Below are 56109 nucleotides of genomic sequence, written 5' to 3' on the forward strand. Positions count from 1 at the left end.
CGTGGTCACCGCGGGCAAGGACGACACCCCCGTCTCGCTGAACGCCGACGTGCGGATCAGCTACGACGGCAAGGGCGGCATCACCACCGCGAAGGGCGACCTCGGACCGTTCTCCGTCGTCGCGCAGAACGACTCCACCTGGTACTTCGCCACCCCGTGGGCCAAGGACGTCTCCGCCGACAACGCGCTGCCCGAGTACCCGAGGCCGCAGCTGACCCGCAGGAACTGGCAGAACTTGAACGGCACCTGGCAGTTCCAGGCGACCGCGCAGGACGCCGCGCTGCCCACCGGGAAGCTGACCGGGAAGATCCTGGTGCCCTACCCGATGGAGTCGGGTCTCTCCGGAGTGGCCCGGCACCACGACTGGTCGCTGTACCAGCGCACCTTCTCCGTGCCCAACGGCTGGAAGGTGGGGTCGGGCAACCGGCTGCGGCTCAACTTCGGCGCCGTCGACCACGAGACATGGATCTACGTCAACGGCGAACAGGTCGCCCACCACGTCGGCGGCTACGAGGAGTTCAGCGCCGACGTCACCGACGCCCTGTCCCGGCACGGGCAGCAGACGCTGCTGGTGAAGGTGAAGGACACCACGGACGACAAGTACGCCGTGGGCAAGCAGTCGGCCGATCCGAGCGGCATCTGGTACACGCCGACCAGCGGCATCTGGCAGACCGTCTGGATGGAGCCGGTCCCCGAGGCGAGCGTCGACTCGCTGGTCCTCACCCCGGACCTGAAGGACAACTCGCTCGCCGTCACCGTGCGTCCCACCGCCACCACCCCGTCGTCGGCGAAGGTCACCGTCACCGCCTACGCCGGGAAGCGGCGCGTGGCGTCGGTCACCGGGCGCGCCGGTGCCGCGCTGCGCCTCCCGGTCACCAAGCCGCACCTGTGGAGCCCGGACGACCCCTACCTGTACGACCTGAAGGTGACCCTCGACGGCGGACGGGCCGGGAAGGACCGGGTCGGTTCCTACTTCGGCATGCGGTCGATCAAGGTCGCCCCCGTCGGCGGCGTCAACAAGATCCTCCTCAACGGCAAGCCCACCTTCGTGATGTCCACCCTCGACCAGGGGTTCTGGCCGGACGGCCTGTACACCGCGCCCACCGACGAGGCCCTGAAGTCCGACCTGGTGGCGCACAAGGAGCTCGGCTTCAACGCGGTGCGCAAGCACATCAAGGTGGAGCCCGCGCGCTGGTACTACTGGGCCGACCGGCTCGGTCTGATGGTGTGGCAGGACATGCCGAGCCGGATGACGGCCGCGGCGGGCACACCCGAGACGCAGACCTGGATCGACGAGGCCCACGAGATCGTCGACCAGCACCTGAGCACCCCGTCGATCGTCATGTGGACGATCATGAACGAGGGCTGGGGCGAGTGGAGCAAGGCCGCCACCGGTGAGCTGGCCGACGCGGTCAAGAAGCAGGACCCGTCCCGACTGGTGGACGCCCACTCCGGCGTCAACTGCTGCGCCTCCAAGGGCGATTCGGGCCGGGGTGACGTCATCGACTGGCACGACTACCACGGCCCGGCCAACCCCGCCCCCGACACCACGCGGGCCTCGGTCGACGGGGAGCACGGCGGCTACTCGTACGTCGTTCCCGGCCACATCCTCGGCACCGCCGGCGGCCAGGACTACGGTGACGCCGCCACCAGCACCGAGGAGCTGACCAAGGCCTACGTGGACAACACCAGGAAGCTGGTCCAGCGTGCCTCCTGCGGGCTCTCCGGTTCGGTCTACACCCAGATCACGGACGTGGAGGGCGAGCTCAACGGCCTGCTCACCTACGACCGCAAGGTGGTCAAGGTGCAGCCCGGCCCGGTCCGGGAGGTCAACCAGCAGGTGATCGCGGCCGGCGCCGCGGCGGGCGGCACGGACGTCCCGCCGGGCACCCCGGGCCTGTCCGGAGTGTCCTGGTGGCCGCTGCACCAGCAGTCCGGCACGGTCGCCGACGACGTCGCGGGCAGCCACGACGGCACCCTCAAGGGCGGCGCGACCTGGACCACCGGCCCGAACGGCGGCGCGGTCCAGCTAGACGGCAGCACCGGGTACGTCGACGCCGGCGCGCCCGTCCTGGACACCGAGAAGGGCGACTACTCGGTGGCCGCCTGGGTCCGCCTCGACGACAAGGGCCACTTCAGCACCGCGGTGTCCCTCGACGGCGACCGCAGCAGCGTCTTCTTCCTGCAGTACTCGCAGGCCGACAAGCGGTTCGCGTTCAGCTTCGCGGGCAGCCGGGCGCTGGCGAACAGCATCGGTGAGCCGCAGACCGGCAAGTGGTACCACCTGGCGGGCAGTTACAGCCACCGCGACGGCACCCTGCGGGTCTACGTGGACGGCACCGAGTCGGGCTCCACCCGTGCGTGCAACGCCGAGGTGCCCACCGGGAACCTGGTGATCGGGCGCGGCAAGTACAACGGCGCCCCGGTCGACCACTGGGCCGGCGCACTCGCCGACGTCCACGCCTACGACCGCGCCCTGAGCGCGGCCGAGGTGGCCTCCCTGGCCGCCCACGAGCCCACCGCACCCGCCAAGCAGTGACCTTGAGGGGAGGCTCCCGGGTCCGCCCCGGGGGCCTCCCCCTCCGCCCCGCCTCCCCCGGCACCGCACCACCCCGCATCCCGCGGCTGCCCCCGCGGCCTCCCGTCCGGCGTCGCCGCGCCGTCGGCCCACGCCCCCCAGTCGCCCCACCACGCAAGGAGCGCACCACCCATGACCACTTCGCGCAGATCCCGACTCGTCACCGCCGCCTGCCTCGCCGCCACCGTCGTCCTCGCCGCCGGCTGCGCCAAGGAGGAGGGAGACGACAAGGCCTCTTCCGACACCGGCCAGGGCGCCCAGGTCGTGCAGACCCCCTCCGCCGACCCGGGCACGGGCTGCACCCTCAAGACGTACGGCGCCACCAAGGTCGACCTGAAGAACGCGGTCGTCGGCTTCTCGCAGTCGGAGAAGGAGGCCAACCCCTTCCGCATCGCCGAGACCCAGTCCATCAAGGACGAGGCCGCCAAGCTGGGCGTCAAGAAGCTGCTCACCACCAACGCGCAGTCCCAACTGCCCAAGCAGATCAGCGACATCCAGGACATGCTGGCCCAGGGCGCGCAGCTGCTCATCGTGGCGCCGCTGAACTCCGACGGCCTGGAGCCCGCGCTGCAGGCGGCCGCGGCCAAGCACGTGCCGGTGATCACCATCGACCGCAAGCTCAACGCCACCCCCTGCAAGGACTACGTGGCCTTCCTGGGCTCCGACTTCGTCGAGCAGGGCAAGCGCGCGGCGGACGCGATGATCAAGGTGACCGGCGGCAAGGGCAAGGTCGCGATCCTGCTCGGCTCCTCGGGCAACAACGTGACCACCGACCGCACCAAGGGCTTCGTCGACCAGCTCAAGGCCAAGGCCCCGGGCCTGCAGATCGTGGCCCAGCAGACCGGCGAGTTCGCCCGGGACAAGGGCCAGCAGGTGATGGAGCAGCTGATCCAGTCCAAGCCGGACATCACCGCCGTGTACGCGGAGAACGACGAGATGGGCCTGGGCGCCGTCACCGCACTGAAGGGGGCCGGCAAGGAGCCCGGCAAGGACGTCAAGATCATCTCCATCGACGGGACCCGCAACGCCGTGCAGGCCCTGGCCAACGGGCAGTACAACGGGGTGATCGAGTCCAACCCGCGGTTCGGTCCGCTCGCCTTCGCCACCGCGCAGAAGTTCTTCGACGGCGGCGCCATCCCGGAGGACGTCATCATCTCCGACCGCGCCTACGACGCGTCCAACGCCAAGAGCTCCGTGGCCGGAGCGTACTGACGAGCCCTCGGGCTGCCGGGGCTGCCCCGCGACCGGGGCGGCCCGCTCCCCGCTGACCGACCGAGGAAGGTCGAACCCATGGCACCATCCGAAGCGGCCCTCGCCACACCGCACCCGGGCGCCGACGGCGCCGCGCCGCCCGCCGTCCTGGAGGCCGTCGGCGTCGGCAAACGCTTCGCGGGCGTGGTCGCGCTCGACGACGTCTCCCTGACCCTGCGCCGCGGCGAGATCCACGCCCTGGTCGGCGAGAACGGCGCCGGCAAGTCCACCCTGATCAAGGTCCTCACCGGCGTGCATCGGCCCGACAGCGGCGAGCTGCGCCTGGGCGGGGAGCCGGTGTCGTTCGCCAGGCCGCACGAGGCGCAGCAGGCGGGCGTGTCCACCATCTACCAGGAGGTCAACCTCGTCCCGATGATGAGCGTGGCGCGGAACATCTTCCTGGGCCGCGAGCCCCGGAACCGCCTGCGCCTGATCGACTTCCCCCGCATGCACCGGGAGGCGGCCGACCTGCTGGCCGGCTTCGGTGTCACCGCGGACGTCCGCCGTCCGCTGAACACCCTGGGCGTGGGCACCCAGCAGATGGTGGCCCTGGCTCGGGCGGTCTCGGTGCAGGCCCGCGTGGTGGTGATGGACGAGCCGACCTCCGCGCTCGAACCGCGCGAGGTGGAGACCCTGTTCCGGGTCATCGAGGACCTGCACAGCCGGGACATCGCCATCCTCTACGTCAGCCACCGCATGGACGAGCTGTACCGGATCTGCGAGCGGGTCACGGTGCTGCGCGACGGGCGGCTGGTGCACACCGGCGACCTCGCCGGACTGGACCGCACCCAGCTGGTGTCGATGATGCTCGGGCGGGAGGTGTCCGAGGTGCGGCGGCACGGTGTCACCCAGTTCAGCGGCGCGCACGACGCCGCCCGCGAACCGGTGCTCACCGCCCGGGGACTGAGCCGCCGTCACCTCCTGGACGAGGTGTCCCTGCAACTGCGTCCAGGTGAAGTCCTCGGTCTGGGTGGCCTGTTGGGCTCCGGGCGCACGGAGACCGCCAAGGCCCTGGCCGGTGCCCTGCCGCTGGACTCCGGCACGGTGACGGTGGGGGGCCGGGAGCTGCGCCGCCCCTCCCCCGCCGCGGCGATCCGGGCCGGCATCAGCCTGCTGAGCGAGGACCGCAAGGCCGAGGGCATCGTGCCCGGCCTGTCGGTGCGGGAGAACATCGTGCTGGCCGCGATGCCCCGCCTGTCCCGGGCCGGTGTCGTCTCCCGCAAGCAGCAGGACCGCATCGTGCGGATCTTCATGGAGCGCCTGCGGATCAAGGCGGCGGGGCCCGAGCAGAAGGTGGAGGAACTCTCCGGCGGCAACCAGCAGAAGGTGCTGCTGGCCCGGTGGCTGTGCCTGGAGCCCAAGGTGCTGCTGCTGGACGAGCCGACCCGGGGCATCGACGTCGGCGCCAAGGCGGAGGTGCAGGCTCTCATCGACGAACTGGCGCAGGAGGGGCTGGCCGTCCTGCTGATCTCCTCGGACGTAGAGGAACTGGTGGAGGGCGCCGACCGAATGGTGGTGCTGCGCGGCGGCGCCGTGGCCGGTGAGCTGAGCGGCGACCTCGTCACCGAGGCCGACCTGCTCGGCGCCCTGGCCGCCCACCCGTCCGAGCCGCCGGCCCCGGCATCCGAGCCGGCCGTCTCCGAAACCCCCGCCTCGGAGCAACCCGCTTGCGAGCCACCTGCTTCGGGGCCACCCGCTTCCGAGCCACCCGCCGACGCGTCGCCGTCGGCGCCGCACGCAGACAAGGAGCAGCCATGACCCAGTTGTCCCCGGCACTGGGACGCCGCGCGGTCCGGCTCGCCGCGCCGGCCTGGTTCCAGAAGTACGGCGTCTACACCGCGGTGGCGGCGCTGCTCGTCTACAACGCCGCCTTCACCGACCACTTCCTGACCGCCGCGAACCTGCGCACCCAGCTGGTGCAGGTCGCCCCAGTCGTCATCGTGGCGCTCGGCATGGCGCTGGTCATCGGCACCGAGGGCGTGGACCTGTCGGTGGGCTCCACGATGGCGCTGGCCGCGGCGCTGCTGCCGCTCTACCTCGGATACGGCATCGTCCCGGCCCTGCTGGTGGCGCTGGTGGCCGGTGTCGTGGTCGGCGCGGTCAACGGCACCCTGGTCGCGGTGGTGGGCCTGCAACCCATCGTGGCGACCCTGGCGCTGTTCGTCGGCGGCCGGGGGCTCGCCCTGGTGATGGCCGACGGACAGCTCAAGCAGATCGAGAACGCGGACCTGCTGGCGCTGGGCAGCGGGGAGGTGCTGGGCGTCCCCGACGTGGTGCTGATCGCCGGTGTGCTGGCCCTGGTGGTGGCCGGAGTGGTCCACCGCACCACCTTCGGCCGGCAGCTGGTCGCGGTGGGCGGCAACCGCGCCGCCGCCCGGCTCGCCGGACTGCCCGTCAGGCGGGTCCTCATCGGCGTCTACGTCCTGTGCGGCGTCCTCGCGGCCCTCGCCGGCGTGCTGGCCACCGCCCGGCTCACCGCGAGCGACCCCTCCGCGCTGGGCAACCTGATGGAGCTGTCCGCGATCACCGCGGTGGTGGTCGGCGGCACCCCGCTGACCGGCGGCTCGGTACGGGTGCTGGGCACCGTCACCGGAGCGCTGCTGATGCAGCTGCTGCGGGCCACGCTGGTCAAGCACGACCTGCCGGACTCCACCGCGCAGATGGCGCAGGCCGCCATCATCCTCATCGCCGTCTACGTCGCCCGGGAGCGTCGGTCCCGATGAAGTCACTCACCACTGCCCCGAACCCGTCGGCCCCGCCCCGGGTCCCGCAGGCCTCCGCTCCCTCCCCCACCGGCCGGGAGCGGATCGCCCCGCTGCTGCAGCGGCACGGCGCCTTCGCCGTGCTGGTGGCCCTCGTCCTGGTCTCCTCGTTCGTCTTCCCGTCCTTCGGCACCCTCGACAACGCCCAGAACGTCTCCGTACAGGCGTCCTTCATAGCCGTCGTCGCGCTGGGCATGACGCTGGTCATCATCACCGGCGGCATCGACCTGTCGGTCGGCTCGGTGTTCGCCCTCGGCGGCGTCCTGGCCGCCTGGGCCTCGCAGTACGGCTTCTGGGCCGCGCTGCTGCTGCCGCTCGTCGTCTGCGGGGCCATCGGCACCCTGAACGGCCTGCTGATCGCCCGGGCCGGCATGGCGCCGTTCATCGTCACCCTGGCCACCCTGCTGGGCGCCCGGGGCCTGCTGCTCGCCCTCACCGACGAGGGCGCCACCACGTACCTGGTGCCGCGGGACTCGGCCTTCGCCGAGCTCGGCCAGGGCACGCTCGGCGGCTTCGGGTACCCCGTGCTCGTCGCGCTGGCGCTGTTCGCGGTGGGCGGGGTGGTGCTGCAGCGCACGTCGTTCGGGCAGTCGCTGTTCGCGGTGGGCGGCAGTGCCGACGCCGCGACCCTGATGGGGCTGCCGGTGGCCCGCACCCGGGTGCTGGTCTACCTGCTCAGCGGCCTGCTGGCCGGCTTCGCCGGCGCGCTCAACGCCGCCCGGCTGTCCTCCGGGGTGACGATCATCGGCTCGGGCATGGAGCTGGACGCCATCGCCGCGGTGGTCATCGGCGGCACGCTGCTGACCGGCGGGGCCGGCTCGGTCAGCGGCACCCTGTGGGGTGTGCTGCTGCTGGCGGTGATCCAGAACCTGATCAACCAGATAGGCTCGCTCAACTCGTCCTACCAGTCCGTGGTCAGCGGCGGCTTCCTCATCGTGGTGGTCGTGGCCCAGCGGTACCTTGCCCGGGCACGCCGCACCTGATGACACACGCCGCAGCGCGGGACCCGTCGCGGTCCTGCGCCCGGCCCGACAAGGAGGGAACGCCGTGGGCGTCAGCCTCAAAGACGTCGCGCAACGAGCGGGAGTCTCGGTCAAGACCGTCTCGAACGTCGTCAACGACTATCCGCACGTCACCCCCGCGATGCGGGCCCGCGTCCAGCAGGCGATCGACGAGCTCGGCTATCGCCCCAACCTCACCGCGCGCCACCTGCGCAAGGGCCGGACCGGGATCATCGCGCTCGCCGTCCCCGAGCTCGGCAACCCGTACTTCGCCGAGCTGGCCAGCGCGGTCATCGACGCGGCGGCCCGCCACCACTACACGGTGCTGCTGGACCACACCGCCGGTATGCGGGAGAAGGAGATGCTCGTCTGCCAGGGCTTCCAGACCCATGTGATCGACGGTCTGATCCTGTCCCCGATCGAGCTGGAGAACCAGGACCTGCACGGCCGCACCGACACCTCGCCGCTGGTCCTGCTCGGCGAGCGCGAGTACGACGCGCCCTACGACCACATCGCGATCGACAACGTGGCGGCGGCGCGCAGCGCGGTGCGCCACCTGATCGCCATCGGGCGGCAGCGGATCGCCTTCCTCGGCGCCCGCGCGGAGAGCGCCCGTCAGCCGGCCCACCTGCGCCTGCGGGGCTGGCGGGAGGAGCTGTCCGCGGCCGGACTGCCGCACGACGACTCGCTGGTGGCCCCCACCGACGGCTACGGCCGGGCGGACGGCGCCCAGGCCATGGCCACGCTGCTGGACCGCGGTGTGCGGCCCGACGCGGTCTTCGCGTACAACGACCTCCAGGCGATCGGCGCCATGCGGGTCCTGGGCGAGCGCGGGCTGCGCGTCCCGCAGGACGTCGCGGTGGTGGGCTTCGACGACATCGAGGAGAGCCGCTTCGGGGCGATCACCCTGACCACGGTGGCGCCCGACAAGCAGGCCATCGCCCGTCAGGCGGTCAACTGCGTCATCTCCCGCCTGACCGACTCGGCCGAGGCCGAGCCACGGCGCCTGCGGCCGGGCCACGACCTGGTGGTACGCGAGTCGACCCTGGGCCGCCACCAGTAGCCCTGGCCGGTAGCGGCAGCCCTCCGCCCGGTCACCCGGGTGCCGGGACGGGCCGGGGTGCCGGCCCGGTCCGGGTGCGGAAGGTGCGGCGGTAGGTGTCCGGGGGGACGCCGACGACGCGGTTGAAGTGGCGGCGCAGGGTGGTCGCGGTCCCCATGCCGGTGGCGGCGGCGATGCCGTCGATGCCGTCGTCGGTCTTCTCCAGCAGCTCCTGGGCGTGGCGGATGCGCTGGGCGAGCAGCCACTGCAGGGGGGTGGTGCCGGTGGCCGCCCGGAAGTGGCGGGTGAGGTGGCGCGAGCTCATGCCGGCCCGGCGGGCCAGGTCCTCCACCGTCAAGGGCTGGTCGAGGCGCTCGACGACCCAGGGGATGAGGGCGGTGAGCGGGTGGGCGTCGTGGTCGGGCACGGGCCGGGTGACGAACTGCGCCTGCCCGCCGGACCGGTGCGGGGGGACGACCAGGTTGCGGGCGACCGTGTTGGCCACGGCGGATCCGTGGTCGAGGCGCACCAGGTGCAGGCACAGGTCGAGCGACGCCGCCTTGCCCGCCGAGGTGAGGACCGTGCCGCCGTCCACGTACAGGACGCCCGGGTCGACCTCCACCCGCGGGTAGCGCGCCGCCAGCACGTCGGTGTGGGCCCAGTGGGTGGTGGCGCGCCTGCCGTCGAGCAGGCCCGCCGCGGCCAGGACGAAGGCGCCCGTGCACAGGGAGACCACCCGGGCGCCCGCGTCGTGGGCCGCGCGCACCGCCTCGACGAGGTCGCCGGGCGGGTCGGCGTCGACGTCCGCCCAGCCGGGGACGATCACGGTGTCCGCCGCCGCGAGCGCGTCGAGACCGCGGTCGGGCTCCACGTGGAAGCGTCCGACGCGCACCGCGTGCGGTCCGCAGACCGCGACGTCGTACCAGGGCCCGGTGACGGCCGCGGGGGCGGGCCCGAACACCTCCTCGGCCACGCCCAGTTCGAAGTGCAGCATCCCGTCCGTGACGGCCAGCGCTACCGAGGTCATGTCCGTAATTGTACGGGGCGTGTCGTTCCTGACACTCACGGCGGACGGGCACCGCTGACCAGGATGGATCCCGTTGATCGGCGCGAGGTACGGGAGCGGACGTGGCAGTGGGACAGACGGTGACGGTGTACGGGGCGTACGGGCACACCGGCCGGTTCGTGGTGGCGCACCTGCGCGAACGGGGGTTCGTGCCGGTCCTCGCCGGACGTGACGCGGGCCGGCTGGAGGCCCTGGCGGCCGAGCACCCCGGCCTGGAGGTCCGTCCCGCTGCGGTCGACGACCCGTCCTCCCTGGACGACGCCCTCGCCGGCGCGGCGGCCGTCGTCAACTGTGCGGGCCCGTTCGCCACCACGGCGGCCCCCGTGATCGAGGCCGCCCTGCGCGCGCGGATCCCGTACGTGGACGTGGCGGCGGAGATCGAGGCGAACGACGACACGTTCACGCGCTACACGGACCGGGCCCGGCGGGCGGGAGCGGTCGTCGTCCCCGCGATGGCCTTCTACGGCGGACTCGGTGACCTCCTGGCCACCGCCGCGACGGGCGACTGGACCGCCGCCGACGAGGCGCACATCGCCTACGGCCTCAGCGGCTGGGCGCCCACCCGGGGCACGCGCCTCGCGGGCCGGGTCTCCGCCGAGCGGCGCGGTGGCCGCCGCGTGCGCTTCACGGACGGCCGACTCCAGTACCACGACGACGAGTTGTCCACGGTGGTGTGGCCCTTCCCCGAGCCCGTGGGCTCCCGGCCCGTCGTCAGCGAGTTCACCATGGCCGACGTCGTCACCCTCCCCAGCCACCTGGCCGTTCCTGAGGTGCGCACGTACATGACGACCGAAGCGGCCGCCGGCGTGGCGAGCCCGGACACCCCGGCCCCCACCCCGGTCGACCAACGCGGCCGCTCCGCGCAGACGTTCGTCGTCGACGTCGTCGTACGCCGCGGAAGCGCCGAACGCCGCGCCGTCGCCCGCGGCCAGGACATCTACGCCGTCACCGCACCCCTCGCCGTGGAAGCGGTCGACCGCGTCCTCACCGGCCGCACCCGCACGACCGGCGTCGCGTCGGCGGGCGCCCTGTTCGACGCCCCCGACTTCCTCGACTCACTGGCACCGCACATCGCGTGGGAGCTGCTCCCGGCCACCGGATCGTAGAGGTACGTGTCGGCACGGCAAAAGGGTGCCCCGGCCCGGGAGTCCGGACCGGGGCACCCCGCCCGTCGAGGACCTGGCTAGCGGTACATGACCGTCGTCGCCGTGCGCACGCTGCGCGCCGGCAGTGTCACGCTGAGGGTGTGCGTGTCGGCGTTCCACTGCCAGGCGGTCGCCGCCGCCGCGGCGCCGCTCAGCGTGACGCGGTCCGGCTTCGTGTCCACGCCGCGGAAGGACACGGTCCATGCGCGCCGGCTCACCTGGCCCTTGAAGGATCCCTTGGCGGGGTCGATCGTCAGCAGGTGGGCGCCGTGGTGCTCGGTGTAGCGCAGTCGCGTGGTCGCCGCCCGCTGCGGGGCGGGGCTGACGCCGTCGTCCTCGTAGAGGGAGAAGGAGCCGGAGGCTCCCGCCGTGACGGTGACGGCGACCTTGTCCAGCGGGTGCCGGGCGTCACTGGACACGTTCTCGGCCCGCGTGGTGACGACGGAGCCGGCCCGGACGAAGACCGGCATGGTGTCCAGGGTCGTGGCGACGTCGTGACTGGCGCCGCCCGCGGGTGCGGTGTACGTGCGTCCGGTGAAGTAGTCCGTCCACTGCCCCGGCGGGAACCAGACCGACGTCGTCGTGCTGGTGCCGGGCGTGGTGACCGGCGCGACCAGCATGTCGGGGCCGTACAGGTACTCGGTGCCCGCCTTGCTGTAGGCGCCCTCCTCCTCCGGGTACTGCAGGTACAGCGGCCGGACGATCGGGACTCCGGTGGCCGTGGCCTGCTGGGCCAGGGTGTAGGTGTACGGCACCAGCGACTCCCGGAGCCGCAGGAACTTCTCGGCGGACGCCTCCGCCTCGGGGCCGTACTGCCAGGGCAGCCGGTCGCTGTGGTTGCTGTGCAGTCGGTCGACCGGCTGGAACGTGCCGAACTGCACCCAGCGTGCGTACAGGTCGTCGGGCAGCTTGGTGGTGCGGTGGGTCTGGCCGCCGGAGGTGTACGTCTCCGCCCCGGGGATGCCGTAGCCGTCGTTGTGGCCGCCGATGTCGTGGCTGACGGCGGCCATGCCGGTGGCGGCGGACTCACCCGGTGTGTAGCCGACCTCGGCGCGCAGGGTGCCCCAGTTGGAGGTGGTGTCCCCCGTGAAGTGCAGCGTGCTCCGCTTGTCGGCCCAGGGCCCGGTGGGCAGGCCCACTCCCCCGCTGTAGCCGCCCGCCTGGAGGGAGCCGTAGGCGCGGGAGAGGACGAAGCCCCGCTCGCTGGTCTCGGCGGTGAGGTCGGCGTACTGCTGGTTGATCCAGGCGTCCGGGGTGACGCCGGCCCGCGAGGACCGCGAGGTGTCGCAGCACCAGTCCAGCCACCAGAAGTCGTTGCCCGCCCGGTCCATCGGCCGGTGCAGGTCGAGGTAGGCGGCGAGCTGGTCGGGGTCGCCGAAGTCGAAGGTGTAGCAGTCCGCGCCGCCCGCCGATCCGCAACCGCCCTTGCGCAGCTTGCCCTTGGCGGTGGCCTGCGCCTTCGCGAACTGCGGGTCGTCGCCCAGGATGCTGGGGTGCACGTTCAGCGTGTTGTGCAGGCCCTGACCGGCCGACCAGTCGAAGAAGCCCTTCGGATCGGGGTACTTGGCCGGGTCGAAGTTCCAGCCGGACCAGGTGTTCGGTGCCTTGAAGTCGGTGTCGGTGACGAGGACGTCGAGGGGCACGCCCGCCGCGCGGAACGCGGGCAGGATCGTGTTCCGGTAGTCGCTCGCCGTGCGGTCGATGTACTCGGAGTACCAGACGCCGTACGCCCACCGGGGCAGCAACTGAGGCGGACCGGTCAGCGTGGCGAGGTCGGACAGGCCCCGCTGGTAGTCGTGGCCGTAGCCGAAGAGGTAGCCGTCCTGGTAGGGCTGCCCGCCGTGGGCGGGGCGGGTGGACGTCTTCCGGGTGGCGGGGTCGTGGACGGCCGAGGCGGTGTCGTCGAGCAGGTACCAGCCGTCGCGGTGCAGCAGGCCGGGCGTGGTCCAGGGGACGGGCTCGCTGTCGCCGTTGAGTCCGTCGAGGCTGCGCCGGTAGCCGCCGAGGGCGAGGTGCGGCGCGGGGGCGGGCGCCTGCCGGTCGGCGAGCGCCAGGCTGTCGACGTTGACGTGGCAGCTGGTGGCGTCGGGGCAGCCCAGGGCGACGCTGTCCGTGCCCGCCTTGAGCTGCACGGGCAGCGAGGCCGTCGCCCAGGAGTCCCAGGTGTCCGTCGGGGGCAGCGACAGGGTGGTGTCGGTGCCGCCCTGGGTGGTGACCCGCACGGTGCGCGCCTGGTGCAGCCCGTCGCCGCCGGTGCCGTTGGCGTAGCGCAGGTGCAGCAGGTACGTGCCGTCCGCGGGTACGCCCGCGATGCGGTCGGTGATGCCGGCCCCCTGGTTGAGCTCGGCGGTGAAGCCGTAGCCGGTGTGGCCCTTGTGGTCGGTGGCGATGCCCGCGGAGCCCGCCAGGAGGGCGTCCTCGGCCTCGCAGCTGGTGCCGAACCGGCAGCCGGGCAGGGCGCTGTCGGCCCGGGACGGGTAGGCGGCCCCTGATCCGAGGAGGGCCACGCTGTCGACGTTGACGCTGCCGGAGTCGGCCGCCGTGCGGTGCAGGGTCACCGTGTGGGGACCGGCGCCGAGGGACAGCGGCAGCCGGGCCACTCCCCAGGTGTTCCAGTCCTTCGTCTCGGGGAGGCTGAACGTCCGGTCCGCGCCGCCGTCCACGCTCAGGCTGAGCGTCCGGGTCTCGTGACGGCCGTCGCTTCCCGCGGAGTTGGCGTACCGCACGGCGAAGTCGTACGTGCCCGCGGTCGTCGTCCGTACGTCGGTGGACAGGGAGTTGTTGTCGACCTCGAACCCGGCCAGGAAGCCCTTCCCGGTGAACCCGCCGTGGTCCGCGGCGAGTCCGGGCCCGTCGTAGCGCTGGTCCTCCGCCTCGCACAGGGCACCGGGCGCGCAGGCGCGGTACTGCCAGGGAGCCGCCACCACCGGCTGCTGCCCCGCCTTGAGGCTCACGGTCAGGTTGTCCGCGCCGAAGGGGCCGGAGCCGACCCGGTACCGCAGGGTCACCGCGCTGGTGGCGATGGTGAGGACGCCGTCGCGGACCGACGAGGTGTAGGGCGGCGGGGTGAAGGAGCCCCGGCCGACCGCGTTGAAGGTGGAACGGTCCTCGAAGCGGCCGTCACCCGCGTACTCGGTCCGGATCAGGGTCGGTGACAGGACCTGGAACCGGGCGTCCGACACGGACACCGTCCCGGTGCGCTTCGGCGCGCCGGGGCTGTCCGCGGCCGCACCACCGGGGACGGTCAGCAGGAGCCCCGCCGACAGGCCGGCCGCGAGGGGGACGATCAGCGGGGGGCGCCACTTCCGGGGCGATCTCGAAGGCGTTGGTCGCACAGCATGCTCCCTTGGGCCATTTACAACGTTGTCATGACGGTCCGAGCGCATGAGATCACGCGTGTTTCCCCCTGTCCACACCTCCAACGGGCTTCGTTGCAACGGCCGATGGGTCCGCGCCGGTCAGGGGGCCGTTCCGGCCGCGGTGACGCCGGCGACGGCTCCGAAGCACTCCTTCGGACCGCCCGCCGCCGGGACGAAGCAGGCTTGCAACGATGTACGAAGGTCCACCACGCTCATGAGGGTGTGGACGTAGGTGTCCGCTTCCGTGCGGTTGGTGACCCGGGCGCCGTGGACCCGGCCGTCGGTGCCCCCCGCCCGGAACTCGACCCGGTCGCCCAGGGCCGCGCCCCACATCCGGGCCCAACTCGCCCCGCACACCGGGTTGTAGCGGATCTGGACCCAGGCACCCGTGGCGGTCTCGTGCTCGGCGAGCGTCTGCGGGCCGGCGCCGCACCGCGTCGTGAGCGGGTCCTTGCCCTGACAGGAGCGGTGCCGGCAGAGCGGGCCGGTGGTGGAGGCGGCGGGCGTGGGGGCCGGCCGCGCCTGCTCGCGGTGCGGCGGGGGGAGGTGCAGGAGGACGAGTGCGCCCAGGGCCAGGGCGAGCAGCGAGGCGAGGGCGGTGAGGACGGTGGTGCGACGGTGCGGGGATGGGGAAGGGTGTGCGGGGGCGGTGTCGGCCGGAGCGGGGGCGGTCGGGGCCGTGCCGCCGGCGGTGGTGTCGGTCGGGGCGGTGGCCGGGGGCGGGGTCTCCGGCGGGCTACCGGTGCCCTCGGCGGCGGGACTCCCCGGCAGGACCGGTGGGGCCGGTGACTCCGTCGTCGCGGGCTCCGGGTCGTGGGACGTCCGGTCCGTGCGGGCGATGTCCAGGAGGGCCAGCGGATGGTCCGCGGGTTCGCCCGCGAGACGGCACAGTTCGACCACCGCGCTGCGCGGTGGCAGGCTCCCGCCGTTCAGGTACCGCTGCCACGACGACTTGCTGAAGGTCGTCGCGTCCGCGAGCTGCGCCAGGCTGAGTCGGGTGCGGGACTTCAACTCCCGCAGCACGGCCGCCAGTCGGGCGCCCGGCGGAGAGGGTGCGCTCCGCGTCATCCGCGCAGCGCCTTCCACGAACGCGGCCCGACCATGCCGTCGGCGACCAGGCCCGCCCGCGCCTGGAACGTCTTGACCGCCCGCAGCGTCAACGGGCCGAACATGCCGTCGATGCCGCCGGGTGAGATGCCCGCCCGGCGCAGCAGGCACTGCGCCTCGGCGACATCGGCGCCCGTGGCGCCGTAGCCGATCTCGGTGTCGCGGCCCTGGTTGAGCCCGGCCGACCACCGGCCGTCGACGCGCGTGAGGTGACAGGTGTAGGCGGGCGGCGAGGAGGCCGCGGCGCTGGTGGGCGCGGCGACGACGGGAGCGGGGGCCGCGTGGTCGTCGAGGCGCAGCACGAGCAGCAGCGTGACCCCGAGGGCCACGACAAGGGCGGCCAGGACCGCCGTGAGTGCCCTGTGCGGGAAGCGGGTCGGGGCGGCGGGACGAGGCCCCGCGGGACTGCCCGGTGGTTCCTGCTCCCCCTCCGCCGACTCCCTCACGTCCACGACGTCCGCCGGATCCCCGGCGTGTCCGGCCGGGTCCTGCTCGACGGGCAGGGTGTCCGCCGCGGGCCGGCCACGGCGGCTGTCCCAGGAGTCGGCGGCTATCTCCCGCAGCGCGAGGAGGGGGGCCGGGTCGGCGCCGGTGATCCGGGCCAGGGCCTCCACCGCCTCACGGGGCGGCAGGGACGTACCGCCCAGGTAGCGCTCCCACGACTTGGCGCTGTAGCCGGTCTTGGCGGCGAGATGACGCAGGGTCAGCTCGTCGCGGTCCTTCAGCCGGCGTAGGCCGGAGACCAACTGCTGAGCATGAGGGTCCAGTTCGGCGGGCAGCGCCTTGGAGCGCGGCATGTTTCCCCCAGAGCGGTCACGAGCGTGGTCGGCGGCCCCCCTTCCGCTGCTGCGCATTCTGCATGAGCCCGGTACATCTGTCACAGGGGACCCACACGCCGTCCCGCCGGACCGTCCCACCGGACGGCGTCGCCGCAGGTCAGGTGGGTGGTCGTCCCGTCCGGCCGTCAACTGGGCCGTGGGCATGGCCGCCGGGCCCGCGGCTCCGGCACCTTTGGTCTCGCCGCCACTCCCGTCGGGCGGGAGAGACGGGAGCGGCGCGCACACCCCACGACCGAAAGAGGAACACATGCGACCGAACGCTCTGGGCAGGACCATCGCCGGCCTCGTGGCCGTCGCCGGCCTCGCCGCCGGCACTGTGGCGACCGCGGGCACCAGCTTCGCGGCCCCCGCGGCGACCGTGCCCACCGCGCAGACGGCGACGGCCGCGCAGGCCGCCGCCCTGGCCGCGACGCAGAACTTCGGCCTGACCACGGCCGAGGCCAAGAACGTCCAGGACTTCCTCGCGGACTACTGGGGCTACACCGGCGCCATCGACGGGCAGCTGGGCACCAACAGCTGGAAGGCGTTCCAGCGGTGCCTCGCCAAGTACTGGGGCTACACCGGTGACATCGACGGGGACCCCGGCCCCAACACCATCAAGGCCCTGCAGCGCCTGCTGAAGGCCGACTACGGCTACACCGGTGACATCGACGGCATCGCCGGCTCGGGCACCCGGGCGGCGTTCAAGCGCTTCGCCGCCTGAGCCAGTCGCCGAGAGTACGACCGCGGCCCGTCCTTGACCCGCAAGGACGGGCCGCGGCGCGCTCTCTCCCCCCTCGCTTCCCCCCTCGCCCGCAGCCGAAGGAGAACCTCGCCGCCATGGGAAGACTCGCACCCCTCGTCCGCGCCGACGACGGACCCCCGCCCCGCCGGGACACGCACCGGGCCGCAGCAGGCTGGCGGATCCGCGTCGGGACGTTCGCCGCCACCGCGGCCATGGTCTCGGCCGGACTCGTGCTCGGCGCGCACCCGGCGGCCGCCGCTCCGGCGCCGGTCAGACTCACCTCCGCGTCCTGCCCCGACGAGATCGTGCAGGGCCAGACGAGCGGCTGCGTCACCGAGTTGCAGAACCTGCTCAACGCGCACGGCGCCGGCCTGACGGTGGACGGGCAGTTCGGCACGGCCACGCTGTACGCCGTCCGCGAGTACCAGGCCGCCACCGCCATCGCCGTGGACGGCCGGGTGGGCCCCGCGACGAAGAGCAAGCTGTACGCGACCGGCGGCTCGGCGCCCGCCCCCGTCAACCTCAACTCCTCCTCCTGCCCCGCGAACATCGTCCAGGGCGCCAAGGGGGGTTGCGTCACCGAGCTCCAGCGGCTGCTCGTCCACCACGGCTACGCGGTCGACGTCGACGGTGACTTCGGCGCCGGCACGGCGAGCGCCGTCCGCAGCTTCCAGACGTCCCACGGGCTCACGGCCGACGGCCAGGTCGGCACGAACACCAAGCGGGCGCTGTACGACACCGACGAGTCCCCGTCCACGGGCCTGGACCTGCGGTCGGCGTCCTGCCCGGAGAACATCGTGGAGGGACAGAGTGGCGGGTGCGTCGCCACGCTGCAGTCCCTGCTGAACGGCAAGGGCCAGAGCGTCGACGTCGACGGCAGCTTCGGACCGCGGACCCTGACGGCCGTGAAGGCGTTCCAGTCCGCGAGCGGCCTGTCCGCCGACGGTCAGGTCGGCCCGAACACCAAGGCCGCCCTGTACGCGAACATCGGCGGCGGTGGCGGCAACGGCGCCCCGGCACCGGTCAACCTCACCTCCGCCTCCTGCCCGAACGAGATCGTCCAGGGCCAGCGCAGCGGCTGCGTCACGGAGTTGCAGAGCCTGCTCAACCACCACGGCGCCGACCTCGCCGTCGACGGCGACTTCGGTCCGCTCACCGACAGCGCCGTCCGGGACTTCCAGGCCGAGAAGGGCCTCGCGGTCGACGGCCGCGTGGGACCGAACACGAAGGCCGCCCTGTACGGAGCGGTCACCCCGCCGTCGTCGCCCGCCCCGGGTGGCGGCTACGCCAAGATCCTCGACGTGGCCGCGGCCGAGGTAGGCACGGTCGAGGGCAGCGCCCGCGCGAACAGCTACGGGGCGTCCGTCGGGCTGTCGCTGTCCACGAGCAACTACGCCTGGTGCGCGACGTTCGTGAGCTGGGTGGCCAAGCAGACGGGCGCCAGCTCCTACCGGAACTCCTACGTGGAGGGCTGGGTCAAGCAGGCCCGGGCCGGCAACTACCACCTGTCGGTGACCACCAACCCCCAGCCCGGTGACATCGTCGCCTTCGACTGGGACGGCGGGAGCGACTTCACCGGCGGCAACGAGCACATCGGCATCGTGCGCACGGTGTCCGGCGGCTCGTCGTTCACCACCGTCGAGGGCAACACCAGCAACCCCAACGGCGGGAGCGACGGCGTCTACGTCAAGAACCGCTCCACGAACAGCGGTTACGACGTGGTCTTCATCCGCGTCCGCTGAGCGACCCCGTCGGAGGTCACGCCAGGAGCGCGGCGACCGCCTCCGGGTCCTCCCGCATCGCGTTGTGGCCGGTGGGCACCTCGCTCACCCGCCAGCGCGGGTCGGCCCGGAGCCGGGAGCGCAGGTCCGCGAAGGGGGTGCGGTCCTCCCAGCCCGAGCAGTAGACGAACTCGCGCTGCGGCACCTCGTCCACGACGCCGGTCAGCCGGGCCGTCTGCACCAACGAGGCGAGCGGGTGCGGCCGGCGGCGGGGATCCCCGCCGGCCGGGGGCAGCACGGAGTAGCCGGTGCCCGCGGCCCCGGAGAGGAACGCCTGCCGGTACTCCTCGCTGGTCGACGACCAGCACGAGTCGCCGTCGCGCGGCACGTAGGCGTCGAGGTGCACGAGGCGTGCCACGCGGCCCCGGGCGCGGTCGGCCGCGACGGCGATCACCATGCCGCCGTAACTGTGGCCGACCAGCGTCACCCCGGTGAGGCGCGCCTCGTCGAGGAGGCGCAGGACGTCGTCGGCGTGGGTGTCGAGGTTGGCGGCCGCGACCGTCGCCTCGTCGTCGTCGGGCCGCAGCCCGGTGAGGGTGAGGGCGTGCACGGTGTGACCGGCTCGCTCCAGCAGCGGGACCACCCGCTCGAACGACCACGCACCGTGCCAGCCTCCGGGCACGAGGACGAACGTCGCCATGGGCTTCTCCTCTCCTTCCCCGCGACGCCGTCGCCCGTCCGTCGATGACGGCTGGTGCCGGGGCGGGTCCGCGGTGCGTGACCCCTCCAGGTGATCACGCCGGAGCACGGTCCACTACCGCTAGGGGGTGTCTCGTCGATCACGCCGCGAGTCCGGCATGCTCGACGAGACACCCCCTGGGCTGCCGCGTGATGCCCGTTCGCCGCCGACCGAGCTGCCGGAGCCGCGGGACGACCGGCTGCGGTCGCTCGCGCGGATCCTGTCCGAAGACCCCACGACCAACGCCCCGTTGGCCGAGCCGGGGCAAGCCGTCGGCCGGTACCCCTACTTGAGGTACGGGCCGTCCGTCCCGATCTTCCCGGGACCGTTGAGGACGTACACCCGCAGGTTGCCCTTGCCGGGTGCCGCGACGCTCAGGGAGCCGTTGGTGACGGTCTTCACGTCGCCGGTCACGGCGTCCCGGTAGGTGCCGTCGGGAATGCCGGAGTAGGTGGCCGCGTCGGTGACGGTGACCAGCGCGAAGCTGTCGGTGCTCCCGCTGGTGTAGCGCCGTTTGTACGCCATGCCGCCCGAGATGCCCTCGGTGGAGTACTGGCCCGCCTGGAGCGCGGGGACGGCCCTGCGGATCTGGTTCAGCCGTTGCAGGTGCTTCACCAGCGGCTGGGCGAGGGTGGTGGCGACCTCGCCGCTCGCGGACGCCACGGTGCCGAAGTCCGAGGCGGTGACCGTGCCGGCGAGGTGGTCGCCGTAGTAGGCGCGTCCGGTCGTGGCGAGCGGGCAGGTGGGGCCGCAGTCGATCTGCTTGCCCTTCTGGAACTCGGTCTCCGAGCCGTAGTACAGGGTCGGGATGCCGCGGAAGGTCCACATCAGCGACATGTTCTCGGCCCAGGCGTCGGTGCCCCCGGCGTACCGGGTGCTCGACTTGTTGGGGCCGTAGTCGTGGCTGTCGACGTAGACGACGTTGTACGTGGCGTCGTTGACGCTGTCGTCGGAGTCCTTGCCGTTGCTGAAGGCATTGTGCGCGTCACCGAAGTTCATGTGCATGCGCATGTCGATGATGTTCATCCCGGAGGACCTGCTGTGGTCCGGCGTGTGGTACGCGTTGCCCTCGAGGAAGGCGTTGGTGGACGTCGGCTGGCCGGCGGTGCCCAGGTCGTTCTCGTAGGTGTACTGCTCGAGCGCGGCGGCCGTGTCGTCGGCGCTGTACTCCTTGCGTTCCTTCCAGGTGTAGAACTGGGCGGAGTGGTTGACCGAGCCGCGGTTCCACTTGTCGTTCACGAACGCCGCGACCTCGCCGAAGACGAAGAAGTTCTGCGCCGCCCCGGCGCCGAAGCGCTGGGTGACGCGTTCCTGGATGGCGGGCAGGAAGCGGCGGTTCCAGGTGACGCGGGGGATGTGGACGGCCGTGTCGATGCGGAAGCCGTCCACGCCCATGTCGATGTACTTGTCGTAGGCCCCGATGAGGTAGTTCTGCACCTGGGTGTTCTCGGTGTTGAAGTCGGCCAGGTCCTCGTGCAGCCAGCAGGAACGGGAGTCCTCGCCCTCCCAGTTGCCGATCCAGCACTGGTGGTAGTAGGCCTTGGGGAACATCCCGGACGTGGGGCTCGGCCACTGGCAGTTGTAGAGGGTATAGCCCTCCGCGCTCTTCCCGCCGGTGGGCTTGCCCCAGTTGAGGCAGGTGTTGCCGGCGGGCTCGGCGGTCGACCACAGGTCGCCGTTGTAGTACGCCTTGCCGGACTTGGGCTCGACGGTGAGGCCGTCGTACGCGAAGCCCTCGTTCCTCTCGTCGTAGTACCAGCTCCACTGGCTGTCCCGGACGCCGTAGACGGTGGGGGTGAACAGGCCCTTGGCGCCCCAGCGGGAACTGTGGTTGTAGACGACGTCCTGGTAGATCTTCATGCCCTTGGCGTGGGCGGCGTTGATCAGGTCCTGGTAGGAGGCGCCGGTGGACTCCAGCCGCGGGTCGACCTGGTAGAAGTCGTAGCCGTGGTACCCGTGGTAGTCGTAGTCGGAGCGGTTGAGGACCACCGGGGTGATCCAGACGGCCGAGAACCCGAGGGCCTTGATGTAGTCGAGGCGTTCGACCAGGCCCTTGAAGTCGCCCCGGAACATGGGGTCGCCGTTCGCCGCGTTGCCGGACTTGGTGTGCTGGCTCCCGCCCCGGTTGTTGGTGCTGTCGCCGTCGTAGAAGCGGGCGGTCAGCACGAAGTAGATGGGGTCCTTGCGCGGGTCCGTGCCCAAGGGGGTGCCGGCAGCGGGGGTGGCCGGCTTCTTGCCGGTGGTCGCGGTGACCCTGGCCGAGGCGACGGAGGTGTTGCCCGCCGCGTCCACCGCCTTCACCGTGTAGGCGTAGGTGGTGTCCTCCTCCAGGCCGGTGTCGGACCAGACCGTGGAACCGGCGTCGACGACCGACGTTCCCTTGGTGCCGCCGGTGCGGGTGACCTGGTACCCGGCCACGCCGGTGTCGTCGGTGGCGGCGTCCCAGGACACCACCACGGAGGTGTTCGTCGCGCTCGCCCGGACGTTGGCCGGGACGCTGGGTGCCCTGGTGTCCGGCCCGGCGGCCGCGCACGGGTCCTTGGCGTTCGCGGTCACGGTGGTGTTCTTCACCGTGCTCGTCCCCGTCCCGAGGGCGTAGTCCGCGCTGTTGTTGTTGTCCCAGACGCCGTTGCCGTTGTTGAAGGCGGCCTTGAGCGAGGTCGCGGTGCCGAGGTCGACGGTCTTCTTCCACCAGCCGGCGCAGGCCACCTCCATGCCCACGCCCGGCACGGTCGTCCAGGAGCCCCCGGCCGGGGCGTAGTGGAGGTTGGCGGTGGTCCACCCGAGGGTCTCGGTCGAGTAGTAGACGGTGGCCTGGTTCCCGGACCCGGTGCCGGTCCCGCCGGAGCCGGCGCACGGGTCGCTGTGGGCCACCACACCGTCCTTGACGGTGATGTCCCCGGTGCCGAGGGCGTAGTTGCGGCCGCCGTTGTTGTCCCAGACGCCCTTCCCGTCGGTGAACGTGGCCTGGAGCCCGGCGGCGGAGCCCAGGTCGACCGTCAGCTTCACCCAGTCGGTGCACGCGGCTTGCATGCGCGTCCCGGGCACGGTGGTCCACGCTCCGCCGTCGGGGGCGTAGTGGAGGTAGTGGTCGGTCCAGTTCTTGGTCTTCGTGGAATAGAAGACGGTGGCCGTGGTGCCGGTCGCGGCCGCGTTCGTCGAGGTGGCGGCGACCGCGGGGGTCGTGGGAAGGGTGAGGGGCAGGACGAGCGTCGTGGCGGCGAGGGCTCCGGCCGCCCAGGACCGGGCGAGGGAGCGGTGGCGTCTCATGCGGCTCCTGGTTGGGTGGGAAGGGGCCGTTCCTGCACTGCATTGGGTTACTGCAACTTCCAGCAACCGCTTGCAGGCGTGGGGAGATTACTCGTGGGCACCCTGGACGTAAAGGGTTCGCCCACGAATGGGCGTCGGCAGGCGACGCACGGATGCCGGGGGTACGACGATCAGCCCGAGCGGCGCCTCAGCGGAACTCGTGGACCACCTGGATCTCGCCGACGATGTGGGCGTTGAACTCGTCCAGCTCCTCGGCCGGGACCCAGAGTTCGAGGATCGTCCGCCCGCCGGCCTGCTGCACGGGGTACCGGCTCAGGTACTCCGACTCGACGTCGAAGCGCGTGACGTACCCGACGCCGTCGTGCGGCACGTTCCAGTCCCGCGCGATCCTGATCGCGTAGTCCTCGTTCAGGACCGGGTAGAAGATCGGCTGCTCGGGCAGCCGGGGCGGCCAAGCGCGCCAGTTCGCCTCCCGCACCAGCTCCAACTCCTCGGGGCCGGTGGGGCGCCACAAGGTCGTCGTCGGTCGCAGGCTGGTCATGTGCGTCACTTTCTGGACGTGGCCGCCGGTGCGGCGGGCGGGTCGGGAGCCCGGACGATACCGGCGCGGCGCACGCGGCGGCCAGCGCAATTCGTGAGGTGATCCAGCGTCAGACGACGCTCACCGGATGCCGTACCACCGCGTTGAACAGGTAACCCTGGGTGTTGGGCACGGCGAGGTCCGGCTGCGTGCGGCCGGCCGTGTCCGTGGCGCGGGCCAGGAGGTGGGTCGCGCCCGGTGTGTCGGGCCGCCAGTCGAGGGACCAGCGGGTCCAGGTGTCGGCGCGCGGGTGGTCGTGCAGACGGGCGGGCCGCCACGCCGCTCCGCCGTCCGCGCTGACCTCGACGCGGGCGATGGCGCCCGCGCCGGACCACGACCGCCCGTGCAGGACGTACCTGCGTCCCGCCGCGAAGGTCGCCCCACTCGCCAATTCGAAGGCACTCTTGATGGTCTGCCGGGTCAACGGCGCACTCCCGCCCTCGGGATGGGCGGGGCCGAACAACCGGTAGAACGTGGTGTTCCAGGGCGAGAACAGCGGCTGCGCGGACACCTCGATGTCGCCGACCCACTTGATGGAGGCGATCCCGATCCAGGATGGCACCACCAGCCGCACGGGGTAGCCGTGGTCGTGCGGCAGCCGCTCACCGTTCATCTCGTACGCCAGGAGCACGTCGTCGAGCGCCTTGGCCAGCGGCAGCGGCCGGCGGACCCGCCCCAGGCTCTCGCCGCCGCTGACGTACTCGGCGTCCAGCCCGCGCGGTTGCACGTCGACGGCGTGGTACGACAGCCCGGCCCGGCGCAGCACGTCGGACAGACGGACCCCGCGCCAGCGCGCCACCCCGATCGCCCCCAGCGTCCACGCGGTACCGGTGACCGTCTCACCCTGCTGCGTCGTGTAGAAGGAGCGGCCGTTGCCCGCGCACTCGACGAACGCGGTGCGGGTGACGGACGGCAGGGCTCGCAGGTCGTCGTAGCCGAACTCCACCGGACGGTCCTCACCGGGCGTTCCACGCAGCCCGCTCCCCCACAGCCGCAGGCGCCAGTCGGTGGCGTCCAGCACCGGCGTGGCGGTGTGGTTGCGGACGAAGAACAGCTCGTTGGGGGTGTGGTGACCGGTTCCGCGCAGCGCTTCCCAGCGGGTCTCGGCGTTGGTGCCGCGCTCGATGAACCACTCCGGCGGCAGGGGCTTGAGGATGGTGCGGTCCGCGACGCCGACCGCCGTTTCGGCGGCGGAGGCGTTCTCGGGATTGCCGAGTGCCGACCCGACAGCGGTGGCCGTCGCGGCTGCCGCGAGCAGGGTGAGCAGCCGGCGGCGGGACACACCGTCGGCCTTGGCCTCCCCCGCGAGCCACTGGCGCAGCCTGCGGCGGTCGTAGTCGGTCTCGTGACGGTCACCGGGCTGGGCGGGAGAGGGCATGGCGGGTCCTCGGTGTGGGGCGGCGGAGGGGCATGGCGGGGGGCGGGCCGGCACGCGTGGGTGACTGGGCGAGATCACGCCGACAAAGCCCATGGGCGGGCACGTCGGACGTGGCTCAGAAGGCGCGCGAGATCAGCCGTTCACCCGACACAGCGCGGCGGCCACGCGGACGAGGTCCACGGCACGGCGGCGCGTCAGAGGGGTCGGGAACGACATGGCGGGATGCAAGCATGCTGCGGGCTGGGTGTCAACGGATCGTCGGCGAGCGGCGGTTGGCCGACCGGACACGGCGTACGACGCGGGCGGAGCGGACAGGGGCACCACCCGGGCGCGCGGCACACGCAGCGCGCCGCCGCCCCTGTGAATCCGCTCCTGTGAATCCGTTGCTCACTGCGGTGGTTCTTCCGGTTTCCGCTGGGCGGCTGCGGCGAGTTGAGCGGCCAGATCCCTGAGCGCCTGCCGCAGTTCGTCGGGATGATGGATGGTGAAGGGCCACTCCAGGGAAGCAAGCAAGTGGGCCATGCCGTCCAGCCGTTCTGCCCGTGCGTGCATGAGAACGCCGGTGGGCTGGGCGGTGAGGGTCACCACCGAGCGAGGCAGCCGGCGAGCGATCTCATCGAGGGGGCCATGGATCGTCACCTCGACCTGCCAGCGGTAGGGCCCCTGGGCGAGGGTCGAGGTCAGGTGGGCGACGGGGTCGAAGCCCTCGGGTGCGGTGAAGCTGTCGGCTCGGGGGGTGACGGAGGTGATGCGGTCGATGCGGAAGGTGCGCAGGCTGTCGCGGAGGTGGTCGTGGCCGACGACGTACCAGCGGCCGGTGTGGAAGACCACGCCGTAGGGGTCGATGTCGCGTTCGGTGTGGTCCCGGCGCCAGGACTGGTGGCTGATGCCGACGGTCGTGCGGGCGCGGGAGGCCTGGGCCAGTGCCAGCAGGACGCCGGTTCCGGGTGTCTGCCCGATCACGGCGTGGGCGGTGAAGGACAGGGTCTCCCGCATGGCCGCGAGCGGTTCGCGCAGGGCGTGCGGGAGCACCCGCTCGATCTTGGCGAAGGCACCGGCGCTGGCCGGCGCGGCGGTGCCCATGCCCAGACGTTCCGCCGCGAGCAGGCCGAGGACGACAGCGAGGGCCTCGTCATTGGTGAGCACCAGAGGTGGCATGCGGTAGCCGCGAGCCAGTCGGTAGCCGCCGTGGCGGCCGCGTTCGGCCTCCACGGGGATGCCCAGGTCGCGTAGGTGGGCCGTGTAGCGGCGCACGGTGCGGACGTCGGTGTCCAGGCGGTCGGCCAGCTCCGTCCCGGTGAGCCGGGCGCTGGACTGGAGGAGTTCCAGCAGAGTCAGCACACGGGTGAGGGGATGCGACATGGATGACTCGGCATTTCAGGGCGGATTCTGTCCTGTATCGACTCTACGCTCGCCGCAGTACCTACTTCTGGGAGATCACATGGCCACCTTCGTACTCGTTCCCGGCGCCTGGCTCGGGGCGTGGGTGTGGGAGGACACCGCCCACGCCTTGCGGGAGCGCGGCCACACGGCCCTGCCGCTGACACTGACCGGCCTGGCCGAGCGCGCAGACCAGGGCGGCCCCCGGACGGACCTGGACACGCACATCGCGGACGTGGCGGGATTCGTCGAGGGGAACGACCTGCGCGACGTCACGCTGGTCGCCCACAGTTACGCGGCTGCCCCGGTGACCGGGGCAGCCGGACGTCTCGGCGACCGCTTGCAGCGCGTGATCTACGTGGACAGCGCCCCGTTCACCGAGGGCATGTGCATGCTCGACCTCCTGCCACCGCAGACAGCGGAACAGTTGCGCCGGCAGGTCGACACTTCCGGCGACGGGTGGCGGCTACCGATGCCGCCCTTCGAGGTCCTGGGCTTGTCCAGCAGCCTCGACGGGCTCGACGAGGGCCGGCGGAACGATCTGCGCACGCGTGCCACCCCTCAGCCCTTCGGTACTTACACCCAGCCTCTCGCCGTCCCGGCCGAGCCCGGTCCCGATGTGGACCGTGTCCTGATCGCCTGCCGTGACTTCACGGGCCTGCTGGATGCCGGAGTACCGATGCTGGCCTACCTGAACCAGCCGCCGTGGCGGCGCTTCGACCTGCCCACCGGGCACTGGCCGATGCTGTCCGCGCCCGCCGAACTCGCCCGCGTCCTCGGCAAGGCCGTCTCCTGACCGCGCCGGCCGAAAGGCACAGACCGACGCCTGACCACGAGAGCATCCGCAGGCTCCGGGCTCATGCGCAGGCCCTGGCAGGCGGAGCACGCCAGGCCTCTGCCGTGGCGGTCGTCCGACGGGTCTTCGCCATCCAGGCCCAAGACACCACGGCCGTCGACCTGGGCATCCGGGTACGCGGCCGGGACATCACCGCCCAGGCCATTCGCACGGCATACGAGAAAGAGCGGAGTATCGTCCGCAACTGGTACATGCGCGGCACCCTGCACACCATCCCCAGCGACGACGCCCGCTGGGTGTTGCAGTTGCTGTCCCCGCGGATCCTTGCCGCGACCAGCCGCCGCTACCAGCAGCTCGGCCTGGGCGATGATCTGCTCCAGCGCGCCGACCATCTCATCCGACGTGCTCTCGCCACGCACGGCCCGCTCACCCGGGCCGAGCTGACCGAGCGGCTCACCAGCCTCGGTGTTCCGCGGGACGGGCAGGCACCGTTCCACCTGATCCGCCACGCAGCACTCACCGGCATCCTCTGCCATGGTCCGCAGCGCACCGGTGAGGCCACGTACGTGCTGCTCGACGACTGGCTGCCCTCCACGGGGCGCATCCGGTGGGAGGGCGACGCCGCTCTGGCCGAACTGGCCCGCCGGTACCTGGCCGCGTGCGCCCCCGCCACCTTGGAGGACTTCGCTGCGTGGTCCGGACTGCCGGTCACCTGGGCCCGCAAGTCCTGGAAGATGCTGGCGGAATCCGGCGTGATCACCGAACACGGCGCATTGACCATGCTCACCGGGCGGGTGGAACTCCCACGCTCGTCTGACACCCCGGACGTTCGCATGCTGCCCGCCTACGACAACTACCTGATCGGCTACCGCACCCGCGAGGCCTCCGTCCCCACCCTCCACCAGGCCCGCGTCTGGCCAGGAGGCGGCGTCATCCGCCCCACCGTCATCGCCGACGGCCTGGCCATTGCCACCTGGACCCGTGGCCCCGGCTCGCGCTCCATCCAGGTGGATGCGTTCGAACCCGTCACGCCTCAGGTCGAACAACGTATCGACAGGGAAAAGGAGGCCGTCGTCAGCTTTCTGCGGACCACCACCGGATCGCCGCAGGGGAAGGAGCCGTGGACCGCGCGGCACGCGTGACGCATGTCCATCCGCCGAGGATGCACGGTGATGTCGGCTGACACCCCGAAGTGTTCACCGGGGGTCATGGAGCCTTCCCAGGCTCTGCCGCCAGCGCCCCATGCGGGGCGTTCCCCTTGAAGCCGTCGTCTCCTCGCGGTAGCGGCAGCGTGACCGTGGAGCCGGATGCCTATCCGCCCCACCGCTCGGTCACCGCATCGGGGTTGCTGGCGCGAGGTGTGGGCATGAGCTTCAACCGCGAGGCTGGGGGCACGTGGAACACCATGACCACGGGGGCGCACTCGGCTGAAACAAGGACGACGCCTATACCTATGGCTCCCACGGCCTGTCCACCCGATCGACGGAACCGGTCGTCCAGACCTACCGGTTCATCGGCAAGGGGGGACAAAGAGCAGCGGCTGGAACCGCGCTCAGCTTGGCACCCGCATCCCACGAAGGAGTTCTCGTGCGGCATTCCGCTGGAACGCCACTGGCATACAAGGGACTTGACGGTATTCCCCTCTGGCTCCTGTTCGGGGTCGCCATTGGGGCTTTCATCGTCTTCGGAGTCGTGCAGGCTCGCAAGAAGAAGTAGAAGGTGGGCAAGGCCCTCGCCGCGGCGTTCGGCTCGGTCCGTGTCCGCGTCCACCCATCGCTTGAACGCGGTCCGGGCGTAGCCGGTGCGGACGGGAACCGGGGCAGGACGTCCTTCCCGGGCAGCGCGCCATGGTGTCCCCGGGCACGGCGCCGGGAGTGGCGTGCCCGGCAGGGGCTGCGTGGGCGGTACCGGGGCGAGACAGCGGTGAGCGCGGCGGAGGGTGAAGCCTGCGCGGGGTGGCGCGGCCAACTGGGTCAGTGGGTTCGCTGGAGGCTGCGGGCCAGGGCGTGGGTGCCTGTCGCCGCGGCTGTGGCGAAGGTCAGGGCCAGGGTCAGGTCGCGGGCGCGGGTAGGGCGCAGTGTGCCGGCGCGGCGAAGGCGGGCGCGGGCCCAGAGGGTGAAGGGGATGACCACGAGCGGGCTGGTCACCGAGCCGGGTGTGTAGGCGCGGAGCACGGCTGCCTGCGCCACATGGACCACTCCGTGCAGGCCGAAGGCGTCGAGCACAGTCTGGTGGACGACGGAGCGGCCGCCGGTGCGGTGCCCGTCCGCTGCAGCTGCCGCGACCACGACAGCCATCGCGGCAACGGCCGTCGTGAACTCGCGGGCGTCCACCGACCCCAGCTGACGCCACACGGCCTCCGGCACCCAGGGCATCTTCTCGCGTAGGTCCGGGAGCCGCGTGCGCACCCATCGGGGCACGGTAACCAGTTCCTCGGTGTCGTGCACGGCCCAGGGCATTGACCTCGAGGCACACAGGCGCACCGCTGGCGTCACAGCGGAAGTCGATGCGGGAGTACGTATTACTGCCGAACCCGAGGACCTTGAGCGCGTGCAGGGCCAGATCCTGCAAGCGGGACGTGAGGTCGTCGGAGATGCGCGCCGGACAGACTTCACCGACGGCGACACCGGTGTTCGACTACACCGCGAGATACCAGTCGGGCCCAGTCGACTGCTCACGCTCAGCGGCACCCGCCAACACCTCACCCTTCCCCCCCACGCCACAGGGTGGTCAGACCGACGACCCCCATCACCTTGGCTACAGCGGGTAGGCGGCATAGTGCCATTTGATCCGCTCCGGCAAGGACGCCGAAAGGCAGGGCATGAGGAGATGAAACAGTGCTGCAGCTCATCAGTCGCCAAGACGACCTGGTCATCGCTTCCCTCGAAGGGGAGGTCGACCTCTTCACCAGCGACGAGGTCCGCGCAGCGGGCGAGCGCCTCCTCGACGACGGCTGCCGCCTGCTGATCCTGGACACCTCCCCCCTCACCTACATCGACTCCAGCGGCATCACCGCCCTGCTCGCCCTCTGGCAGCGCCTAGAGGACGAGCACGGCGCTCTGATCATGGCCATCCCCGATGAACACCTGCGCCGGCGCATGGGCATCCTCGGCCTGGACGGCGTCATCACCGTCACCGCGACCCTGCACGACGCTCTCACCCGGGCCCGCGCGATCGGCGCCGGCGCCGTGCCCCGCCCGCGCACTTCCCAGACCGAGGCAGAAACCGCCTGACCCGCTTCCGGCAGCTACGGGCCGACGTCGCGCAGGCGCCAGCAGGCCGTCGATCAGGGTGACTCGGCCTTCCGTCTTCAGCAGTGTGTTGTCCAGTGCGGTACCTGTGCGTCCTTTGCCGACGGTAAGCGCGAACATCACCGCGGCCGTCACAGCGGTCCAGCAAGCTCCCCGACGACCACGGTGTCGGCGCCGATCTCGATCAGTGAGTCCAGGCTGTCGGCCTGAAACGCGCCTCAAGCAGTGCCGCGACTCTCGTGAACGGTTCGATGGGCGGTCTCAGCCGGCTGCCTCCCGAAGCGGTGAACGCTTGCCGTCCGTCCTCGCGCACCGAACCTCGGGGCGAATACCTACTGGGGTCGGCGTCCTGTGACGGCACCACCGGGGTCGTCGAGCAGGGCGATACGGACGGTGATGTGCTTGCCGGCCGGCTCCATCTGCACTTCGAAGTCCTGAGCGACCATCATGACGATCTCCAGCCCGTGCTGCCCGACGCGGCCGGCGTCCGCGGCCCGGGCCACCGGCAGCACCGGCGCGGAGTCCCGCACGACGATCTCGACCAGGTCGCCGATGATCCGCACATGCATCAGCGCCGGGCCGGGCGCGTGCTTGCGGACGTTGGTGACGAGTTCGCTGACCACCAGCTGGGTCACGTCGATGGCGCGCTGGGAGACGGACAGACCGTGGTCGGCCTGGACCTGGGTGAGGAACTGCCCGGCCAGGTGGCGTGCCCGGGCGATGCCCGTACCGTCACCTTGCAGGTCCACGGTGGTCTGTAGGGGCTGCTCGTCCGGCGTGTCCTCGTTCACTGGCAGTGGTTCCATCACGACGACAGCCTTCTCCCGTCAACCTCTTGCGTTTACCCGTCCTGCGCCGGTACACGCCCTGCTGATCATTTCAGAGTGACCTTGGCTCGTGAGCTCGGCAGGTGTCGCTGGTGGGCGGCAGAGTCCCGTGGGCGCCGGATGATCTTGTGGCACTGGCGTCGATGCGTGGGGGCGAACTAGGCTGCGTCGATTCGTGCCGTTCACGGCGGCAACCGATCGACGGAGAGGAAAGCCGATGACGCAGCCGGCATCGGCCACCGACCCGGCTCCCGGGCGCCGCCCCGAGCTGGTCCCCGACCCGGATGCGGAGGCGGCCCGGATGGCGGCGGTGCGCCGCTACGACATCCTCGACACGCCGCCCGACGGAGCGTTCGACCGGGTGGCGGCGATGGCCGCCCGGCTCTTCGACGTGCCGGTGGCGACCGTCACGATCGTGGACACCGACCGCATCTGGTTCAAGGCCGCCCACGGCCTGGAGGGTGTCGCGGAGATCGGCCGTGATCCGGGGCTGTGCGGCTCGGCGATCCTGCGCGATCACACGATGGTCATCCCGGACACCCTCAAGGACCCCGTCGCGGCGGACAATCCGCTGGTCGCCGGAGAAATGGGCGTACGTTTCTACGCCGCCGCACCGATCACCACCCCCGACGGGCACAAGCTCGGCACGGTCAACGTCCTCGACACCCGGCCACGCTCGATCACCGAGGAGGACACCGCCACTCTCACCGACCTCGCCGCGATCGTGCTGGACGAGATGGAGCTGCGGCTGTCGGCGCTGCGCGCCCTGCGTGACGAGCAGGCCCGCCGGGAAGTGGAGAGGCGTCACGCCGAAGCGGAACGGGCGCGGGCCGAGGCGGAACGGGCGGCACGGGAGAAAGCGGAGCAGGACAAGGCCGCCATCGCCGCGTTCGCCTCCACCCTCCAGCGCACCCTGCTGCCCCCGGCCCTCCCCGTGGTGCCGGGCCTGGAGCTGGCCTGCCACTACCGCACCGCCTCCGCCCACGACGTGGGCGGCGACTTCTACGACGTCTTCCCCCTCGACAGCGACCGGTGGGCGTTCTTCCTCGGTGACGTGTGCGGCAAGGGCCCCGAGGCGGCGACCGTCACCGCCTTGGCCCGCCACACCCTGCGCGCCACGGCCCATGTCGATGCCGACCCCGTTGCCGTGCTGAGCGCACTCAACACCATGCTGCTCACCGACGTCACCGCCGGCCGCCGCTTCTGCACCGTCCTGTTCGGCCTCCTCGAGCCTCGGGATGGCGGTGGCTTCACCGTCACGCTCGCCACCGGAGGCCACCCGCCGGCCTACCACGTGCGACCCGACGACAGCGGCGCCGTCTGGGTGCGAGCCGTACGGCCCCCGGGCGGCATGCTCGTCGGCGCCTTCCCCCAGGCGCCCTTCGCCCGGACCACGTTCTCCCTGACAGCCGGGGAATGCCTGTTCCTCTACACGGACGGGCTGACCGAGGCCCGCACCCTCGAGGGCACCTTGCTCGGTGAAGACGGCCTGACCGGTTTCCTCCACCAGCGCACCGCGCCCGTCACCGCCACCTCCCTGGTGGAGGACAGCATCACCCTGCTGGCCTCACTTCCCGACGGAGCCCGCGACGACGTGGCTCTGCTGGCCCTGTCCGTCCCCCAGCCGCACACCACACCCGACGGCAGTGTCGCTACCACCGCACACACCGCCGCCGCGCCAGAACACTTCGCCCAGGAGGGGTGAGCGACGTGACCGACACGCTGGAGCTGACCGTCCAGCACCCCCGTCCCGGCCTCGCGATCGCCACGGTCACCGGGGACGTGGACATGCACACCGCGGACACCCTGCGCCGCGACGCCTCGATACTCATCGAGCGAGGGTGTCCGCACCTGGTTCTGGACCTTTCCCAGGTCGGCTTCTTCGACTCCGCCGGTCTGAGCGCGCTCATCGGCCTCTGGCACGCCGCCCAGGCGCAGGGCGGTGCACTCGTTCTCGCCGAAGTCCCCGACCGCCTGATGCGGATGCTCACCCTCACCGGCCTCGACACCATCCTGGCGGTCCACGCCACCACCGCCGAAGCACTCACCGCCATGGCCGCGAGTCCCTCTACCAGCACAGGACACCCTGGCTCGATCACCCGTGTCTCCTCCGCCGACGGGACCGGTGAACCGACCGGAGTGCAGCGGCCGGTCTGAGCCAGCACTTGCAAGCGGGAAGCCAGGGAGCCGACTCTTTGGCGCGATTATGCGGGTCGCGCGACGTGGCGCCGGGCCGGGCCGGCAAGGGAATTCGCCCGGGCTGCGTAACGACAACCCCGGTCACAAAACGCGCGATTACTGCGATGAACCGATGCCCCATCGCCACGCGGTGAGCAATTCTGGTCACCCGACGGCAGTTCGGCGCAAGGTGAGGCACACATGCGCTAATCGGTGCATACTCGCTCCACTCGCCGTCGGAAAGGGGACCGGTGGCCGGGTACGGCTGTGTGCCCGGGCCGGGAGCGGCGGCGCCGAAGCAAGGGGGACCCATGGACAAGACCCAGGCCAAGGACGCGGCAGGCGGCTTAGCGCGCACCAGCGCCACCTTCGCCCCGCACCTCGCCCGCACCGAAGCGATCATCGACAACCCCGACAACCTGAACCAGGGCGCCTACGGCGTCTGCGCCATGACGGCCGCCGTGCGCACGCTCCTCCAGCACGACCGGGCCCGTTTCGTGGAGCTGCTCCGCGCGGTGTTCGATCCCGGCAATCCGGGATTCCGCGGGCTCGGTGCCGGCTCTGCCACGCTGCTGGACCGCCGGCTCGCCCAGGCCGACGCCAAGCAACAGCGCTACCTGACGACCGGGCGGACGTACACGGAGCTGTACAACCTGGACTTCATCCTGTCCCGCGCGCTCGGCAAGCTGATCAAGGTCGCCGACCCGGCCGTCTACCGCAACCAGTGCGCGTTCTCCGAGCGCATCACCAAGATGTTCAACGTCAAGGACGAGTGGATCGACCTGTTCCGCCTGCCCGGCACCCACACCGCGACGCTCGATGCCGGGGTGATCGACGATGCCCTGCGCCGCGACCTCGCCTTCAAGAGCGTGCCCATGCTCGTCGCCTGCGGCTTCGAACTGGACCTGCCCGCCAGCAAGGTCACCACCGTCACGGCGGGCGGCGAGTGGCGGATCGGCCACCCGCTGCCGGACGGCAAGCACCGCACCGTCACGGTGGTTCGCGACGGCAGCACCAGCGGCGAGGAACTGCTCGTCCGCTACCGCACGGACGGCCCGCTGCGCGCCGAGGGGGACCTCGGCCTCGACCGGGACGGACTGGAGTTCCTCATGCGGCAGGTGATCCGGGCGTCGGCGGTCTCCTCCTCCATCCGCGAGAGCACAGTGGCGGTCACCGAGGCCAACACCGCGTTCGGCGCCAGTCCCGGAAGCTTCGTCTACGCGATGATCAACGGCAGTCGGCGCTTCATGGAGGCGGCAGGGGCGGCGCGCAGGAAGAAGCCGGCCACCGACCCCGCGTTCGACTTCACCACCCCCGCCCCACCCGGCCCCGACGTGTGGGGCAGGGCCCGCCCGACGTGCACCCACGTCGTCGACGTCACCGGCCCGATCCGCACCGAGGGCGACGTGTACGTGCTGCCGGTGTGGACCTGGGCGACCCACTTCGAAGCCCGCATCCCGCACAAGCTCATGGGCGAGTACGTCTACGGCTACGTGTACGGCCGCATTTAGCCCCCGCACGCAGGGGCGGAGGGGACGTGTTCGGCACAAGCACCCGTACACAGTGAAGGGCGTACCTCGCTCCATCTCTACAGGTCAGGCGCCGGGCGGCGAGCACTCGATGCCGGAGACGGGGGCGGCCCCGAGGGGGAGCCGGTCGGACGGTGTCGGCGTGGCAGAATCCCGGTCGGCCCGGCGCACGATGTGGACCCGCAGCAGCCCTAACGGGTGCGCAGGTGCGACCAGCTCCGCTTTGGAAGCTTGCGGCGGCCAAGTCTCCGCCAATCCCCTTGGTTCCCCGCACGGTCAGGCATGCGGGTGACACGGGTGCAGCCTGGTCTGTGCGTTTCGCTTGACCGACGGACTACTCGTAGGTGGTCGCAGCTCGCAGAGCGAGTGCGAAGAAGCTCCAGTCACCATTGGCCGGTAGGTTCCGGCCGACGTTCCTGTACCAGCCGTCCGCGTCGTCGATCCATGCCGCCAGTGCCTCCAAGAAGCTCTGGAGGTCCGCGTTCTCCCATGAGTGGCCCTCAAAGGTGTGGCTTCTGTAGAGGGCACGGACGAAGCCAGCCAGGTCTTCTCGGCTGTCGACGTGATCAGGAGAAGTGGTCATGAGCGGCACCCTACTTCGTACGTCGGCGGTGGAACCGAGCCTAGGGGGTGTCTTGTCGATCAGGCCGGATCAGGGAGCGGCGTCTGGTGCCGTGCATCGCAAAGCGGAGGAGGGCGGCGATTCGGAGCATCGCCAACCGACGACAACGCGGCGAGGCGCGGTGCCAGGCGCCGCGAGCCCGGCCTGATCGACATGACACCCCCTAGTGAGCACCGCTTGCTCCGGCAGCGTGCTGGTGAGCCCGGCCTCGCCCCGTGTGCACCCCCCAGATTGCTGGGATGGGGTCCTTGCTGCGCCCTCGCCAGTATGGGGACGGGCCGGCGACGTCAGCCGACCCCAGTGACGCAACCGACCGGAAACCCCGCCACAGGAGGTCCGATGCCGCTTCGAAGGAAACTCATGACCATGCTCACCGCGTGCCTCGCGGTGGTTGGCATCGCCTTGGCGAGCGCCTCGCCCGCGCAGGCGGCCAACATCTACTTCAAGCCCGGCTTCCGCTTCAACGCCGACGACCACTACCAGTCGGACCGCGGCTACCTGATCATGCAGGGGGACGGCAACCTGGTCCTCTACTGCACCACGCCGGCGGGCAAGTACCTGTGGGACACCGCGACCGACGGCAACCCCGGTGCCTACGCCGTCTTCCAGGAGGACGGCAACCTCGTCGTGTACACCAAGGCGGACATCCCGATCTGGGACTCCGGCACCTGGGGCAGGGGCGCGACGTTCGCGCGGATCAGCGACAACGGCAACTTCGCCATCTACCGCGACATCAACCACCCGCTCTGGTCCACCGGCACCGCGGACCGCTGCTGAGCGTCGGGCCGAGGCACCGGCCCGACGCGACGCCACCCACGCCGCGGCATGGAGAGGGAGCCGCGCCGGCGGCAACGCTCCGCGCCGCGAGCGCACAGCGCCCGGTCCCCGGGATCATCGGGCCGGGCGCTGTGCCCGCCCGGCGGTTCCTCTGGGCTCCGCAACCGGAGCCATGGCTCCCACCTGCGCGAACAGCGCCCGGCGACGGCACCGCGCGCTAGCCTGGGGGGCATGAAGCGCAACGGGGGAGATGCACGCGCGGATCGGGTCACGGACGCGGCGTTACGGGCGGCGCGCTCCGCGCGGACCGTGGAAGAGTTCTTCGAGAAGATCAAACGGGCCACGCGTCCGGCGCTGCGGTTCGACATCTGCGCCGGTGTGACCGTGGACCCACAGACCCTGATGAACACCGGCGGCGACTACCGCGACGCACTGCCGCCGTCCATGATGCCGCGCATGCTCGACATCGAGTACCGGGAGGGCGACGCCAACGACCTGTCCCAGCTGGCAACCAGGTCGACGCCCGTGGGCCTGCTGAGCCGCGAGACGGGCGGCCGGCTCGAACGCAGCCCGCGCTACCGGGACATCATGCGGCCCCTGGGTTTCCGGGACGAACTGCGGGTGCTGCTGCGTGACCGGCACGGAGCATGGGGCGCGCTGATCATGGGGCGCGCGCAGGACGCGCCCGCCTTCGCACCGTCCGATCTCGCCGTGGCGGCCTCGCTCGCCCAGCCGCTCGGCTCCGTACTGCGCCGGCTGCACCTGACCCGGCTCGCCGAGGCCGGCGCGTCGGCGGCGGCACCGGGTCTGGTGCTGCTGGACGAGGAGTACCGGGTGGTGCACCGCACCCCCACCGTGGACATGTGGTTCGAGGGCCTGGCCGGCGAACCGGCCGACGCGGATCCGTCCGCGGATGACCGGTTGCCTCCTGCCGTCTACGCCGTGGCGGCCGCGGTCCAGACGCCCGATGCGCCGGGGACCCACACCTCCTGGATGCACAGCCGTGCCCACGGCTGCGTGAGGTTGCACGCCTGGCGTCTCGACCGCTCCGACCCGACGGGGGCCCGCACCGCCGTGGTCGTCGAGAAGGCGGGCTCCGGTGAGCACTTCGGGCTGATCGCCGCTGCTTACGGGCTGACGCCACGCGAGAGGGACGTCACCGGGCTGGTGCTGCGCGGGCACTCCACCGCCGACATCGCACGCCGCGCCGGGCTGTCCCCGCACACGGTCCAGGACCACCTCAAGTCGGTGTTCGACAAGACCGGCCTGCGCAGCCGGCGCGAGTTGGTGGCCGGCATCTTCGCTCGCCATTACGGGTGAACGCACGCTCGCAGCAGCGCGCTTGCCGACCATCGGGTCGGGGCAGGGTGCCCTGGAGGTCACCCTGCCCCGCTGGAACCCGAGTGGTGCTTCCTGCCTCAGCCGAAGTTCACGTCGCTGCACCACATGTAGGCCTGGTCGAGGTGCGAGGCCTGCCAGATCACGAACAGGATGTGGCGCCCGGTGTAGCCAGAGGTCCGGACGGGGAACGTGATGTCCTGCGCCGGGGCGTAGCGGCCGGTCTGCGTGATGAAGTCGAGATTGCCCCAGCCCAGGGTCTGGGTGGTGGGGTCGAAGCCCTGCTTGCTCACGTAGACCTTGAAGTAGTCGGCACCGTGTGACGCCTGGTCGTACAGGTGGACCGAGAAGTTGTTGCCGACGGTGGTCGCCTTCCACGGCCCGGGCTTGTCCAGGCTGGCGTTCCTCGACAGGTTGTTGCTGCAGAGCGTGCCGTCGGGGGTCCGCGCCTGGAACTGGCCGCCGAGGCCGTCGCGCAGCGCGCTCATCCAGTTCCACATGGTGTCGGGGTTGGCCTGGAAGGCCTGCCAGCACATGGGGTCTTCGGTCTGCATGGCCGGGTTCGTGTGGTTGCTGCCCCACGTCTTCCAGCATTGGTACGCGCGGGAGGCGGGGTCGACGATGGTGCCGTGAGCCTGAGCGGGCGCCGACCAGGTCAGTGCGCCGGCGACTACGGCGAACAGCATGACGACGGCTTGAAGAGCCCGACGAAGGGAAGGCCGTGAACGCCGCGTCAACGGCTTCTGTTGGAGCATGTGGGGGGACTCCTTCCAGTTACAGGACTGTGATGGGAGCGCTCCCAACGTTAAGTACTCTGGATGAGATGTCAATGCTGGGAACGGAGTTGGGCTGGTACTCGGCGAGATCCAGCCCGTCCCCGAATGGGTCCCGCTCACGGCCCGTCGGAGGGGCGGTGAGCCGGACTGGACCGTCGCAGGTACGTCGCAATTCCAACGTGGTCACCGCCGTCCTCGCGGTTACCGTCGGCGTGCAGATCCTCTCGCGCCAGCCGGACACCGCCGTGGAGGTTTCCGGGACGTTGGACCGCTTCTGGCGCGTCCTCCTTCCGCAGCTGATCCACTGACCGCCGGCCCGGGTGCCCGTCGGCCGGGGTCCGACCAACGCTGCCGCGATGGCTCCGGCCCGCGGCACACCCCGCACGCGCTCAGCGGCAAGCAGCACCGGGCCAGGTCTACGGCTGCGGCAAGCGGGCCTCGGCGTCCCTCCGCACGGGAAGGGCCTGCTCGATGTGTCGGGCCAGGCTCTCGGGGTCGTGGGCGTGCGCGAGGTGGCCCTGGCCGGGCATCGTGACCACGCGGGCCCGGGGCAGGGCCGACGCGAAGGCGGCGAAGGCATCACCGTACGGCGGGACGCCCTCGTTCTCGCCGCCGAGCAGGAGGGTGACGGGCACGTCGAGCGTCCCCAGCTCCCGCAGGTCGGCGTGGTGCTGGTCGAGGGCCGTCAACTCCCGTGCCAGCGGGACGGCCAGACGCCTCAACACGTCCCACACCGCGCTCCGGCGCAGTTCCGCCACGTACTCCTCGGAGAACCCCGACACGTCGCGGTTCACGATCTCCACGGCCCGGTCCAGGTCACCGGCCCTGTCGGCTTCCCACAGGGCGGGAAGTACGTGACGGCCGAAGGGCCGTACGACAGGCTCGTACAGGGTCAGCGAGTGCACGGCGGCGGAGCGTCGCGCCGCAGCCTCCAGCGCGACGAGCCCTCCGAAGCTCCAGCCGAACAGGTCCAGCCCGCCCGGCGCGCCCTCGGCGGTGATGATCTCCTCGAGGACCCGGTCCAAGTCGTCGATCTCGGTGCGCACCGAGTAGTCCGCGCCGAGCTCACCACTGGGCCGGCGTCCGCGCCGGTTCACCACGTAGACCGGTCCGGCCACCTCCAAGGCGTCCACGACCGGTTGCCAGACTGCGGCATCGGCCATGACTCCCGGCACGATGAGCAGTGGTCGGCCCGAGCCCTCCCGCCGGGTCAGAGTGATTCGGACGCCGTCGCGTTCCACCTCGAGCACGCTGCTGTACCTCCTGGACGAAGTCCCTGCGCCCGAGGACGGGCACACACGGCATCACCAACATAAGCATTCGGCGGAGGACACGGCGCCGCCGGTCCCCGGCCAGGCCGTCGAGGAAAGGCCTGCGGCTCCCCCGCCGTCCACGGCAACCTGAAGAAGTAACCACGACGGCACCCGCCCCAGCCTCCGCTCTCGGCACCGGCCGTCCTGCCTTTAGCGTGCGTGACGACAACGGGTGTCGGGTCACCGCGTGTGCGCATGGTGATGCGCCGCCCTTGGTGAGCAGGCGGTGGACGAACCCGTGCGAGCGCCCGCAGCCGTGCGCGAGAGTGCGGAGCGAGACCCCCGCCGTGTACGCCTTCTTCAGCTCGGCAGCGAGCTTGAGCCTGGCCGGTCCCGTGACGTATCGATTCGGACGGACCCGGCGGTGGTAGGTGCGGGCGTGTGGGTGAACTCGCGCAGGACGCGGGCCAGTTCCGCCGGCCGGTCCAGCGGGACGAGGGTGTAGCTGTCCGCCACCTCGACCAGCCGCGCGTTGGGGAGGAGGTCCACGAGGCGCCGGCCGTGCTCGGGCGGCATCACCCGGTCCTCGTCCGCCCAGATCACGAGTGCGGGCTCGCGGAAGCCCGGCAGGCGGTCGGCCGCCGACAGCAGGACGCGGGGGTCGGCCGCCGCCACCCGCAGCATCCGTACGGTGTCGCGGCGCACGGCGGGACACCGCCTGGCCGGTGCCGTCCACCGGGCGGTCGCGGCGTCCCCGCGCTTGGTCAGCCGGCCGAACGCGACCGGCAGCCGGCGGGGCACGGCAGCCGTCGTCGCCGCCATGCAGGCCACCGGAGTACGGCGCCTCGTCGTCGTCAGCGCCCCACCCGTCGCCACCGTCCCCTCGCCGGGACGGCCCCACCCGCCCCGGCACGACCCGGGTGACGGGTTCTTCATGCGCCACCTGGGCAGCCGCCTCGCACGCACCCTGTTCGCCGCGCACTACGCCGACCTCGCCCTCACCGAGGACATCGTCCGCGCCAGCGGCCTCGACTGGACCATCTCCCGTCCGCCCCAGCTGACCGACGAACCCCTCACCGGCCACTACCGCACGGCGTACGGGCGCAACATCCGCGGCGGTAGCAAGGTCGCGCGCGCCGACGTCGCCCACCACATGCTGCGCGTCCTCGACGAGCCCGCCTCGATCGGGCAGACCGTGGGCATCGCCGGCCGAGGCCCCCGGCGCTGACCGGGGAGCCCCGGGGGCGGGCTTCCTCTGCGGCCCCTAACGGCCCAGGGCCGCCGCGCCCGCCCGCGCGTACGTCTCGTCCGACGCGCCGGACGGGGCGCCGGCCACGCCGATGCCGGCGATCGGCGCGTTGCGGGCCGTGACCGGGACACCGCCGGCGAGGAAGAGGGTGCCGGGGATGTCCTTGAGGTTCGGCGTCTGCGCCAGGCGTCCGGCCAGCTCGGAGGTGGGCGCGTTCCAGGACACCGCGGTGAACGCCTTGCGCTCCGCCGACTCGTACGACTGCGGGCCCGCGCCGTCGCCGCGGAGCGTGACGACGGTGTTGCCGTTGCGGTCGACGACGGCGACCGTGACCCGCTGGTTCTCCGCCTCGGCGGCGTCGAGCGCGGCCTGCGCGGCCCGGATCGCGGCGTCCACCGTCAGATGCGTCGAGGCGGTCGTGGCGCCCGGCGCGACGGAGACCGCCGGGGAGGCGGCCGACGCGGAGGCCGCCGGTGCGGAGGCGCTCGCCGACGCCGTGCCGAACGCCGCGGCGCCGGCGACGGCGACGGCGGCGGCACCGGTGGCGACGCGGGCGCGCCGGGAGAGGTTCTTCATCTGGTCTGCTCCTCGGGGTGGGTGGGCGCCCGCCGTGGTCCGGGCCGCCCGTCGTGCTTCCACCCTCACCCCCTCGCCCGCCTCGCCGTGTCGGTGTTCCGGCTGCTCCCGGCGCACGGAACGGACGACGGCCCTGTCATCCGATCGGCTGACCCCCGGGCCGTCCCGAGCCGCGACAATAGGAGTGTTTGCGCAGTTCAGCGCGAGCGGAGGAGCGGACGAGCGGGGAGCGGGGAAGAACGGTGGAAGGGAGGTCAGGGCGGATGCCGGAGCCGCACGACCCGGACGAGCGGTGGCTGGGCGCCGTACTGCACGCGGCGTTCTTCCTGCTGCTCGGCGGCGCCTTGGCCCGCTTCCTGACGCGCCATCCGGGCGAGCCCCGCGCCCCGTGGATCATCGCCCTGTCGTGCGCCCTGGCCGTCCTGCACCTGCTGGGGCCCGCCCTGGCCGACGGGACGGCCGCCCGCCCACGCCCGGCCCGCCCGCGCCCGTTCCCCCGGCCCTGGTGGCTGGCACCGGCCTGGCTCGCGCTGGTCGTTGCCGTGTGGATGGTGCTCGTGGTCCTCGCGCCGAGCTACTCCTGGTGCGCGGTACCGCTCTTCTACACCGGCCTGCGCACCCTGCCGACCGGCGCCGCACTCGTCCTGGTCGCCGTCCTGACGGCGTTCGTCGTCGCCGCGCAGCTCAGACTCGCCGGCCACGTCGACCCGAACCTGCTGCTCGCGCCCCCGGCCGTCGCCGCCCTCGCCACGGCCGTGTTCCTGCACACCCGCCGACAGGCCGCCCGGCAGCGCGCCCTGATCGACGACCTGCTGCACACCCGGCGCGACCTCGCCGCGTCCGAGCGCCGTGCGGGCACCCTCGCCGAACGCCAGCGGCTGTCCATGGAGATCCACGACACCCTCGCCCAAGGCCTGTCCAGCCAGCGCATGCTCCTGCAGGCGGCGGAGCGGGTGTGGGAGCGCGAACCGGACAAGGCACGCGGCCACGTCCGGTCCGCCGCGTCCGTCGCCGAGCACAACCTCGCCGAGGCCCGGCGTTTCGTGCACGACCTGGCCCCCGCGGACCTCGCCCGCGGCGGCGGTCTCGACGCCGCGCTGCGCGCCCTGGCCGCACGCGAGGGCGGCGACCACCTCGGCGTGCGCGTCCACGTCGACGCCGGCGCGCGGACCCCGCCGCTGCCGGACCGCGTCCAGTCGGCCCTGCTGCGCGTCGCCCAGGGAGCCCTGGCCAACGTCCGCGAACACGCGGGCGCGACGACCGCCGTGCTCACCCTCACCCTCCTGGAGGACCAGGTCGTCCTGGACGTCAGCGACGACGGCCACGGGTTCGACCCGGCGGCCCCGGCCACCGCACCGGCCGGGACGCGCGGCCACGGCCTGCCCGCCATGCGGGCCCGGCTCGGCGGGCTCGGCGGCACCCTGACGGTGGAGTCGGCGCCGGGGGAGGGCACGGTCCTGTCCGCCGCCGTTCCGCTGGAGGCATCCCGATGACCCGCCCCGCCGCCCCGGCCCCGGACGGTGCCCCTGTGCGCATCCTGGTCTGCGACGACCACGCGGTCGTGCGGGCCGGACTGCTCGCCCTGCTCGACAGCGCCCCGGGCATCGAGGTGGTCGGCGAGGCGGGGACCGGCGAGGAGGCACTCGCCCTGTCCGCGAAGCTGGCCCCGGACGTGGTGCTGATGGACCTCCAGCTCGGAGAGGGCATCGACGGCGTGGAGACCACCCGCCGCCTCACGGCCGCTCCCGGCGCGTCCCCGCACGTCCTCGTGCTGACCACGTACGACACGGACGCCGACGTCACCCGCGCCGTCGAGGCCGGCGCGACCGGCTACCTGCTCAAGGCCGAACGCCCCGAGGAGCTCTTCGCCGCGATCCGCTCCGCCGCCCAGGGCCGCCCGGCGCTCTCCGCGCCCGTCGCCGGCCGGGTCATGGCCGGCCTGCGCGGCCTGCGTGTCTCCCTCACCGGCCGCGAGCGCGACATCCTCGCCCAGCTCGCCCGCGGCCTGGGCAACCGCGACATCGCACGCGCCCTGTTCATCAGCGAGGCCACGGTCAAGACCCACCTGCGCCGGATCTACGACAAGCTCGGCGTGGACAACCGGGCGGGCGCCGTGGCCGTGGCGAAGGAACAGCGCCTGCTGCCCTGACCCGAAGCCACCCACTCCGGCATGGGCGGGCAGAAACCGTCGGCGCGCGCGGACCGACGCCCGCGAATGGCCGTTGTGCGCGGTGCACTGCGCGCCCCGAGGCCGAAACCCTGCTCGCCGTCTGGGCCAGTCCGGGCCAATAGGTGCAGGATGCCGGGACCCTCCCCGCGGGCGCGGGCGCGGGAAGTACCCGCCGTCACGCACCCGCTGGCGTCAGGGCGGGAGACCATCCCCGCCAGCGCGGGGAGCACTCGATGTCGACGTCTTCCGGGGCCGTCTGCATGGGATCATCCCCGCGGGCGCGGGGATGATCTCCGAGCCTTGTCGACCAGACCTAGGAGTATGCGAAGGTGAGATCCACTCTGCGGATCAGAATGCTGAGCGCGGCCACGGCGGCAGCGTTAGGCGCGCTCTCCCTCTCCGGTGCGGTGACCACCGCTCGCGCCGACACCCCACCTGCTGACCCCGCCCGTCCCGGGCCTCCGGCCATCACCGACGCCTCCGGGTACGCCTGCGGTGATGCCGCGAGCCCTGCCTCGTACCGGATCGGCACCGCCGCCGGTTTCACGTTGTCGTCCGGCGCCTCCGGCGGGCCTGCTGCCCGCTACCTGTACCAGCTCAACGGCGCGATACCGCTCTCCGTCGCGAACGCCGGGGCCGGCACCGGCATCGACGTCACCCCTGACAGCGGCACGAACACGTTGACCGTCACAGCGGTGGCCGCCGACGGGGCCATCGGCGGCTCGACGAACTGCCACTTCTTCGCCGGCCCGCCGCCGACGGCCCCCGATGGAGACCTCACCGGCGACGGGCTGCCCGACCTCACGGTCGTCGGAGCGCAGGCGGGTCTGCCCAGCGGCCTGTGGCTGGCCAGGGGCACGGCCGATGGCCAGGTGGACCCCGATGTGACCAACGTGGGAGGGCAAGGGACGGGTGCCAGCTCCGCCGGCTCCGCTTCCGACTGGGACGGAACTCAGACGATCACCGGTCACTTCCACACCGGCGCAGGCTTCAACGACGTCCTCGTCTACGCCCCTACCAGGGGGACAGGCACGATCCTGTACGGCACCGGCGACGGGTCGGCGCTCAGCCCGTACAGCGGTCACGAGGTGAACGTGAGTTCCCTGGCCTTCACCGACGAGAGCGGTGTCACCGGCGCCCCTGGCAGCAGGGCCACCAGCATCGCCAGCGGCGGCGAGCTGTACCGCACGGTGAACGACATGCCCCGCGCCGGTCTCCCGGACCTGCTCATGATCGTGAACGGCCAACTCTGGGACGAACCGGGCCTGATGGCCCCTGGCGCGTTCCTCGGCCTCGACAACGCCCTGCCGCTGACCAGCACCAACCCCACCGGCTCGGGTGACTGGACCGGCTGGAGCCTGACCAGCAGCCTCGTCGACGGGCTGCCCGCCCTGTTCGCCCGCAACGCGGCGACCGGCGCCCTCTACTACTACACCCCGCAGCAACTGCAAGACCTCGCCTACGGCAACGCCGTCACCCCTCTGAAGCTCGCCGACAGCGGCTACGACGCAGCAGCCGTGCCCGTCCTGCAAGCCGCCGATCTGAACAGTGACGGCACGCCGGACCTGCGCACCGTGTCGGCCACCGGGGTCACCACGGCGTGGATCCTCGACCCCGCCGCAGGGACCCTGACCCCGCGGCCCGCGCAGAGCCTGAACGTCCCCGGCGGAACCGCGTAGCCGACCCCGACCGGTAGGGGCCGTCCGTTCCAGTGGGCGGCCCCTCCTCGTGTCACGGAGTCGGGGACGGCCGAACGTCGGCCCCGGAAAGACTCATCAGGGCTTCAGTACGACCCTCCCGAACACTTCCCCCGCGTCCATCGCCCGATGCGCCAGTGCCGCCCGCTCCAGTGGGAGCACTTCGTGCACCACCGTGCGCAGCTCCCCCCGTGCGGCGTCGGTGAACTGGGCTGCTCGTACGGCCTGTCGGTCGTCGACGGGCACGGTGTCGGAGCTGAACGTGGTGAACGACAGCGACTTGCGGAAGGCGTCGATCATGCGCATGCCGAAGTCCGCCGGTGGCGGGCCGGCGACCACGCCGACGGCGACGTAGCGCCCGTTGGGACTCAGTCTGTCCAGGAAGAGGGGGAGGTCGGGGCCCGCCACGACGTCGATCACGACGTCGAAGCCCTCCGGTGCGTCGGGGCCGGCCAACTGGCCGGAGCGGTCCAGGACATGGGTGGCACCCAAGTTCCGCAGGCGGGTGCCGCGTTCGGCCGAGGAGGTGGTCACCGCCACCGCGCCCGCGCCTCCCTTCGCCGCGAGCTGGACCGCCGTGTTCCCGATGCTGCCCGCCGCGCCCCGCACCAGCACCGTGTCGCCGGGCATGAACCGGGCCCGCTCCAGGGCGAAGTGCGCCACGACGCCCGAGCCGCCGAGGGTCACCGCGTCGATGCCGGTCAGGCCGTCGGGCAGGGCGAGGACGTCCTCGACCGCGGCGACGGCCAGCTCGGCGTACCCGCCGGACAGGCCGGTGAACGCCCACACCTCTCGCCCGATCCACGCGGCGTCCACGCCCTCGCCGACCCCGGTGACCCGTCCGGCGACCTCGCTGCCGAGGACGTGGCCCTCGCGGAAGCCGTAGGCGGCGAGCGTTCCCCGGCGGATCACGGCGTCCACGCCGCCCGCCCCGATCGCCTCCGTGGCGATCTGCACCTGTCCGGGGCCGGGCGGGGGCTCGGGAGCCTCCACGACCTCCAGGCCGTCGGGGTCTCCGAACGTCCTGATCACAACGGCTTTCATCTCTGCTCCCGGGGTCGGCGGGTGGACGGGGTGCGGCTTCGGCGGGTCCGGACGGTGAGCGGTCCCCGCGGTCGGCGTACCGTGGGGACCTGCCTGGACGGGGTCGCGGCGCCGTCCTCGGAACGTAACGGACGCTCCCGTCCGTTTGGCTGAAGTGAGAAACGATGACCAGCCACGTGCCTCACCCGGTCCGCACCGCCCGCACTCCCCGCGCTCCCCGCGCTCCCCGCTCCGACGCGTGCGACAACCGCGCCCGCATCCTCGACGCCGCCCGCGCGGTGTTCGGTGAGCAGGGCCTCGGTGCCCCCATGCGCGAGGTCGCCCGGCACGCGGAGGTGGGCCCCGCCACGTTGTACCGGCACTTCCCGACCAAGCAGGCACTGCTCGCGGAGACCTTCGCCGAGCAGCGGCGCGCCTGCCACGGCGCCGTACGGGACGCCCTCGCCGACGAGGACCCGTGGGACGGGTTCCGGAGTCTGATCGAGCGGATCTGTGAACTGCACGCCCACAGCCGGGGGTTCGCCGACGCCTTCATGACGGCCTTCCCCGAGGCCATGGACTTCGCCGCCGACCGGGAGCGGACCCTGCTCGCGGTCCGTGAGCTCGCCCGGCGGGCCCAGGAGACCGGTCGGCTACGGCCCGGCTTCGTCGTCGACGACCTGATCCTCATGCTGATGGCCCACCGAGGGCTCCAGGACGCACCGCGCGCCGCCCGCGTGCAGGCGTCCCGCCGCTTCGCGGCCTACGTGATCGAGGCGTTCGGCGCCACTGAGGGGGAGGCAGAGGCCCGTACGCCCCTGCCGCCCGCGCCGCGCCTCCGGCTCTCCCAGCCGCCCAGCAGTCCGTGACGCCACCTCCGCGCCGGCCGGGTTCCCGCCCGGCCGACGTCTGCCTCGCCCGGGTAGCCCTCAGGCTCCCGCGCCCCCGTCCACCGGCAGGATCGCACCGGTCACCATCGACGCGCGGTCGCTGAGCAGCCACGCCGCCGCCTCGGCCACCTCGCGGGGCTCGGCCATGCGGCCGAGCGGGGTGGCCGCCGTGTTGCGCTCGATGATGCCCGGGGACGCCGCCTCCCACTCGTCGATCATCGCCGTGGCCGTCCCGCCGGGCGTGATGCCGTTCACCCGGATCCCGTCGTGGGCCCAGGTCACGGCGGCGGTCTCGGTGAGGCTGTTCAGCGCGCGCTTCATCGCGCCGTAGGCGGGCAGCGCGGGGTTCGCGCGGCGGCTGCCGATGCTGGAGGTGTTGACGATCGCGCCGCCGCCGTCGCGTCGCATGAGGTCGGCCTCGGCGGTCATGGCGGTCCAGTGCGAGCGGAAGTTCACGGCGAACTGGGTGTCGATGTCCTCGTCGCTCGTGGTGTCGAGCGGGCCGGGCTGCTGGATGGCAGCACCGTTGTTGAAGGCACCGTCGAGCCGCCCGTGCAGCTCCCCGGCCCGGTCGACGGCCGCGCGGATGCCGGCCCGGTCGGCCAGGTCGAGGGTGACGGCGTCGGCGGTGCCGCCGTCGGCGCGGATCTCGCCGACGAGCCGGTCGAGGGCCTCCGCGCTGCGGGCGGCGAGGACGACGGCCGCGCCCTCGGCGGCGAAGAGCCGGGCCGCGGCCTCCCCGATGCCGCGGCTGGCGCCGGTGATGAAGACGACCTTGCCGGTCAGCAGGCCGATGGGGGCGATGTCGGTGGTGTGCGTCATGGCGCCAGTGTGGGATCGGCCGCCGGGCCGGATGGAGGCACAGGCTGTACCAGGATCCGCGGCCGGGCCGCGGGCAGACTGGGGGTATGGACAAGCAGGAGCTGGGAGCCTTCCTCCGCAGTCGGCGTGAGCGGCTGCGGCCGGAGGACGTGGGTCTGCCCTCCGGACCGCGCCGGCGCACGCCGGGACTGCGCCGCGAGGAGGCGGCGGTGCTCGCGCACATCTCCACGGAGTACTACGTCCGGCTGGAGCAGGGCAGGGCGCCCAGGCCGTCGGGTGAGGTGCTCGCCGGGATCGCGGGCGCGCTGCGGCTCACCGACGCCGAGACCGACCACCTCCACGTCCTCGCCGGGACCGCGCCCACCCGGGCCCGTCTGCACCGGCGCGACGTCCGCCCGAGCATCCTCGCGCTGCTCGAACGACTGCCGAGGACGGCCGCCTTCGTGACGTCCGCCGTGTTCGAAGTGCTCGCCTGGAACGACCTGGCCGCCGCGCTCATGGAGGACTTCGCGCCCCTCACGCCGGCGGACCGCAACCTCGCCCGCCGGGTCTTCCTCGGACCGCGGACCGACGAGGCTCCGCTCTACGGCATCTCCGACGCAGCCGAGTTCCGCCACCACGCCGTCAGGCAACTGCGCACCACCCTGGCCCGCTACCCGACGGACCCCGACGTGACCGGCCTCGTCGACGAACTGCGCGACGGCAGCCGGGAGTTCGCCCGACTGTGGGAGCGGCACGACGTGCACGCCGCACCGATGCTCACGAAGACCTTCCGCCATCCGGCCGTCGGGGAGATCACGGTGGACTGCGACACGCTCGCCCTCACCGAACGCGACCAGCACCTCGTGCTCTACAGCGCCCCACCCGGGTCCCCCAGCGCCGAGGCCTTGGCCCTGCTGGACGTGCTGGGCACGGAGGCCGGCCACTACCGGCAGCGCTGAGGGTCCCGTCACCGACTCCGCCCGCCCTGAGTGATATTCGGTGGACACCTGACACGTCGGCGTCGAGCGTTGGTGCCATGAATGACGTGAACGACGCGGACGGCGTGACTGAGTTTGAGGCCGCGGAGGGCGCGGAGGGCGCGCACGCGAACGACATCTGGGACGCCGACACCGCCCAGCGCTACGACACACCCGGCTCCGGCATGTTCGCGCCCGAGGTGCTGGGTCCGGCGGTGGAGCGACTCGCCCAGCTCGCCGAGGGCGGAGCGGCGCTGGAGTTCGCCGTCGGGACCGGCCGGGTGGCGGTCCCCCTGGCCGAGCGCGGAGTGCCCGTCACCGGGATCGAGTTGTCCCGGCCGATGGTGGAGCGACTGCGCACCAAGGCGGACGAGGCGACGATCCCGGTCGTCATCGGCGACATGGCCACCGCCACCGCCCCCGGCACGTACAGCCTGGTTTACCTCGTCTACAACACCATCTCGAACCTGCTCAGCCAGTCCGCCCAGGTCGACTGCTTCCGCAACGCGGCCCGGCACCTCGGGCCCGGGGGCCGGTTCGTGATCGAGCTCTGGGTGCCGGAGCTGCGCAAGCTGCCGCCGGGGCAGGCCGCCACCGTCTGGGCGTGCGAGCCCGGGTACGTCGGCCTGGACACCTACGACGTCCTGAACCAGCTCGTCGTGTCCCACCACTTCCGCTTCGACGGGACGAGGAACGCGGAGCTGGGGCGCAGCCCCCACCGCTACATCTGGCCCGCGGAACTGGACCTGATGGCCCGGCTCGCCGGTTTCGAGCTGGAGGCCAGGCACGCGGACTGGTCCGGATCGGAGTTCACCGCCGACTCCCGCTCCCACGTCTCGGTCTACCGACTCCCCCACGCCGGCTGACCGGACGCGCGCCGCTCCGCGCCGATCACCCAGGTGACCGAACCGATCACCGATCACCGATCACCGATCACCGGCGTGACCGATCCCCGCCCCTGAGGGGGCCCGCCTCCTCACGGAAGAGTGACGTCATGCCTGTCGGGTCCGCGGCCGGGTACACGCAGCGCGTGCAAGCGTTCCTCGGTGGACCAAGGAGAGGGAGACGGACCGTGGCGGTGAAGGCAAAGGGTTGGGCGCACTCGTTCCCCATGTCCCAAGGGGTGCGCGCCGGGCGGGAGTGGACGCGCGGGCGGCTGGAGACCCTGCCGTGGACGGCCGCCGAACCGGACACGGTGGACGCCATCGTGCTGGCGGTGTCCGAGCTGATCACGAACGCGCACGTCCACGCCCACAGCGACGCCCAGCTGGTCCTCACCTGGGACGGCGACTGTCTCCAGGTCAGCGTCCACGACGAGGACCCGTCGCTGCCGCGGCCGCGCGATCCGGAGCCGGGCGCGGTCTCCGGACGCGGCGTGGCCATCGTGCGCGAACTCGCCGACGAGTGGGGAACGAAGTGCCAGCGGCACGGCAAGACGGTGACGGCGTGCTTCCGTCCCGCCGACCCCGCTGCCACCGCCCAGGCGCAGGCAAGCGGCAGTTGAGCGTTCGACGCACCGGTGAAGACGGCACTGGTGGAGACCGCACCGGTAGAGACCGCACCGGTGATGTCCGTATCGGCGACGTTCCCTGGGGAGGACAGGCGTCATGCTTCTGGCACGAGGATCGGGTGACGACCCCGACCGCTGGCTCTGGATCCTGGCCGCCGTCGCGCTGTACGCGGTGATCACCTATGGGCTGACGTACCGCGCCCGGGTGCGCCGTGGCTCCGCCCACCCGGCCCGTGACGCCGTGCGCGACCTCAAGGACCGCGAGGACCCCCAGTCGCCCCGGCAGCGGTACGTCAGCCGTCTGATCATGCTGGGCGGAGCGCTGGTCGTCGGTCTGAGCATTGCCCTGACCAGCGGGCCCCTGCGGATCGTCGTGGCCGGTCTCACGGGCGCCGCGACGGTCATCGGGTGGGCCTACTACGACTTCCGCACGTCGAGGCGCACGCCTGCGCCGCAGTAGTCCGGGCCGCCAGTGGTCCCCGGGGACCACTCATCAGCCGGCTCCCGCTCCCCCATCCACTCCCGCTTCCCACCCCTGCGGCGACCCCTCGCGCTTAGCTGCTGATCTTGTCCAGCTCGGCCAACGCGTCCTCGGGGAGCACCAGTCCCGCCCCCGCGACGTTCTCGCGCAGGTGCGCCACCGACGAAGTGCCAGGGATGAGCAGGATGTTGGGCGAGCGCTGGAGGAGCCAGGCCAGGGCGACCGACATCGGCGTCGTGTCGAGCCGGTCGGCCACGGCGGACAGGGCCGTGGACTGCAGGGGGCTGAAACCGCCGAGCGGGAAGAACGGCACGTAGGCGATGTCGTGCGCGGCGAGGTCGTCGATCAGGTCGTCGTCCTGGCGGTGGGCCAGGTTGTACAGGTTCTGCACGCAGACGATCGGTGCGATGCTCCGCGCCTCGTCGACCTGGTCCGCGGTCGCGTTGCTCACCCCGAGGTGCCGGATCAGGCCCCGCTCCTGGAGTGCGACGAGGGCCTCGAAGGGCTCGGCGAGGGAGCCGGGCAGGGGACCCAGGGCGTTGCCGAGCCGGAGGTTGACCACGTCGAGGGCGTCGAGGCCGAGGTCCTCCAGGTTCTCCTCGACGGCGCGGCACAGGTCGTCGGGCCGCCGGGCCGGGGGCCAGCCGCCCTGCTCGTCGCGGACGGCGCCGACCTTGGTCACGATGTGCAGGGCGTCGGGGTACGGGTGGAGTGCTTCACGGATCAGCCGGTTGGTGACGCGGGGTCCGTAGGCGCCGGCGGTGTCGATGTGGGTGATCCCTTGTTGGACGGCCTCACGCAGGACGGCGAGCGCGCCGTCGTGGTCGGCGGGCGGCCCCATGATCCCGGGGCCGGCGAGCTGCATGGCGCCGTAGCCGAAACGGCTGACGGTGAGGTCGCCGAGGGTCCAGGTGCCGCCGGGCAGTGCGGTGGAGGGCGTGTTCATGGTGGTGTCTGCGTCCTTCTGTGGTCGAGGCGTGCTGGAGAGCCGCCTGACGGGTGGGCCGGACGGGTCGGGTGTCGAGCGGTGCCGGGTGCTCACCGTGCTCACCGTGCTCATCTGAGGCGCCCGCGCGGAGGCCACGCTCGCGTGCCGCAGCGCGGTGACCGGTGCGCTGTGACCAGTGCCCTGTGACCGGCACTGGCGGCGGCGCCCGCCCCGTCCCTGCCGTCGATCCTCACCCGCGGGTGCCGGGCGCATCCAATACCGGCCCGGTGGCCTGTGATACCCGGGAGGTATCACAGGCGTACGCTGGGGCCGTGGACGCCCTGGAGACCCGCGAGCTGAGGTACTTCGTCGCCGTCGCCGAGGAGCTGCACTTCGGCCGCGCCGCAGCGCGCCTCGGAATGGCCCAGCCGCCGCTGTCGCGGGCGATCCAGCAGCTCGAACGGCGTCTCGGCGTGCGCCTGCTGGAGCGGGACCGGCGCGGGGTCACCCTGACCGGCGCCGGGGAGATGCTGCTGCACGAGGGCCGCGCGGCGCTCGACGCGGCCACCGCCGCCGTCCGCCGCACTCGCCGGGCCGGCGGCGCGGACGGCACCGGGAGTTCCCGCAACCGCCTGGTGCTCGCGGTGAAGGCCGGCTCGTCGCACGAGCTGCTGCACAAGCTCCTGGACGCCTACGCCGCCGAGCCCGGCGCCGCCGAGGTCGAAGTGCTGCCGAGCGGCACCTGCGAGCAGGGGGAGATGCTGCGCGACGGCCGCGCGGACGTGGCGCTCATGCACAAGCCGTTCAACTCCCTCGTCGGGTTCGACAGCGAGGAGCTGATGACCGAGGGGCAGGTCGCGATCCTGCCGGCCGGACACCCCCTCGCCGCACGCGGGTCGCTGACCGTGGCCGAGGTCACCGACCTCCCCGACCTCCCGCTCGCCCGGTGGGCCCGGGACGGCGCGTACCCGCCCGGGCCCGGCCCGGAGATCCGCGACCAGACGCAGCTGGCCCAGCTGATCGCCCTCGGCCGCACCGTGGCCGTCTTCCCCGAGTCCGCCCGCGCCTGGCTGTGGGCCGAGCACACCGCCGTCCCGCTGACCGACGCGCCGCCCGTGGTCACCCACATCGCCTGGCCGGCGCACAGCCGTTCCCTCGCCCTGGCGGCCCTGATCCGCACGGCCACGCGCCTGTAGTCGACCTCGCGCGCCCAGTGAGCGCGGAGCCGGCCGGACGGGCTACTCCCCGTCCGCCCGGCCGGGGTGCTGCGGCCGGTGATGGTCCGTCAGAATGCCTAGTAGATCGGTGAGTTGCTCTTGCTGCTCCGGCGTGAGCGGGGCCAGGAGTTCCCGCTGGGCGTCGGTGATGAGCGTGTCGAGGCGTTCCAGGCGGCGCCGGCCGGCGGAGGTCAGGGTGATGACGTTGCGGCGACGGTCGGCCGGGTCGGGGTCGCGGCGGATGCAGCCGGCGTCGGACAGCTGGTTGAGCACCGCGACCATGTCGCTGCGGTAGATGCCGGTACGGCGGCTCAGCTCCGCCTGGCTGGCGGCGCCGGCCTCGTCGAGCGCGACCAGGACGGCGAAGTGCCACTTGTGCGCGCCCTCGGCGGCCAGCCGGTCCCCGACGAGCCGGTCGGCGACAGCGGCGACCCCGGCGAGCAGGCGACTGGGGATGACGCGCAGCCGGGCCGGGGTGGCTTCGGGAGTCCGTGCCGGGATGGCTCCGGGGGTCGAGCTCATGGGTGGGTCCTCCGCCTCAGAACGGCTCTTGTGTTAGTGCCACTAACAGTCTACCTTCGTTAGTGCGACGAACGTTAGCCACACCAACGTTCCTGTCATCGACACGTCTGGAGCGCACCCATGATCGAGCCGTTCCGCATCGACATCCCGCAGGCCGACCTCGACGACCTGGCCGGCCGCCTCTCCCGCACCCGCTGGCCCGACGAGATCGCCGACGCCGGGTGGGACTACGGCTTTCCGCTGGCGCGGCTGCGGGAACTCGCCGAGCACTGGCGCACCGGGTACGACTGGCGCGCGCACGAGGCCCGGCTCAACGAACTGCCGCACTTCACCACCGGGATCGACGGCCAGACCGTGCACTTCGTCCACGTGCGGTCCCCGCGACCGGACGCGCTCGCACTGGTCCTCACGCACGGCTGGCCCGGTTCCTTCCTCGAATTCCTGGACGTCGTCGAGCCGTTGTCGCGCGACTTCCACCTGGTGATCCCGTCCATCCCGGGTTTCGGCTTCTCCGGCCCCACCCACGAGCGGGGGTGGGACGTCACGCGGGTCGCGCGGGCCTGGGCGGAGCTCATGCGCCGTCTCGGGTACGAGCGTTACGGCGCGCAGGGCGGCGACTTCGGCTCGGGCATCTCCCTGGCGCTCGGGGCGGTGGCGCCCGAGCAGGTCGTCGGCGTGCACGTCAACTACCTGCCGACCCGGCCGGACCCGGACGCCGGCGTCGCCCTGTCCGCCACGGACGAGGCCCGGCTGGACAAGGTCAGGCAGCTCATGGCCAACCGGCCGCCGTACCAGGCGCTCCAGGCCACGACCCCGCAGACCCTCGGCTACGCCCTGACCGACTCACCGGTCGGCCAACTCGCCTGGATCGCCGAGCGCTTCGCCCAGTGGACCGATCCGCGCACGCCCGTCGACGACGAGCGGATGCTCACCGACGTCTCGCTGTACTGGCTGACCGCCACCGCGGCGTCCTCGGCACGCCTGGGCCGCGAGTCACAGCGGCAGGCCCCCCGTTGCCCGGCCCCGGTGGGCGTGGCGGTGTTCGCGCACGACATCACCCAGTCGGTACGACCGCTCGCCGAGCGCCTGTACGACATCCGGCACTGGTCGGAGTTCGACCGCGGGGGTCACTTCGCCGCGATGGAGGTACCCGAGCTGTTCGCGGAGGACGTGCGGGACTTCTTCCTCTCCGGCCTCAAGCAGGACTAGGGACCATCGTCCTCCTGGTCCGGGCCTCCCGGTAGAGCTCCGCCAGCGCCTCGGCCATGCCCGAGACCGGGAACCGGGAGTTCACCGTGTCCCGCCCGGCGCGGGCCATGCGGGAGCGCTGCGGCTCGGGCAGGGCGACCAGCCGCTCCAGGTCCTCGGCCAGGGTGGCCGACGACGCGGTGTCCAGGAGGACGCCGTTGACGCCGTCGCGCAGGTAGTGGGCCACTCCCCCGCGGCGCGGGCCGGCGGCGGGCAGCCCCGCCTCCATCGCCTCGAGGACGGCGAGGCCGAACTCCTCCTTGGCGCTGGGGCACACGTACCAGGCGCGCGGACCGTGGACCGGGTCGCCCAGGGCGTGTTCCAGGCGTCGTACCGCCGCGTTGGGCAGGGCCGGACGTACGGCCAGCCGACGGGCCGCCTCGGGATGCCCGGCGACGAGGGACCGCAGGGCGTCCCTCATCTGCTCCTCCTCCGCCGTGGGGCGCTCGGCCGCACCGCCCACGAGCACCAGCGTGCTGGTGCGCCACAGACCGGCGGTGAGCCAGGCCCGCAGCAGCACGTCCTGCTGCTTGACGGGGTGCAGGCGCCCCACGCACAGCAGCAGCGGCAGGTCCCGGTCGGCGGGCGCGAGTCCGTCCGGGCGGTGCCCGCCGGAGAACAGTTCGGCGAGCAGGGCACGCCGAGCCGCGTCCTCGTCCTCGGCGGGGCGGTAGGGGGCGATGCCCTCCGGGGGCGCGGGCGGGCCGGCGGGACCGTGGCGGGCGGCCAGCAGCGGGAAGTGCCGGACGAGGTCGCGGGTGCCGCTCGGACCGGGGATCGCCACCACGGTGGCGGCGCGGTCGACGAGGCGGTCGGCGAGGAAGACCCGGTGCAGGGCGTCGCGGAGGCGGTGGGCCCGCTCCGGGTCGCGCGGGTCCGCCTGCCGGTGGCTCTCCACGAGGCGGCGGTGCGGATCGGGCGTCGCGGTGAACACCAGCCGGGCGTCGACGCTGTCGGCGGCCTGGGCGAGGGCCAGGCTGCCCTCGTCCGCGTAGCGCACGTGCAGGACGTCCACGGGCCGCCCGAGCAGGCCGAGCAGCCGGGTGGCCCACCAGGCCAGCGCCGGCCGGTGCTCCGGCAACCGGTGCTGCGGGGGCGGGCCGTCGGAGTCCACCGGCAGCCGGAGCAGCCAGTGCCCGGCGTGCCGCTCGCTCAACAGGCTGACGCCCGACGCCAGTTCGGCCTGCCCGGCGGTGACGATCGTGAGGACGCCCGCGAGGGAGCCGAGGTCCGCGAGGGCGTCGCCGAGGGCGCCCAGCAGCACGGACAAGCCGCCGCTGGCCCCCTGCCCCGGGGTGTCGAAGCCGCCCAGCAGCATGCTCTGCGCCACCAGCGGACCGGGTGCCCGGCCCGGACCGTCCGGCAGGGTGAGGTCCCGGCACAGCAGCAGGGCCTCGTACGGGTCGGCCGCCTCGGCCACCGGCGGCAGCAGCCGGCCGCCCGTGGGGTGCCCGTGCAGATGGCGCCAGAGGGCGTGCCGGATGGCGCGGCCCCCGGGCCCGGCGAGGCGCACCGCCTCCTCGGGGTC

Annotated in this window: 52 protein-coding genes (2 of these 52 only partly in view); 29 read left to right on the forward strand and 23 right to left on the reverse strand. The window is 72.3% G+C overall.

Going from position 1 to position 56109, the window contains the following annotated elements:
• From AQJ30_RS34440 to AQJ30_RS34465, 6 genes are all read left to right on the forward strand, one after another.
• On the forward strand, positions 1 to 2539 hold the 3' portion of the coding sequence (locus AQJ30_RS34440; protein ID WP_067241702.1) for a glycoside hydrolase family 2. The gene continues 761 nt to the left of window position 1, outside the view; only the last 2539 of its 3300 coding nucleotides appear in the window; its start codon lies beyond the left edge, outside the window; it ends in the stop codon at positions 2537 to 2539.
• Positions 2540 to 2710: 171 nt separating this feature from the next.
• Entirely contained in the window at positions 2711 to 3790 is a 1080-nt protein-coding gene (locus AQJ30_RS34445) for an ABC transporter substrate-binding protein (protein WP_067241704.1), read from the forward strand.
• A gap of 78 nt (positions 3791 to 3868) precedes the next feature.
• Positions 3869 to 5587 (forward strand): sugar ABC transporter ATP-binding protein, encoded by a 1719-nt coding sequence (locus AQJ30_RS34450; RefSeq protein ID WP_079084493.1) that lies wholly within the window; start codon positions 3869 to 3871, stop codon positions 5585 to 5587.
• A complete protein-coding gene (locus AQJ30_RS34455) occupies positions 5584 to 6552 on the forward strand; it encodes an ABC transporter permease (RefSeq protein WP_067241705.1) in 969 nt (322 codons plus the stop codon). Before AQJ30_RS34450 ends, AQJ30_RS34455 begins: the two co-directional genes overlap by 4 nt.
• Positions 6549 to 7574 carry an ABC transporter permease gene (locus AQJ30_RS34460; protein WP_067241707.1) on the forward strand — a complete coding sequence of 342 codons (1026 nt, stop codon included), beginning with the start codon at positions 6549 to 6551 and terminating at the stop codon, positions 7572 to 7574. Before AQJ30_RS34455 ends, AQJ30_RS34460 begins: the two co-directional genes overlap by 4 nt.
• A 64-nt stretch (positions 7575 to 7638) precedes the next feature.
• Positions 7639 to 8655 (forward strand): LacI family DNA-binding transcriptional regulator, encoded by a 1017-nt coding sequence (locus AQJ30_RS34465; protein WP_067241709.1) that lies wholly within the window; start codon positions 7639 to 7641, stop codon positions 8653 to 8655.
• A 31-nt stretch (positions 8656 to 8686) separates the two neighbouring features.
• On the opposite strand, the gene AQJ30_RS34470 is transcribed toward AQJ30_RS34465, so the two are convergent.
• Positions 8687 to 9661, reverse strand: a complete 975-nt coding sequence (locus AQJ30_RS34470) for a helix-turn-helix domain-containing protein (RefSeq protein WP_067241711.1) — start codon at positions 9659 to 9661, stop codon at positions 8687 to 8689.
• A gap of 101 nt (positions 9662 to 9762) precedes the next feature.
• Between AQJ30_RS34470 and AQJ30_RS34475 the strand changes: the two genes are divergently transcribed.
• On the forward strand, positions 9763 to 10806 hold the full coding sequence (locus tag AQJ30_RS34475) for a saccharopine dehydrogenase family protein (RefSeq protein ID WP_067241713.1): 1044 nt from the start codon (positions 9763 to 9765) through the stop codon (positions 10804 to 10806).
• A gap of 77 nt (positions 10807 to 10883) precedes the next feature.
• Here the strand turns inward: AQJ30_RS34475 and AQJ30_RS34480 are convergent, their stop codons facing one another.
• From AQJ30_RS34480 to AQJ30_RS34490, 3 genes are all read right to left on the reverse strand, one after another.
• A complete protein-coding gene (locus AQJ30_RS34480; protein WP_067241801.1) occupies positions 10884 to 14093 on the reverse strand; it encodes a TIM-barrel domain-containing protein in 3210 nt (1069 codons plus the stop codon).
• Between the two features lie 210 nt (positions 14094 to 14303).
• Positions 14304 to 15272: a helix-turn-helix domain-containing protein gene (locus tag AQJ30_RS34485; protein WP_067241715.1), complete on the reverse strand. Its 969-nt coding sequence runs from the start codon at positions 15270 to 15272 to the stop codon at positions 14304 to 14306.
• Positions 15269 to 16108: a peptidoglycan-binding protein gene (locus AQJ30_RS34490; protein ID WP_067241717.1), complete on the reverse strand. Its 840-nt coding sequence runs from the start codon at positions 16106 to 16108 to the stop codon at positions 15269 to 15271. The genes AQJ30_RS34485 and AQJ30_RS34490 overlap by 4 nt, the downstream gene beginning before the upstream one ends.
• 289 nt (positions 16109 to 16397) lie before the next feature.
• Between AQJ30_RS34490 and AQJ30_RS34495 the strand changes: the two genes are divergently transcribed.
• Positions 16398 to 16853, forward strand: a complete 456-nt coding sequence (locus tag AQJ30_RS34495) for a peptidoglycan-binding domain-containing protein (protein ID WP_067241719.1) — start codon at positions 16398 to 16400, stop codon at positions 16851 to 16853.
• 116 nt (positions 16854 to 16969) lie between these two features.
• On the forward strand, positions 16970 to 18616 hold the full coding sequence (locus AQJ30_RS34500; RefSeq protein ID WP_067241721.1) for a peptidoglycan-binding protein: 1647 nt from the start codon (positions 16970 to 16972) through the stop codon (positions 18614 to 18616).
• Positions 18617 to 18632: 16 nt separating this feature from the next.
• On the opposite strand, the gene AQJ30_RS34505 is transcribed toward AQJ30_RS34500, so the two are convergent.
• The 6 genes from AQJ30_RS34505 to AQJ30_RS34525 all read right to left on the reverse strand — a co-directional run bounded on the left by AQJ30_RS34505 (position 18633) and on the right by AQJ30_RS34525 (position 25903).
• The gene (locus tag AQJ30_RS34505) at positions 18633 to 19295 is read right to left on the reverse strand and encodes an alpha/beta fold hydrolase (RefSeq protein WP_067241723.1); all 663 of its coding nucleotides are present in this window, start codon (positions 19293 to 19295) and stop codon (positions 18633 to 18635) included.
• A gap of 324 nt (positions 19296 to 19619) precedes the next feature.
• A complete protein-coding gene (locus AQJ30_RS34510; RefSeq protein WP_067241725.1) occupies positions 19620 to 22604 on the reverse strand; it encodes a carbohydrate binding domain-containing protein in 2985 nt (994 codons plus the stop codon).
• 187 nt (positions 22605 to 22791) lie between these two features.
• The gene (locus AQJ30_RS34515) at positions 22792 to 23145 is read right to left on the reverse strand and encodes a hypothetical protein (RefSeq protein ID WP_067241726.1); all 354 of its coding nucleotides are present in this window, start codon (positions 23143 to 23145) and stop codon (positions 22792 to 22794) included.
• A gap of 109 nt (positions 23146 to 23254) precedes the next feature.
• Positions 23255 to 24562 carry a sulfite oxidase gene (locus AQJ30_RS34520; protein ID WP_067241728.1) on the reverse strand — a complete coding sequence of 436 codons (1308 nt, stop codon included), beginning with the start codon at positions 24560 to 24562 and terminating at the stop codon, positions 23255 to 23257.
• A gap of 132 nt (positions 24563 to 24694) precedes the next feature.
• Complete coding sequence (locus tag AQJ30_RS40165) at positions 24695 to 24778, reverse strand: putative leader peptide (protein WP_358254585.1); 84 nt, start codon at positions 24776 to 24778, stop codon at positions 24695 to 24697.
• Between the two features lie 171 nt (positions 24779 to 24949).
• Positions 24950 to 25903 (reverse strand): helix-turn-helix transcriptional regulator, encoded by a 954-nt coding sequence (locus AQJ30_RS34525; RefSeq protein ID WP_245727270.1) that lies wholly within the window; start codon positions 25901 to 25903, stop codon positions 24950 to 24952.
• A gap of 100 nt (positions 25904 to 26003) precedes the next feature.
• On the opposite strand from AQJ30_RS34525, the gene AQJ30_RS34530 reads away from it, so the two are divergent.
• Entirely contained in the window at positions 26004 to 26738 is a 735-nt protein-coding gene (locus tag AQJ30_RS34530; RefSeq protein WP_067241731.1) for an alpha/beta fold hydrolase, read from the forward strand.
• 104 nt (positions 26739 to 26842) lie between these two features.
• Complete coding sequence (locus AQJ30_RS34535; protein ID WP_245727272.1) at positions 26843 to 27880, forward strand: winged helix DNA-binding domain-containing protein; 1038 nt, start codon at positions 26843 to 26845, stop codon at positions 27878 to 27880.
• An 831-nt stretch (positions 27881 to 28711) separates the two neighbouring features.
• On the opposite strand, the gene AQJ30_RS34540 is transcribed toward AQJ30_RS34535, so the two are convergent.
• Positions 28712 to 29158, reverse strand: a complete 447-nt coding sequence (locus AQJ30_RS34540) for an HXXEE domain-containing protein (RefSeq protein WP_425424178.1) — start codon at positions 29156 to 29158, stop codon at positions 28712 to 28714.
• A 417-nt stretch (positions 29159 to 29575) separates the two neighbouring features.
• On the opposite strand from AQJ30_RS34540, the gene AQJ30_RS34545 reads away from it, so the two are divergent.
• Positions 29576 to 29971, forward strand: coding sequence for an STAS domain-containing protein (locus tag AQJ30_RS34545; protein ID WP_067241734.1), 396 nt, complete (start codon positions 29576 to 29578; stop codon positions 29969 to 29971).
• A gap of 350 nt (positions 29972 to 30321) precedes the next feature.
• Here AQJ30_RS34545 and AQJ30_RS34550 read toward each other — a convergent pair whose 3' ends face one another.
• The gene (locus AQJ30_RS34550; protein WP_067241735.1) at positions 30322 to 30795 is read right to left on the reverse strand and encodes an ATP-binding protein; all 474 of its coding nucleotides are present in this window, start codon (positions 30793 to 30795) and stop codon (positions 30322 to 30324) included.
• Between the two features lie 238 nt (positions 30796 to 31033).
• Between AQJ30_RS34550 and AQJ30_RS34555 the strand changes: the two genes are divergently transcribed.
• The 3 genes from AQJ30_RS34555 (at position 31034) to AQJ30_RS34565 (ending at position 34505) form a co-directional block, all read left to right on the forward strand.
• Entirely contained in the window at positions 31034 to 32521 is a 1488-nt protein-coding gene (locus tag AQJ30_RS34555; protein ID WP_079084495.1) for a PP2C family protein-serine/threonine phosphatase, read from the forward strand.
• Between the two features lie 5 nt (positions 32522 to 32526).
• Complete coding sequence (locus AQJ30_RS34560) at positions 32527 to 32973, forward strand: STAS domain-containing protein (protein ID WP_245727274.1); 447 nt, start codon at positions 32527 to 32529, stop codon at positions 32971 to 32973.
• A 332-nt stretch (positions 32974 to 33305) separates the two neighbouring features.
• Positions 33306 to 34505 (forward strand): hypothetical protein, encoded by a 1200-nt coding sequence (locus AQJ30_RS34565; protein ID WP_067241737.1) that lies wholly within the window; start codon positions 33306 to 33308, stop codon positions 34503 to 34505.
• Positions 34506 to 34857: 352 nt separating this feature from the next.
• Here the strand turns inward: AQJ30_RS34565 and AQJ30_RS34570 are convergent, their stop codons facing one another.
• A complete protein-coding gene (locus tag AQJ30_RS34570) occupies positions 34858 to 35106 on the reverse strand; it encodes a DUF7660 family protein (RefSeq protein WP_067241739.1) in 249 nt (82 codons plus the stop codon).
• 399 nt (positions 35107 to 35505) lie between these two features.
• On the opposite strand from AQJ30_RS34570, the gene AQJ30_RS34575 reads away from it, so the two are divergent.
• Together AQJ30_RS34575 and AQJ30_RS34580 are read left to right on the forward strand one after the other, a co-directional pair.
• Positions 35506 to 35922, forward strand: a complete 417-nt coding sequence (locus AQJ30_RS34575; protein ID WP_067241741.1) for a hypothetical protein — start codon at positions 35506 to 35508, stop codon at positions 35920 to 35922.
• A gap of 231 nt (positions 35923 to 36153) precedes the next feature.
• Positions 36154 to 37242: a helix-turn-helix transcriptional regulator gene (locus AQJ30_RS34580; protein ID WP_107119775.1), complete on the forward strand. Its 1089-nt coding sequence runs from the start codon at positions 36154 to 36156 to the stop codon at positions 37240 to 37242.
• 98 nt (positions 37243 to 37340) lie between these two features.
• Here AQJ30_RS34580 and AQJ30_RS34585 read toward each other — a convergent pair whose 3' ends face one another.
• A complete protein-coding gene (locus tag AQJ30_RS34585; protein WP_483855237.1) occupies positions 37341 to 38015 on the reverse strand; it encodes a lytic polysaccharide monooxygenase auxiliary activity family 9 protein in 675 nt (224 codons plus the stop codon).
• A 200-nt stretch (positions 38016 to 38215) separates the two neighbouring features.
• Here AQJ30_RS34585 and AQJ30_RS39900 point away from each other — a divergent pair, with 200 nt between their 5' ends.
• Positions 38216 to 38344 (forward strand): hypothetical protein, encoded by a 129-nt coding sequence (locus tag AQJ30_RS39900; protein WP_281200987.1) that lies wholly within the window; start codon positions 38216 to 38218, stop codon positions 38342 to 38344.
• A 108-nt stretch (positions 38345 to 38452) separates the two neighbouring features.
• Here the strand turns inward: AQJ30_RS39900 and AQJ30_RS34590 are convergent, their stop codons facing one another.
• The 3 genes from AQJ30_RS34590 to AQJ30_RS39685 are packed head-to-tail and all read right to left on the reverse strand — an operon-like array spanning position 38453 to position 40111.
• Positions 38453 to 39220: an alpha/beta fold hydrolase gene (locus AQJ30_RS34590; RefSeq protein WP_281200989.1), complete on the reverse strand. Its 768-nt coding sequence runs from the start codon at positions 39218 to 39220 to the stop codon at positions 38453 to 38455.
• A complete protein-coding gene (locus tag AQJ30_RS40170; protein WP_245727279.1) occupies positions 39102 to 39653 on the reverse strand; it encodes a helix-turn-helix domain-containing protein in 552 nt (183 codons plus the stop codon). Before AQJ30_RS40170 ends, AQJ30_RS34590 begins: the two co-directional genes overlap by 119 nt.
• Entirely contained in the window at positions 39650 to 40111 is a 462-nt protein-coding gene (locus AQJ30_RS39685; protein WP_245727276.1) for an alpha/beta fold hydrolase, read from the reverse strand. The genes AQJ30_RS40170 and AQJ30_RS39685 overlap by 4 nt, the downstream gene beginning before the upstream one ends.
• Here AQJ30_RS39685 and AQJ30_RS39690 point away from each other — a divergent pair.
• Complete coding sequence (locus AQJ30_RS39690; RefSeq protein WP_067241749.1) at positions 40110 to 40517, forward strand: NAD(P)-dependent oxidoreductase; 408 nt, start codon at positions 40110 to 40112, stop codon at positions 40515 to 40517. The two genes, AQJ30_RS39685 and AQJ30_RS39690, sit on opposite strands and share 2 nt — an antisense overlap.
• Positions 40518 to 40553: 36 nt before the next feature.
• On the opposite strand, the gene AQJ30_RS34605 is transcribed toward AQJ30_RS39690, so the two are convergent.
• The gene (locus AQJ30_RS34605; RefSeq protein ID WP_067241751.1) at positions 40554 to 41114 is read right to left on the reverse strand and encodes a GlcG/HbpS family heme-binding protein; all 561 of its coding nucleotides are present in this window, start codon (positions 41112 to 41114) and stop codon (positions 40554 to 40556) included.
• A 263-nt stretch (positions 41115 to 41377) separates the two neighbouring features.
• Here AQJ30_RS34605 and AQJ30_RS34610 point away from each other — a divergent pair, with 263 nt between their 5' ends.
• The 3 genes from AQJ30_RS34610 (at position 41378) to AQJ30_RS38595 (ending at position 44963) form a co-directional block, all read left to right on the forward strand.
• Positions 41378 to 42607 carry a sensor histidine kinase gene (locus AQJ30_RS34610; protein WP_067241752.1) on the forward strand — a complete coding sequence of 410 codons (1230 nt, stop codon included), beginning with the start codon at positions 41378 to 41380 and terminating at the stop codon, positions 42605 to 42607.
• On the forward strand, positions 42604 to 43263 hold the full coding sequence (locus AQJ30_RS34615) for a response regulator (RefSeq protein ID WP_067241754.1): 660 nt from the start codon (positions 42604 to 42606) through the stop codon (positions 43261 to 43263). The genes AQJ30_RS34610 and AQJ30_RS34615 overlap by 4 nt, the downstream gene beginning before the upstream one ends.
• 350 nt (positions 43264 to 43613) lie before the next feature.
• Entirely contained in the window at positions 43614 to 44963 is a 1350-nt protein-coding gene (locus tag AQJ30_RS38595) for a hypothetical protein (RefSeq protein ID WP_159052425.1), read from the forward strand.
• Positions 44964 to 45059: 96 nt separating this feature from the next.
• Here the strand turns inward: AQJ30_RS38595 and AQJ30_RS34625 are convergent, their stop codons facing one another.
• A complete protein-coding gene (locus tag AQJ30_RS34625) occupies positions 45060 to 46025 on the reverse strand; it encodes a zinc-binding dehydrogenase (protein ID WP_067241758.1) in 966 nt (321 codons plus the stop codon).
• 164 nt (positions 46026 to 46189) lie between these two features.
• Between AQJ30_RS34625 and AQJ30_RS34630 the strand changes: the two genes are divergently transcribed.
• Entirely contained in the window at positions 46190 to 46873 is a 684-nt protein-coding gene (locus AQJ30_RS34630) for a TetR/AcrR family transcriptional regulator (RefSeq protein WP_079084497.1), read from the forward strand.
• Between the two features lie 60 nt (positions 46874 to 46933).
• On the opposite strand, the gene AQJ30_RS34635 is transcribed toward AQJ30_RS34630, so the two are convergent.
• Complete coding sequence (locus tag AQJ30_RS34635; protein WP_067241760.1) at positions 46934 to 47716, reverse strand: SDR family NAD(P)-dependent oxidoreductase; 783 nt, start codon at positions 47714 to 47716, stop codon at positions 46934 to 46936.
• A gap of 86 nt (positions 47717 to 47802) precedes the next feature.
• Between AQJ30_RS34635 and AQJ30_RS34640 the strand changes: the two genes are divergently transcribed.
• The 4 genes from AQJ30_RS34640 to AQJ30_RS34655 all read left to right on the forward strand — a co-directional run bounded on the left by AQJ30_RS34640 (position 47803) and on the right by AQJ30_RS34655 (position 50645).
• Positions 47803 to 48657 carry a helix-turn-helix transcriptional regulator gene (locus AQJ30_RS34640; protein WP_067241761.1) on the forward strand — a complete coding sequence of 285 codons (855 nt, stop codon included), beginning with the start codon at positions 47803 to 47805 and terminating at the stop codon, positions 48655 to 48657.
• Positions 48658 to 48860: 203 nt separating this feature from the next.
• Positions 48861 to 49541, forward strand: coding sequence for a class I SAM-dependent methyltransferase (locus tag AQJ30_RS34645; RefSeq protein ID WP_245727281.1), 681 nt, complete (start codon positions 48861 to 48863; stop codon positions 49539 to 49541).
• 206 nt (positions 49542 to 49747) lie between these two features.
• Positions 49748 to 50179, forward strand: coding sequence for an ATP-binding protein (locus AQJ30_RS34650; RefSeq protein WP_067241763.1), 432 nt, complete (start codon positions 49748 to 49750; stop codon positions 50177 to 50179).
• A gap of 103 nt (positions 50180 to 50282) precedes the next feature.
• Entirely contained in the window at positions 50283 to 50645 is a 363-nt protein-coding gene (locus AQJ30_RS34655) for a UbiA prenyltransferase family protein (RefSeq protein WP_067241765.1), read from the forward strand.
• Between the two features lie 94 nt (positions 50646 to 50739).
• Here AQJ30_RS34655 and AQJ30_RS34660 read toward each other — a convergent pair whose 3' ends face one another.
• Complete coding sequence (locus AQJ30_RS34660) at positions 50740 to 51612, reverse strand: oxidoreductase (RefSeq protein WP_067241767.1); 873 nt, start codon at positions 51610 to 51612, stop codon at positions 50740 to 50742.
• Between the two features lie 314 nt (positions 51613 to 51926).
• Between AQJ30_RS34660 and AQJ30_RS34665 the strand changes: the two genes are divergently transcribed.
• Positions 51927 to 52790: a LysR family transcriptional regulator gene (locus AQJ30_RS34665; RefSeq protein ID WP_067241769.1), complete on the forward strand. Its 864-nt coding sequence runs from the start codon at positions 51927 to 51929 to the stop codon at positions 52788 to 52790.
• 42 nt (positions 52791 to 52832) lie between these two features.
• Here the strand turns inward: AQJ30_RS34665 and AQJ30_RS34670 are convergent, their stop codons facing one another.
• Positions 52833 to 53333 (reverse strand): MarR family winged helix-turn-helix transcriptional regulator, encoded by a 501-nt coding sequence (locus AQJ30_RS34670; protein ID WP_067241771.1) that lies wholly within the window; start codon positions 53331 to 53333, stop codon positions 52833 to 52835.
• A 120-nt stretch (positions 53334 to 53453) separates the two neighbouring features.
• Between AQJ30_RS34670 and AQJ30_RS34675 the strand changes: the two genes are divergently transcribed.
• A complete protein-coding gene (locus AQJ30_RS34675; protein WP_067241773.1) occupies positions 53454 to 54542 on the forward strand; it encodes an epoxide hydrolase family protein in 1089 nt (362 codons plus the stop codon).
• Here the strand turns inward: AQJ30_RS34675 and AQJ30_RS34680 are convergent.
• Positions 54529 to 56109 carry the 3' portion of a glycosyltransferase family 4 protein gene (locus AQJ30_RS34680; protein WP_107119776.1) on the reverse strand. The gene runs 492 nt beyond the window's last position, so 1581 of the gene's 2073 nt are visible here — the last part of the coding sequence; the start codon falls outside the window, past its right edge — the gene reads right to left on this strand; its stop codon occupies positions 54529 to 54531. The two genes, AQJ30_RS34675 and AQJ30_RS34680, sit on opposite strands and share 14 nt — an antisense overlap.

The sequence above is a fragment of the Streptomyces longwoodensis genome, from assembly GCF_001514125.1.
Lineage (GTDB): Bacteria > Actinomycetota > Actinomycetes > Streptomycetales > Streptomycetaceae > Streptomyces > Streptomyces longwoodensis.

Bases quoted from the DNA above. Each gene is read 5' to 3' on its own strand.
- AQJ30_RS34445 (WP_067241704.1), top strand. From the start codon at position 2,711: ATGACCACTTCGCGCAGATCCCGACTCGTCACCGCCGCCTGCCTCGCC.
- AQJ30_RS34450 (WP_079084493.1), top strand. From the start codon at position 3,869: ATGGCACCATCCGAAGCGGCCCTCGCCACACCGCACCCGGGCGCCGAC.
- AQJ30_RS34455 (WP_067241705.1), top strand. From the start codon at position 5,584: ATGACCCAGTTGTCCCCGGCACTGGGACGCCGCGCGGTCCGGCTCGCC.
- AQJ30_RS34460 (WP_067241707.1), top strand. From the start codon at position 6,549: ATGAAGTCACTCACCACTGCCCCGAACCCGTCGGCCCCGCCCCGGGTC.
- AQJ30_RS34470 (WP_067241711.1), bottom strand. From the start codon at position 9,661: ATGACCTCGGTAGCGCTGGCCGTCACGGACGGGATGCTGCACTTCGAA.
- AQJ30_RS34485 (WP_067241715.1), bottom strand. From the start codon at position 15,272: ATGACGCGGAGCGCACCCTCTCCGCCGGGCGCCCGACTGGCGGCCGTG.
- AQJ30_RS34490 (WP_067241717.1), bottom strand. From the start codon at position 16,108: ATGCCGCGCTCCAAGGCGCTGCCCGCCGAACTGGACCCTCATGCTCAG.
- AQJ30_RS34495 (WP_067241719.1), top strand. From the start codon at position 16,398: ATGCGACCGAACGCTCTGGGCAGGACCATCGCCGGCCTCGTGGCCGTC.
- AQJ30_RS34500 (WP_067241721.1), top strand. From the start codon at position 16,970: ATGGGAAGACTCGCACCCCTCGTCCGCGCCGACGACGGACCCCCGCCC.
- AQJ30_RS34505 (WP_067241723.1), bottom strand. From the start codon at position 19,295: ATGGCGACGTTCGTCCTCGTGCCCGGAGGCTGGCACGGTGCGTGGTCG.
- AQJ30_RS34510 (WP_067241725.1), bottom strand. From the start codon at position 22,604: ATGAGACGCCACCGCTCCCTCGCCCGGTCCTGGGCGGCCGGAGCCCTC.
- AQJ30_RS34515 (WP_067241726.1), bottom strand. From the start codon at position 23,145: ATGACCAGCCTGCGACCGACGACGACCTTGTGGCGCCCCACCGGCCCC.
- AQJ30_RS34520 (WP_067241728.1), bottom strand. From the start codon at position 24,562: ATGCCCTCTCCCGCCCAGCCCGGTGACCGTCACGAGACCGACTACGAC.
- AQJ30_RS40165 (WP_358254585.1), bottom strand. From the start codon at position 24,778: ATGTCGTTCCCGACCCCTCTGACGCGCCGCCGTGCCGTGGACCTCGTC.
- AQJ30_RS34530 (WP_067241731.1), top strand. From the start codon at position 26,004: ATGGCCACCTTCGTACTCGTTCCCGGCGCCTGGCTCGGGGCGTGGGTG.
- AQJ30_RS34550 (WP_067241735.1), bottom strand. From the start codon at position 30,795: ATGGAACCACTGCCAGTGAACGAGGACACGCCGGACGAGCAGCCCCTA.
- AQJ30_RS34555 (WP_079084495.1), top strand. From the start codon at position 31,034: ATGACGCAGCCGGCATCGGCCACCGACCCGGCTCCCGGGCGCCGCCCC.
- AQJ30_RS34565 (WP_067241737.1), top strand. From the start codon at position 33,306: ATGGACAAGACCCAGGCCAAGGACGCGGCAGGCGGCTTAGCGCGCACC.
- AQJ30_RS34570 (WP_067241739.1), bottom strand. From the start codon at position 35,106: ATGACCACTTCTCCTGATCACGTCGACAGCCGAGAAGACCTGGCTGGC.
- AQJ30_RS34575 (WP_067241741.1), top strand. From the start codon at position 35,506: ATGACCATGCTCACCGCGTGCCTCGCGGTGGTTGGCATCGCCTTGGCG.
- AQJ30_RS34580 (WP_107119775.1), top strand. From the start codon at position 36,154: ATGAAGCGCAACGGGGGAGATGCACGCGCGGATCGGGTCACGGACGCG.
- AQJ30_RS34585 (WP_483855237.1), bottom strand. From the start codon at position 38,015: ATGCTCCAACAGAAGCCGTTGACGCGGCGTTCACGGCCTTCCCTTCGT.
- AQJ30_RS39690 (WP_067241749.1), top strand. From the start codon at position 40,110: ATGCAGGCCACCGGAGTACGGCGCCTCGTCGTCGTCAGCGCCCCACCC.
- AQJ30_RS39685 (WP_245727276.1), bottom strand. From the start codon at position 40,111: ATGGCGGCGACGACGGCTGCCGTGCCCCGCCGGCTGCCGGTCGCGTTC.
- AQJ30_RS34605 (WP_067241751.1), bottom strand. From the start codon at position 41,114: ATGAAGAACCTCTCCCGGCGCGCCCGCGTCGCCACCGGTGCCGCCGCC.
- AQJ30_RS34610 (WP_067241752.1), top strand. From the start codon at position 41,378: ATGCCGGAGCCGCACGACCCGGACGAGCGGTGGCTGGGCGCCGTACTG.
- AQJ30_RS34615 (WP_067241754.1), top strand. From the start codon at position 42,604: ATGACCCGCCCCGCCGCCCCGGCCCCGGACGGTGCCCCTGTGCGCATC.
- AQJ30_RS34625 (WP_067241758.1), bottom strand. From the start codon at position 46,025: ATGAAAGCCGTTGTGATCAGGACGTTCGGAGACCCCGACGGCCTGGAG.
- AQJ30_RS34630 (WP_079084497.1), top strand. From the start codon at position 46,190: ATGACCAGCCACGTGCCTCACCCGGTCCGCACCGCCCGCACTCCCCGC.
- AQJ30_RS34635 (WP_067241760.1), bottom strand. From the start codon at position 47,716: ATGACGCACACCACCGACATCGCCCCCATCGGCCTGCTGACCGGCAAG.
- AQJ30_RS34640 (WP_067241761.1), top strand. From the start codon at position 47,803: ATGGACAAGCAGGAGCTGGGAGCCTTCCTCCGCAGTCGGCGTGAGCGG.
- AQJ30_RS34645 (WP_245727281.1), top strand. From the start codon at position 48,861: ATGTTCGCGCCCGAGGTGCTGGGTCCGGCGGTGGAGCGACTCGCCCAG.
- AQJ30_RS34655 (WP_067241765.1), top strand. From the start codon at position 50,283: ATGCTTCTGGCACGAGGATCGGGTGACGACCCCGACCGCTGGCTCTGG.
- AQJ30_RS34660 (WP_067241767.1), bottom strand. From the start codon at position 51,612: ATGAACACGCCCTCCACCGCACTGCCCGGCGGCACCTGGACCCTCGGC.
- AQJ30_RS34670 (WP_067241771.1), bottom strand. From the start codon at position 53,333: ATGAGCTCGACCCCCGGAGCCATCCCGGCACGGACTCCCGAAGCCACC.
- AQJ30_RS34675 (WP_067241773.1), top strand. From the start codon at position 53,454: ATGATCGAGCCGTTCCGCATCGACATCCCGCAGGCCGACCTCGACGAC.